The organism is Streptomyces sp. NPDC055025 (assembly GCF_053608565.1).
The window spans coordinates 1-45233 of record NZ_JBSGVS010000071.1 but is presented as its reverse complement, the minus strand read 5'-3'; the positions used below and the strand labels follow the sequence as shown (position 1 = coordinate 45233).

General features: G+C 72.5%; 39 protein-coding genes. 17 read left to right on the top strand and 22 right to left on the bottom strand.

Going from position 1 to position 45233, the window contains the following annotated elements; genetic code table 11:
- The first annotated feature begins 178 nt into the window (after nucleotides 1-178).
- Nucleotides 179-1477 carry a DUF6986 family protein gene (locus ACWGDX_RS33010; protein ID WP_453631575.1) on the top strand — a complete coding sequence of 433 codons (1299 nt, stop codon included), beginning with the start codon at nucleotides 179-181 and terminating at the stop codon, nucleotides 1475-1477.
- 11 nt (nucleotides 1478-1488) lie between these two features.
- Here ACWGDX_RS33010 and ACWGDX_RS33005 read toward each other — a convergent pair whose 3' ends face one another.
- On the bottom strand, nucleotides 1489-2532 hold the full coding sequence (locus ACWGDX_RS33005; RefSeq protein ID WP_453631574.1) for a LacI family DNA-binding transcriptional regulator: 1044 nt from the start codon (nucleotides 2530-2532) through the stop codon (nucleotides 1489-1491).
- Between the two features lie 194 nt (nucleotides 2533-2726).
- On the opposite strand from ACWGDX_RS33005, the gene ACWGDX_RS33000 reads away from it, so the two are divergent.
- A complete protein-coding gene (locus ACWGDX_RS33000) occupies nucleotides 2727-3686 on the top strand; it encodes an ROK family protein (RefSeq protein WP_453631572.1) in 960 nt (319 codons plus the stop codon).
- 516 nt (nucleotides 3687-4202) lie between these two features.
- On the opposite strand, the gene ACWGDX_RS32995 is transcribed toward ACWGDX_RS33000, so the two are convergent.
- From ACWGDX_RS32995 to ACWGDX_RS32985, 3 genes are all read right to left on the bottom strand, one after another.
- The gene (locus ACWGDX_RS32995) at nucleotides 4203-7007 is read right to left on the bottom strand and encodes an AfsR/SARP family transcriptional regulator (RefSeq protein ID WP_453631570.1); all 2805 of its coding nucleotides are present in this window, start codon (nucleotides 7005-7007) and stop codon (nucleotides 4203-4205) included.
- A 395-nt stretch (nucleotides 7008-7402) separates the two neighbouring features.
- Nucleotides 7403-7834, bottom strand: coding sequence for a hypothetical protein (locus ACWGDX_RS32990; RefSeq protein ID WP_453631568.1), 432 nt, complete (start codon nucleotides 7832-7834; stop codon nucleotides 7403-7405).
- 91 nt (nucleotides 7835-7925) lie between these two features.
- Complete coding sequence (locus ACWGDX_RS32985) at nucleotides 7926-8090, bottom strand: hypothetical protein (RefSeq protein WP_453631581.1); 165 nt, start codon at nucleotides 8088-8090, stop codon at nucleotides 7926-7928.
- Between the two features lie 237 nt (nucleotides 8091-8327).
- Here ACWGDX_RS32985 and ACWGDX_RS32980 point away from each other — a divergent pair, with 237 nt between their 5' ends.
- Nucleotides 8328-9395, top strand: a complete 1068-nt coding sequence (locus ACWGDX_RS32980; RefSeq protein ID WP_453631566.1) for an NUDIX hydrolase — start codon at nucleotides 8328-8330, stop codon at nucleotides 9393-9395.
- Nucleotides 9396-9465: 70 nt separating this feature from the next.
- On the opposite strand, the gene ACWGDX_RS32975 is transcribed toward ACWGDX_RS32980, so the two are convergent.
- Complete coding sequence (locus ACWGDX_RS32975; RefSeq protein ID WP_453631564.1) at nucleotides 9466-10830, bottom strand: M20/M25/M40 family metallo-hydrolase; 1365 nt, start codon at nucleotides 10828-10830, stop codon at nucleotides 9466-9468.
- 149 nt (nucleotides 10831-10979) lie between these two features.
- On the opposite strand from ACWGDX_RS32975, the gene ACWGDX_RS32970 reads away from it, so the two are divergent.
- On the top strand, nucleotides 10980-12269 hold the full coding sequence (locus ACWGDX_RS32970; protein ID WP_363085010.1) for a geranylgeranyl reductase family protein: 1290 nt from the start codon (nucleotides 10980-10982) through the stop codon (nucleotides 12267-12269).
- A gap of 134 nt (nucleotides 12270-12403) precedes the next feature.
- Here ACWGDX_RS32970 and ACWGDX_RS32965 read toward each other — a convergent pair whose 3' ends face one another.
- Complete coding sequence (locus ACWGDX_RS32965; protein ID WP_382865970.1) at nucleotides 12404-12853, bottom strand: nitroreductase family deazaflavin-dependent oxidoreductase; 450 nt, start codon at nucleotides 12851-12853, stop codon at nucleotides 12404-12406.
- Nucleotides 12854-12981: 128 nt separating this feature from the next.
- Here ACWGDX_RS32965 and ACWGDX_RS32960 point away from each other — a divergent pair, with 128 nt between their 5' ends.
- The 3 genes from ACWGDX_RS32960 (at nucleotide 12982) to ACWGDX_RS32950 (ending at nucleotide 16191) form a co-directional block, all read left to right on the top strand.
- Complete coding sequence (locus tag ACWGDX_RS32960; RefSeq protein ID WP_453631562.1) at nucleotides 12982-13812, top strand: TetR/AcrR family transcriptional regulator; 831 nt, start codon at nucleotides 12982-12984, stop codon at nucleotides 13810-13812.
- A 132-nt stretch (nucleotides 13813-13944) separates the two neighbouring features.
- Nucleotides 13945-15438 (top strand): sensor histidine kinase, encoded by a 1494-nt coding sequence (locus ACWGDX_RS32955; RefSeq protein ID WP_453631561.1) that lies wholly within the window; start codon nucleotides 13945-13947, stop codon nucleotides 15436-15438.
- An 87-nt stretch (nucleotides 15439-15525) separates the two neighbouring features.
- Entirely contained in the window at nucleotides 15526-16191 is a 666-nt protein-coding gene (locus tag ACWGDX_RS32950; protein ID WP_453631579.1) for a response regulator, read from the top strand.
- Here the strand turns inward: ACWGDX_RS32950 and ACWGDX_RS32945 are convergent.
- The 3 genes from ACWGDX_RS32945 to ACWGDX_RS32935 form a co-directional block, all read right to left on the bottom strand.
- On the bottom strand, nucleotides 16152-16469 hold the full coding sequence (locus ACWGDX_RS32945) for a DUF6332 family protein (RefSeq protein ID WP_453631559.1): 318 nt from the start codon (nucleotides 16467-16469) through the stop codon (nucleotides 16152-16154). The two genes, ACWGDX_RS32950 and ACWGDX_RS32945, sit on opposite strands and share 40 nt — an antisense overlap.
- 80 nt (nucleotides 16470-16549) lie before the next feature.
- Entirely contained in the window at nucleotides 16550-16897 is a 348-nt protein-coding gene (locus ACWGDX_RS32940; protein WP_453631557.1) for an SCO4225 family membrane protein, read from the bottom strand.
- Nucleotides 16898-17069: 172 nt separating this feature from the next.
- Nucleotides 17070-18371 carry an MFS transporter gene (locus ACWGDX_RS32935; RefSeq protein ID WP_453631555.1) on the bottom strand — a complete coding sequence of 434 codons (1302 nt, stop codon included), beginning with the start codon at nucleotides 18369-18371 and terminating at the stop codon, nucleotides 17070-17072.
- A gap of 86 nt (nucleotides 18372-18457) precedes the next feature.
- Here ACWGDX_RS32935 and ACWGDX_RS32930 point away from each other — a divergent pair, with 86 nt between their 5' ends.
- Complete coding sequence (locus ACWGDX_RS32930) at nucleotides 18458-19675, top strand: ROK family protein (RefSeq protein WP_453631553.1); 1218 nt, start codon at nucleotides 18458-18460, stop codon at nucleotides 19673-19675.
- An 85-nt stretch (nucleotides 19676-19760) separates the two neighbouring features.
- Here ACWGDX_RS32930 and ACWGDX_RS32925 read toward each other — a convergent pair whose 3' ends face one another.
- The 4 genes from ACWGDX_RS32925 to ACWGDX_RS32910 all read right to left on the bottom strand — a co-directional run bounded on the left by ACWGDX_RS32925 (nucleotide 19761) and on the right by ACWGDX_RS32910 (nucleotide 22248).
- Complete coding sequence (locus tag ACWGDX_RS32925) at nucleotides 19761-20330, bottom strand: DUF4865 family protein (RefSeq protein ID WP_453631551.1); 570 nt, start codon at nucleotides 20328-20330, stop codon at nucleotides 19761-19763.
- Between the two features lie 53 nt (nucleotides 20331-20383).
- Entirely contained in the window at nucleotides 20384-20968 is a 585-nt protein-coding gene (locus ACWGDX_RS32920; RefSeq protein WP_453631549.1) for a TetR/AcrR family transcriptional regulator, read from the bottom strand.
- Nucleotides 20969-21175: 207 nt separating this feature from the next.
- Complete coding sequence (locus ACWGDX_RS32915) at nucleotides 21176-21700, bottom strand: ATP-binding protein (protein ID WP_453631548.1); 525 nt, start codon at nucleotides 21698-21700, stop codon at nucleotides 21176-21178.
- A gap of 230 nt (nucleotides 21701-21930) precedes the next feature.
- On the bottom strand, nucleotides 21931-22248 hold the full coding sequence (locus ACWGDX_RS32910) for a hypothetical protein (RefSeq protein WP_453631546.1): 318 nt from the start codon (nucleotides 22246-22248) through the stop codon (nucleotides 21931-21933).
- 249 nt (nucleotides 22249-22497) lie between these two features.
- Between ACWGDX_RS32910 and ACWGDX_RS32905 the strand changes: the two genes are divergently transcribed.
- A complete protein-coding gene (locus ACWGDX_RS32905; protein WP_453631577.1) occupies nucleotides 22498-23679 on the top strand; it encodes a PLP-dependent cysteine synthase family protein in 1182 nt (393 codons plus the stop codon).
- A gap of 58 nt (nucleotides 23680-23737) precedes the next feature.
- Here the strand turns inward: ACWGDX_RS32905 and ACWGDX_RS32900 are convergent, their stop codons facing one another.
- The 3 genes from ACWGDX_RS32900 to ACWGDX_RS32890 form a co-directional block, all read right to left on the bottom strand.
- Nucleotides 23738-24205, bottom strand: a complete 468-nt coding sequence (locus ACWGDX_RS32900) for an SRPBCC family protein (protein WP_453631545.1) — start codon at nucleotides 24203-24205, stop codon at nucleotides 23738-23740.
- Between the two features lie 44 nt (nucleotides 24206-24249).
- Nucleotides 24250-24729 (bottom strand): SRPBCC family protein, encoded by a 480-nt coding sequence (locus ACWGDX_RS32895; RefSeq protein ID WP_453631543.1) that lies wholly within the window; start codon nucleotides 24727-24729, stop codon nucleotides 24250-24252.
- 159 nt (nucleotides 24730-24888) lie between these two features.
- Nucleotides 24889-25737 (bottom strand): DeoR/GlpR family DNA-binding transcription regulator, encoded by an 849-nt coding sequence (locus ACWGDX_RS32890; RefSeq protein WP_453631541.1) that lies wholly within the window; start codon nucleotides 25735-25737, stop codon nucleotides 24889-24891.
- A gap of 289 nt (nucleotides 25738-26026) precedes the next feature.
- Between ACWGDX_RS32890 and ACWGDX_RS32885 the strand changes: the two genes are divergently transcribed.
- Nucleotides 26027-28522, top strand: coding sequence for a hypothetical protein (locus tag ACWGDX_RS32885; protein WP_453631539.1), 2496 nt, complete (start codon nucleotides 26027-26029; stop codon nucleotides 28520-28522).
- 112 nt (nucleotides 28523-28634) lie between these two features.
- On the opposite strand, the gene ACWGDX_RS32880 is transcribed toward ACWGDX_RS32885, so the two are convergent.
- The 4 genes from ACWGDX_RS32880 to ACWGDX_RS32865 all read right to left on the bottom strand — a co-directional run bounded on the left by ACWGDX_RS32880 (nucleotide 28635) and on the right by ACWGDX_RS32865 (nucleotide 33661).
- Complete coding sequence (locus ACWGDX_RS32880) at nucleotides 28635-31055, bottom strand: right-handed parallel beta-helix repeat-containing protein (protein WP_453631537.1); 2421 nt, start codon at nucleotides 31053-31055, stop codon at nucleotides 28635-28637.
- Nucleotides 31056-31304: 249 nt separating this feature from the next.
- Nucleotides 31305-31913 carry an Rv1733c family protein gene (locus tag ACWGDX_RS32875; RefSeq protein WP_453631535.1) on the bottom strand — a complete coding sequence of 203 codons (609 nt, stop codon included), beginning with the start codon at nucleotides 31911-31913 and terminating at the stop codon, nucleotides 31305-31307.
- A 187-nt stretch (nucleotides 31914-32100) separates the two neighbouring features.
- On the bottom strand, nucleotides 32101-33036 hold the full coding sequence (locus tag ACWGDX_RS32870; RefSeq protein ID WP_453631533.1) for an MOSC domain-containing protein: 936 nt from the start codon (nucleotides 33034-33036) through the stop codon (nucleotides 32101-32103).
- 157 nt (nucleotides 33037-33193) lie between these two features.
- Entirely contained in the window at nucleotides 33194-33661 is a 468-nt protein-coding gene (locus ACWGDX_RS32865; protein ID WP_363083638.1) for a DUF6643 family protein, read from the bottom strand.
- 239 nt (nucleotides 33662-33900) lie between these two features.
- Between ACWGDX_RS32865 and ACWGDX_RS32860 the strand changes: the two genes are divergently transcribed.
- Complete coding sequence (locus ACWGDX_RS32860) at nucleotides 33901-35211, top strand: TerD family protein (protein ID WP_453631531.1); 1311 nt, start codon at nucleotides 33901-33903, stop codon at nucleotides 35209-35211.
- A gap of 150 nt (nucleotides 35212-35361) precedes the next feature.
- Here the strand turns inward: ACWGDX_RS32860 and ACWGDX_RS32855 are convergent, their stop codons facing one another.
- Complete coding sequence (locus ACWGDX_RS32855; protein ID WP_453631529.1) at nucleotides 35362-36735, bottom strand: glycosyltransferase; 1374 nt, start codon at nucleotides 36733-36735, stop codon at nucleotides 35362-35364.
- 58 nt (nucleotides 36736-36793) lie between these two features.
- On the opposite strand from ACWGDX_RS32855, the gene ACWGDX_RS32850 reads away from it, so the two are divergent.
- The gene (locus ACWGDX_RS32850) at nucleotides 36794-37717 is read left to right on the top strand and encodes a glutamate racemase (protein ID WP_453631528.1); all 924 of its coding nucleotides are present in this window, start codon (nucleotides 36794-36796) and stop codon (nucleotides 37715-37717) included.
- A 237-nt stretch (nucleotides 37718-37954) separates the two neighbouring features.
- Nucleotides 37955-38515 (top strand): hypothetical protein, encoded by a 561-nt coding sequence (locus ACWGDX_RS32845; RefSeq protein ID WP_363083642.1) that lies wholly within the window; start codon nucleotides 37955-37957, stop codon nucleotides 38513-38515.
- 152 nt (nucleotides 38516-38667) lie between these two features.
- Here the strand turns inward: ACWGDX_RS32845 and ACWGDX_RS32840 are convergent, their stop codons facing one another.
- Nucleotides 38668-39771: an O-antigen ligase family protein gene (locus ACWGDX_RS32840; RefSeq protein WP_453631526.1), complete on the bottom strand. Its 1104-nt coding sequence runs from the start codon at nucleotides 39769-39771 to the stop codon at nucleotides 38668-38670.
- Between the two features lie 328 nt (nucleotides 39772-40099).
- Here ACWGDX_RS32840 and lnt point away from each other — a divergent pair, with 328 nt between their 5' ends.
- The 4 genes from lnt (at nucleotide 40100) to ACWGDX_RS32820 (ending at nucleotide 45220) form a co-directional block, all read left to right on the top strand.
- A complete protein-coding gene (gene lnt / locus ACWGDX_RS32835; RefSeq protein ID WP_453631524.1) occupies nucleotides 40100-41704 on the top strand; it encodes an apolipoprotein N-acyltransferase in 1605 nt (534 codons plus the stop codon).
- Between the two features lie 135 nt (nucleotides 41705-41839).
- Nucleotides 41840-42319 (top strand): NUDIX hydrolase, encoded by a 480-nt coding sequence (locus tag ACWGDX_RS32830; protein ID WP_453631522.1) that lies wholly within the window; start codon nucleotides 41840-41842, stop codon nucleotides 42317-42319.
- A 55-nt stretch (nucleotides 42320-42374) separates the two neighbouring features.
- Nucleotides 42375-43241 (top strand): 3-hydroxybutyrate dehydrogenase, encoded by an 867-nt coding sequence (locus ACWGDX_RS32825; RefSeq protein WP_453631521.1) that lies wholly within the window; start codon nucleotides 42375-42377, stop codon nucleotides 43239-43241.
- Nucleotides 43242-43327: 86 nt separating this feature from the next.
- Nucleotides 43328-45220: a helix-turn-helix domain-containing protein gene (locus tag ACWGDX_RS32820; RefSeq protein ID WP_453631517.1), complete on the top strand. Its 1893-nt coding sequence runs from the start codon at nucleotides 43328-43330 to the stop codon at nucleotides 45218-45220.
- The last annotated feature ends 13 nt before the right edge of the window (nucleotides 45221-45233 follow it).

The following is a 45233-nucleotide window of genomic DNA, read 5'->3' as shown; positions in this document are numbered from 1 at the left end:
CGGTGCTCTTCACCGCGCGGCCCCGGCCGTCCATTGACGGAGTTCGAACCCGCCGACTACCTTCGTTCAACGGATTGTTGATTCCGTAGAAACGGCACGCGGGACACGGCACGCGGGACACGGCACGCGGGACACGGAAAGCGGCAGGCGCCGGGCGGTAGGACGGAAGGGCGTGGGCATGGGGCGGCAGGAGAAGGTGGCCACGAGCCTCGCGGGCGCTGTCGGCGTGGACATCGGACGCTCCCTCGCGGGGGTCGACGCGGAACTGGCCCGTCGCTACCCGGGCGACCCGGGCACCCGTCAGCCCGTCCACACCGTCTACGTACCCGCGGACGCCTTCGACGCCGGCACCATCCGCTCCTGGGGCGACCAGGCGCTCGCCGCCCTCGACGAACACGCCCCCGACGCGGGCTCGCTGGCCCGCGCCCTCGGTCTCCCCGACGCGCTGGCGGAGCCGGTGTACGAGCGCGTGCGGGCCAAGCTGGAGCGCGAGCCCGTCGAGGACCTGCGGATCGACTTCGAGGACGGCTACGGCCCGCGCCCGGACGCCGAGGAGGACGAGGCCGCGGCGCGGGCCGCCCGGCTGGTCCACGAGGCGTACGGGAACGGCACCGCCGCGCCGTACATGGGCATCCGGATGAAGTGCCTGGAGGCCGCCGTACGGGACCGGGCGATCCGGACCCTCGACATCTTCCTCACCGGGCTGACGGAGGCGGGCGCTCTCCCCGGCGGCCTGGTGCTGACCCTGCCGAAGGTCACCTACGCGGAGCAGGTCACCGCGATGGTGCGGCTGGCCGAGGAGTTCGAGAAGGCGCGCGGACTGGAGCCCGGCCGGCTCGGCTTCGAGATCCAGATCGAGACCAGCCAGTCCATTCTCGGGGCGGACGGCACCGCCACCGTGGCCCGCATGATCGACGCGGCGGACGGGCGCGCCACCGCGCTGCACTACGGCACCTTCGACTACAGCGCCTGCGTCGGGGTCAGCGCCGCCTACCAGTCGAGCGACCATCCGGCCGCCGACCACGCCAAGGCCGTCATGCAGGTCGCCGCCGCGGGCACGGGCGTACGGGTCTGCGACGGCTCCACCAATGTCCTCCCGGTCGGCCCGACCGCCCAGGTCCACGACGCGTGGCGGCTGCACTACGGCCTCACCCGGCGCGCTCTCGCCCGCGCCTACTACCAGGGCTGGGACATGCATCCGGGACATCTGCCGACCCGGTACGCCGCGGTCTACGCGTTCTATCGCGAGGGACTGGAGCCGGCCGCCGCCAGGCTGGCCGCCTATGCGGCCAGGGCGGGCGGAGACGTACTGGACGAGCCCGCCACCGCGAAGGCGCTCAGCGGCTATCTGCTGCGCGGACTGGACTGCGGCGCGCTCGACACCGGCGAGGTGTCCCGGCTCACCGGTCTGACCCGGGCCGGCCTGGAGGAATTCGCGATCCCCCGCAAGACGGCCCCGACGGCCGCCGCGCCGTAGCGGACCGGACCTCAGCCGTCCGACGGCGGGGGTATCTCCCCTGATCCACGGGCGATCAGCCGGGTCGGTACCACCACCCGCGACGGGGCGTCCGCCGCGCCGTCGAGGCGGCTGAAGAGGCGCTCCGCGGCCGTACGCCCCAGGGTCGCCGCGTCCTGTGCGATGACCGTGACACCGGGGTTCAGCAGATCGGCGAGCTCGATGTCGTCGAAGCCGACGAAGGCGACCGGACGGTGGTGGGCGGCCAGTACCCGTACCGCCGTCACCGTCACACGGTTGTTGCCCGCGAAGATCGCCGTGACCGGCTCCGGCCCCGCGAGCATCGCGATCACGGCGTCACGTACCCGTTCCGGCGCGGTCGTGCCGAGCGAGACCCAGTCGTCGTGGATCTCCAGCCCCGCGTCGGCCATCGCGGTGCGGTATCCGCGCAGCCGCTCGATGGCCGTATGGATCCTGGGCTGGTCGCCGATGAAACCGATCCTGCGGTGGCCGCCGGCGATGAGATGCGCCGCGCCGGAGCGGGCGCCGCCGAAGCTGTCGGAGAGCACCGTGTCCGCGTCGATACGGCCGGCCGGCCGGTCCACGAAGACGGTCGCCACCCCGGCCTTGATCTCGGGCTCCAGATAGCGGTGGTCGTGCCCGGCGGGGATCACGATCAGTCCGTCCACCCGGCGCGCGCACAGCGCCAGCACCAGTTCCTGCTCGCGGTCCGGGTCCTCGGCGCTCGATCCGTTGATGAGCAGCGCGCCATGGGCGCGGGCGACCTCTTCCACGGCGCGGTTCAGAGGGCCGTAGAACGGGTCCGCGAGATCCTCCAGGACCAGACCGATACTGGCGGTACGGCCCTTGCGCAGCACCCGCGCCGAGTCGTTGCGGCGGAATCCCAGCGCCTCGATGGCCTCCTGGACCCGGCGCTCGGTGTCCGGGGTGACACCCGGTTCCGCGTTGACCACGCGCGAGACCGTCTTGAGCCCGACCCCGGCCCGTGCGGCCACGTCCTTCATCGTGGGCCGGTTACCGTATCGGGGCTCGGGGCGGCGGGCGGTGTCTGCCACAGTGCGCTGTCCTGTCGTCGTTTCTTCGGTGATTCCGTCGGGCGGTTCGCCGGGGGATTGCCATCCTCGGCCGTGGCGACGAGCATAGGCCCTGGACAACGTTGTCAGGTGAATGGAGACTGTTCACCGAAGCCGCAGGTCCGTACATCCCCCCATACACGCGGGGATGCCTTATCCCCGGGAGATCCGACCCGATGCATACCGACTCCGTTGTCTCACTCGACATCGGCGGAACCAAGATCGCCGGCGCGCTGGTGGACGGCGGCGGCAGGATTCTCGTACGGGCGCAGCGGCCGACACCCGCGCAGGAGGACGGCGAGACGGTGATGCGGGCCGTCGAGGAGGTCCTCGCCGAGGTCCTGGCCTCCCCGCTCCGGGCGTCGGCCACGGCCGTCGGTATCGGCAGCGCCGGTCCCGTGGACGCCTCCGCCGGTACGGTCAACCCCGTCAACGTGGTGGGCCTGCACGGCTTCCCGCTGGTCGAGCGGGTGGGGCTGGCCACCGGCGGGTTGCCGGTGACACTGGTCGGCGACGGGGTCGCCATGACCGCGGCCGAACACTGGCAGGGCGCGGCGCGCGGCTATGACAACGCGCTGTGCATGGTGGTCTCCACCGGGGTCGGCGGCGGGCTCGTGCTGAACGGGAAGGTCCACGCGGGACCGACCGGCAACTCCGGGCACATCGGGCACATCAGCGTGGATCTGGACGGCGATCGCTGCCCGTGCGGCTCGCGCGGCTGTGTGGAGCGCATCGCCAGCGGGCCGAACATCGCCCGCAGGGCGCTGGAGGGCGGCTGGGAGCCGGGTCCGGACGGTGACACCTCCGCCGCCGCGGTGGCCGCCGCCGCGCGGGCGGGCCATCCGGTCGCCATCGCGTCCTTCGACCGTGCGGCGCAGGCGCTGGCGGCGGGGATCGCCGCGACGGCCACGCTGGTGGAGATCCGTATCGCCGTCATCGGCGGTGGTGTCGCGAACGCGGGCGAGGTGCTCTTCGCGCCGCTGCGCCGCTCGCTCCAGGACTACGCGACGCTCTCCTTCGTCCAGCAGATCAAGATCGCCCCCGCGCTGACGGGCACGGACGCCGGCCTGGTGGGCGCGGCGGCGGCGGCGACGCCGGCACGCCGGCACGAGGCCACGCCGACGACGGTCGCCTGACCCGGGAGGACCGGGCAGAGCCCGCCATGGACCGGACAGCTCCTTCCTGCCCGGGGCGCTCCGGGCCGGACAGGTCCCGGGCCCCGGGCCCCGGGCCCGGACCGGTGCGGGGGCCGGAGGTCCGGCCCGCGTCCAGGGCGGACCGGCGCCCTCGGGACCCGGGGCCCGCTCCGAAGCGGAGAGCCGACGGGTCCTTGCCACCGTCCCGAGCGGGACGGGTCCTTGCCCCGTCCCGAGCGCGGCGCGCGCTCCTGGCGCTGCCCGCACCGGGACCAGGACCTGCGGGAGCGGGGTCCCGTACAGCTCGGGGCGCGGGGCGGGCGCGGCTCGTGGCCGGGCAGTGGCCCGCGTCGGGACCTGGGGCTGCCTGGGATCGGGGGTCCCGTCAAGCGCGGGGGCGCCGGGGCGGGCGGACTCCTGGCCCCGGCTCCGGGCGGGTGCCCCGGCTCCGGGTGCGTGCTGCGGCTCCGGGTGCGTGCCCCGGCTTCGGGCTGGGCCGCCCCGGCTCCGGGTGGGTCAGGCGGTGGAGGTGTCCAGGTCCCGGAGCATCGCCCGGACCCGGTCGAGTTCGGTCTCGGGATGGCCGATGCCGATGAGGACCGTGAGGGCCTGCTGCCAGGAGTCCCGCGCGGCGGACGGCGCACCGGTCGCCTGGTGGGTCTCGCCCAGATGGATCAGGGTCTCCGCCTCGTTGAAGCGGTGGCCCAGCGCCCGGTTGAGCCGCAGACTGCGCCGGTAGCACTCCTCGGCGTTCCCGTAGTCGCCGATCCGCTGGTAGGCGTAGCCCAGGGTGTCCCAGGTGCCCGCCTGGCCGCGTTCGTCGTCGAGTTCCCGCTGCAGTGCCAGGGCCTCCCCGCAGTCGATGACGGCCTGTTGGTAGTCGCCCTGCTGGATACGGTCCCAGCCGAGCGCGTTCAGCGCCCGCGCCCGCCCCGACCGGTGGCCGCTCGACGTGAAGAGGTCGAGGGCCGTCAGATCGTGCTCGAACGCCGCCCGCTCGTCCCCCTCCAGCCCGCACAGCCAGCTCAGGGTGAGATGCGCGTGCGCCCTGCCCGTATCGTCACCGAGATCCGTCGACAGGGCGAGCGCCAGCTCCAGTTCGTCCCGGGCCTCGTCGACGCGGGCGGTCTGGGCGAGGGCCCAGGCCAGTCCGCGGTGGCACTCCGCCCGCGCCGAGCGGTCGTCCAGCCGTACCGCCGCGGCCAGCGCCGCGCGCTGCTCGCTCTCCACCTCGTGCCAGTGCCCGAGCCGCGACTGAAAGGTGAGCGTGGCCCACGCCAGCTGCCACACACGTGTGTCGAGACCGAGACGCGCGGCGTGTTCGACGGCCGCGGTCAGCACCGTGTGCTCGCGGGTGAACCACTCCATCGCCTCGTCGTGGCCGGCGAACCGCTCCGGCGTCAGCCCCTCCGCGGGCGGCGGCAGCGTGAGCGGGTCCCGGTGCGGGAGGAGCAGCCTGTCGGCCGTGTGCGCGGTGTGGATGTAGTGGTCGAGCAGACGGTCGAGCGCGGCGGTGCGCTCGGCCTCCGTGTCGAAGGTCCCGGCGAGTTCGGTCGCGTAGGCGCGCAGCAGATCGTGGCAGGTGTAGCGGTTGGGCGTGTGTTCCTGGACGAGATGCGCGGCGTGCAGGGTACGCAGATGGGCGCGGACGCGCGAGAGCGGAAGTCCGGTGAGACCGGCGGCGGCCGGCAGTCCGATATCGGCGCCCGGTGCCAGACTCAGCAGCCGGAACACCCGGGCCGTGGGCGCGTCGAGAGCCTCGTACGAGGACGCGAAGACCGCCCGGAGGTCGGTCGCCGTCTCACCCGCGTCCAGGGCGTCGAGCCGGGTCGCCGCCTCGTGCAGCTCCGAGGCCAGCGCCGCGAGCGGCAGCGCGGGATTCATCGTGGCGCGCGCGGCCAGGATGCTGATGGCCAGCGGCAGCCCCGCGCAGTGCTCCAGCAGCGTGGCGGCGGCGTCGGGCTCGGCGGCGATCCTGGCGGAGCCGAGGTGGCGCGTCAGCAGTTCGAGCGCCTCCGCCTCGGTGAGGACGTCCAGCGTGACGGGCGTGCCGCCGTGCGCGGCGGTCAGCCCGGTGAGCTGGTGGCGGCTGGTGACCAGGACCGTACAGGTGGGGCTGCCTGGCAGCAGCGGCAGGACCTGGCTGGTGGAGCGGGCGTTGTCGAGCAGGATGAGCAGACGTTTGCCCGCGGTCAGGCTCCGGTAGAGCGCGGCCTGCGCGTCCGGGGCCGCCGGGATCGTGCCCGGGGGCGCTCCGAGGGCCTCCAGGAAGGCGCGTAGCGCCACCGTCGCCGGCAGCGGGGCGCCGGAGGGCGAGAAGCCGCGCAGATCGGCGTAGAGCTGTCCGTCGGGGAAGCACTCCTGGCGGCTGTGGGCCCAGCTCAGGGCGAGCCATGTCTTGCCGATACCGCCGGTGCCGCCGATCGTCGAGATCACCACGGTGCCGCTGTGCTCGGCCCGTGGCTCCAGCAGCCTTCCCAGCCGGGCGAGTTCGCGGCCGCGGCCGGTGAACGTCGGTGGAGGGGCGGGCAGTTGGCGTGGTACGGGAGCGGGCGGCGCCGCCGGCTCCATGGGGGAGCGGGGCACGGGCACGGACTTGTCGAGCGCCGGATCGGCCGTCAGAATCCGCTGGCGCAGCTCGCGCAGCGGCGGCCCCGGGTCGGTGCCCAGCTCCGTGGCGAGCCGTTCCCGGGTCTCCTCGTAGCGGGCGAGGGCGTCGGCGGGCCGGCCGTCGCGGTACAGGGCCAGCATGAGCTGGCCGACCAGCCGTTCGTCCAGCGGATGCGCCTCGACGCGGGTCGCCAGCTCGGCGGGCAGCCCGGTGTGCCGGCCGGACCGTAACCGGATGTCGACCAGGTCCAGTTCGGCGGCGTGTCTCTCCCGGCCCAGGGCCTCGCGCAGGGAGTTGAACCACGGACTGTCCTGCTCGGTGGGGACATCCCCCCGCCACAGCGCGAGCGCCTTCTCGAACAGCGCCTCGGCGTCGGTGTCGTCGGCCGTGCGCGCCCGTTCGACGAGCTCGCGGAAACGGTGCAGATCGACGGCGGACGTGTCGACGGTCAGTACATAGCCGCCGGAGCGCCGCTCGATGTCCGCGTCGCCCGCGGCGGGGGAAAGGGCCTGGCGCAGCCGGGAGATATAGCTGTAGAGGGACGCCTGCGCCCGCTGCGGAGGACGCTCGCCCCATACCCGGTCGATCAGCCGGTCGACCGATACGACCCTGTTCGCGTCGACCATCAGGGCCGCCAGTACACAGCGCTGCCGGGCATGTCCCAGCGCCACCGGCCGGCCGTCGAGCCGTGCCTCGACGCATCCCAGCAAACCGAACTCCACCGGCAATCCGATCACCCCCCTGGCCCGGACCCTAACGCGTCGAAAGTCCGGGCCGACCTGCCGATTCCAGGTTTTCTCAAGGTTGGCCCAAAGTCGGCCAAGCAAAGTAATCCCCGACGCCGGAGCCGATGGGGAGAGCGGCGGGGGAGGGTGCCGGCAACGGCACGGCCGCGACTCGGCTCCGGGGCCGGACCACGAACGGGGGGCGTGGTCCGGCCGGTGTGTGGGGTACGGGGAGGATCGCTTGCGTACGTGGACGGACTCGCGCGACTGCGGCAACGCGGCGAGAGGGCGTGCCGGGCGCGCGTGCCGGGCGTGCCTGCCGTGCCGGGCGTGCCTGCCGTGCCGGACGTCGCGGGCCGGGCGGGACTTCGAAACACGCCCTAGCGGGTCGTCTGGCACGCCACGCGCCGGCTGCCGCGGAACTTCACGCACAGTTCCACGTTGCTGCCCGTGTGCGCCGTGGGCCAGCCATGGGTCAGCGCCTTGCCCGAGCGGGTGGCCATCGCCGTGTCGAGATGCTGTCCGTCGCGGAACAGCGACACCGGTCGGGCGGCGACATGCTCCGGCGGATTGGTCCAGATGCCGGTGACCGCGTTCCGTCCGCCCTCGCCGTCGAGCCGGATACAGATCTGCGGCCCGGAGAAGTGGTGGGTGCAGGCGCTGCTGTCGGCCGCCGCGGGGGGCGCGGTCAGTGAGACCGCGATGCCCGCCAGCGCGAGGGCGAGGGCGGACCGCCGTCCGCGCGGGCGGCGCCCCTGGCCCGTGAGCGCGGCGGGGACGGCCGGAGCGGCCGGTGTTCTGGATATACGCATAACGGATGTCTCCGGGTCGTACGGCGCTCGGGTGCGGGACCGGGTCGGGTGCGTACCGGGGCGCGGACGGCGCCCCCACACACTCCTACGCCTACGGCGCGGACTCGGTCGCCTGCTGCGGCACGATCACGAGGAAGACGTCCGAGGCGAGGTCCATCACGACCTCCGCCGGGGTCCCCTCGTCCCTCCGCGCCCGCGCGAACTCCTCCGCGGGCCAACTGCCGCGCGGTCCTCCCGCGGGAAATTTCTCCAGCACCGTCCGACACATTGGATGCCCCCTTGTCACATCGAGTTCCAACGATGTTCCTCGGGGTTGTGTTACGGCCCAGCATGGACATCGCTTCGTACAGTGGACGTTCCCGGCCTCGGTACGACATCGAACCGGCCACAGCTCGGCCACAGCGCCTCATGTGAGCCCATGGCCCGATCGGCGGGGGTTTCCGGGGCAGGGTGTTGCGGGCAGTCCACTGGAGGCTACGGAAGAGGGGGAACCGTGATCGTGTGGATCAACGGTGCGTTCGGAGCGGGCAAGACCAGTACCGCACGCGAACTGATCGACCTGATCCCGAACTGCACGCTGTACGACCCCGAGCTGATCGGCGGGGAAGTGGAGCAGCTTCTGCCGCAGAAGAGGCTCGCCGAGGTCGGCGACTACCAGGACCTGCCGATCTGGCGGCGTCTGGTGGTCGACACCGCGGCGGCCCTGCTGGCCGAAATGGGAGGGGCGCTCGTCGTACCCATGACCCTGCTGCGGCAGGAGTACCGGGACGAGATCTTCGGCGGGCTCGCCTCCCGCCGTATCCCCGTGTGTCATGTGTTGCTCGCTACGGACGAAACGATCCTGCGAGGACGCATAGCCGCTCGTCAGGTGGCGGAGCACGATCCCGAGGTGAACGAGCGCACCCGGCGGTGGTGCTACGAGCACATCGAGCCGTACCGCGCCGCGCTCGGCTGGCTGACCGGCGACGCCCATGTGATCGACAACACCGGACTCACGGCCCGGGAGACGGCCGTCTCCCTCGCGGCGGCGGTGGAGACCGGCGAGGCCGGCGTCAGCGAGATCGTCCAGACGCCCGAGCCGACCGCCGAGACCGTCGCCGCCGGGGTGCTGCTCTTCGACGAGCAGGACCGGGTGCTGCTCGTGGATCCCACGTACAAACCCGGCTGGGAGTTCCCCGGCGGGGTGGTGGAGGCGGGCGAGGCGCCCGCGCGGGCCGGGATACGGGAGGTCGCCGAGGAGATAGGCATAGAGCTGACCGAGGTGCCCCGGCTGCTGGTGATCGACTGGGAACCACCGCGCCCGCCGGGATACGGCGGGCTGCGGCTGATCTTCGACGGCGGGCGGCTGCCCGCGCGACTGGCCGGCACACTGCTGCTGCCCGGACGCGAACTGAGGGGCTGGCGCTTCGTCGGTGAGGAGGAGGCGGCGGGGCTGCTGCCGCCGGCGCGGTACGAGCGGCTGCGCTGGGCGCTGCGCGCGCGGGAGCGCGGGACGGTACTCAACCTGGAGGACGGTGTCCCGGTCGGCCGACCCCGGCCGGGACTCCGTCCTGCGAATTGAGGCACGGCCCGCCGCGCGCTCCGGCACCGTCCGCTCCGGCACCGTCCGCTCCGGCTTCGGCTTCGGAGACTCAACCCCGCTTGGAGCCCGCGTAGTTGAGCAGGAAGTGCGCCTCGGCCACCGAGAGCCGCCGCAACTCCTCCGGGGAGACACTCTCGTTCACCGCGTGGATCTGCGCCTCCGGCTCGCTCAGCCCGATCAGCAGGATCTCCGCACTCGGATACAGCGCGGCCAGGGTGTTGCAGAGCGGAATGGAACCGCCCTGACCGGCCGTCTGCATGTCCTGTCCCGGGTACGCGACCCGCATCGCGTCCGCCATCGCCGTGTACGCCGGGCTCGACGTGTCCGCGCGGAACGGCTCGCCCTGGCCGACGTGTTCCGTCGACACCCGCGCCCCCCACGGCGTGTGCTTCTCGATGTGCGCGGTCAGCAGCTTCGTCGCCTCGGCCGCGTCCTGGCCCGGCGGTACGCGCAGACTGACCGTCGCCCGCGCGCTCGCCTGGATGGACGGCGTGGCACCGACCACCGGCGGGCAGTCGATGCCCAGCACGGTGACGGCGGGACGCGCCCAGACCCGGTCGCCGACCGAGCCGTGGCCGATCAGACCGACCCCGTCGAGCACCTTGGCGTCCGCGCGGAAGTCGGCCTCCTCGTAGACGAGTCCGTCCCAGTCGGCGTCCGCGGCCAGCCCGTCCACCGTCGTGGAACCGTCCTCGGCCCGCAGCGAGTCCAGCACCCTGATCAGGGCGGCGAGCGCGTCGGGCGCGGCTCCGCCGAACGATCCCGAGTGCAGATTGCCTTCGAGCGTGTCGATCCGTACGCGCAGCATCGTCATCCCGCGCAGGGTGGCGGTGACCGTGGGCAGCCCCAGCCGGAAGTTCCCGGTGTCGCCGATGACGATGGTGTCGGCGGCGAGCAGCTCAGGGTGGGCCTCGGCGTACCGTTCGAGACCCCCGGTGCCCTGTTCCTCCGAACCCTCGACGATCACCTTGACGGTCACCGGGACGCCGCCGTTGGCCTTGAGGGCGCGCAGCGCGAGCAGGTGCATCAGGAAGCCGCCCTTGCAGTCGGCCGCGCCGCGCCCGAACCAGCGGCCGTCACGTTCGGTCAGCTCGAAGGGGGGCGTCAGCCAGTCCGACTCGTCGAGCGGCGGCTGTACGTCGTAGTGCGCGTAGAGCAGCACCGTCGGGGCGTTCTCGGGGCCGGGCAGCAGACCGTAGACGGACTGTGTACCGTCCGGGGTGTCGAGGACGGAGACATCCTGGAACCCTTCGGCGCGCAGCGCGTCGGCCACCCACACCGCGGCGGCCTCGCACTCGCTCCTGGGGAACACCGCTGGATCCGCCACCGAACGGAAGGCCACCAGTTCCGCGAGCTCGGTACGGGCACGGGGCAGCAGGGACGCCACGGTCTCGGCGATCGGATTGGCGGTCATGGGCACGCTCCTGGTGGGTGCGTCGTTGTCACAGTAGGGGTACGTCGAAGGGTTCAGCAGATCCTCCCACAGCGGGCTTGCCGGGCCAGCGCCGTAGGATGCCGTTCGACAACAGGGGCCACCGGTCGGATCAGGAGCAGAAGCACATCGTGAGCAGCGAGAACGCAGACGCCGGAAGCGAGCACGACGAGCCGGTATGGGATGTCGTCGTGGTCGGCGCAGGGCCGGCGGGAGCCTCCGCGGCATACGCGGCGGCGGTCGCGGGCCGTCAGGTGCTGCTGGTTGAGAAAGCCGAGTTGCCCCGCTACAAGACCTGCGGGGGCGGGATCATCGGGCCCTCGCGCGACGCGCTGCCGCCGGGCTTCGAGCTGCCGCTCAGGGACCGCGTCCACGCGGTGACGTTCTCGCTGAACGGAAAGCTGGCCCGCACCCGCCGTTCCAAGCGGATGCTCTTCGGACTGCTCAACCGCCCGGAGTTCGACGCGAGTCTGGTGGAGCACGCCCAGAAGGCCGGTGCGGTGCTCCGTACGGGTGTGACGGTCTCCCGGGTCGAGCAGCACGGCCCCGCCGTGCCCGACCGCCGCACGGTCGCCGTCGTCCTCGCCGACGGTGAGACGGTGCTGGCGCGTGCCGTGGTCGGGGCCGACGGCAGTGCGAGCCGGATAGGCGCGCATGTCGGGGTCAAGCTCGACCAGGTGGATCTGGGTCTGGAGGCGGAGATCCCGGTGCCGCCGACGGTCGCGGAGGACTGGGCGGGACGGGTGCTCATCGACTGGGGCCCGCTGCCCGGGAGTTACGGGTGGGTGTTCCCCAAGGGGGACACGCTCACGGTCGGGGTGATCTCGGCGCGGGGCGAGGGCGCCGCGACCAAGCGCTATCTGGAGGACTTCATCGCCCGGCTCGGGCTGGCCGGGTTCGAGCCGTCCATCTCGTCGGGGCATCTCACCCGCTGCCGCAGCGACGACTCACCGCTCTCGCGCGGCCGGGTGCTGGTGTGCGGGGACGCGGCGGGGCTGCTGGAGCCCTGGACCAGGGAGGGGATCTCCTTCGCCCTGCGGTCCGGGCGGCTGGCGGGGGAGTGGGCGGTACGGATCTCCGAGGCGCACGACGCCGTGGACGCGCGCCGTCAGGCGCTGAACTACGCGTTCGCGATCAAGGCCGGTCTCGGTGTGGAGATGGGCGTCGGCCGGCGGATGCTCGCGATCTTCGAGCGCCGGCCGGGGCTGCTGCACGCGGCGATCACCGGTCTGCGCCCGGCCTGGAACGCGTTCGCGGACATCGCCCGGGGCTCGACCTCGCTGGCCGGGCTCGTACGGAACCATCCGCTGGCCCGGCGCGCGCTGGATGTGCTGGACCGCAGGCAGGCGGCGTCGGCCGCGATGACCGAGGAGAGCGCGCCGGAGACCGTCGCCGCGTCGGAGGCGGGCGCGAAGGAGTGAGCCGCCGGCCGCGGCCCGAGTCTGCCTTCCGCGCGTCCGTCCGGCGCGGGTCCGTTCGCCGCGCGCCCCTCGGCCACGCGTTCCTCCGTCGCGTGACCCTTCCTCGCGCGTTCGTTCGTCACGCCTCTTTCTGATCAGGAGTCCGTCCTGATCAGAAAGACGGGGTGGTCGGGCGCCGCCGCGAGGATCTCCGCGTCCGAGGACTTCGCGGTCACCCCCTGGAAGTACTGGTTGACCTCCCAGCCCCAGCGCTCCAGATAGGTGCGCAGCACCGCGAGCTTCTCGCCGTCGGGGATCTCGGTGGCGGTGAACGTCCGGATCCTGCGGCCCACCCGAAGCTCACCGCCGCCCGCGGCACGCATGTTCCGTACCCACTGCGAGTGGCCGCGGGCCGAGATCAGGTACTGGCCGCCCCCGTAGGTGTGCGGGTTGACGGGGATGCGCTGCATCTGGCCGCTCTTACGGCCCCGTACGGACAGCTCCGCCGTGCCCAGCACACTCACCCCATGCCGGGCGAGCCGCCCGACCAGGCTGTTCAACCTGACACCGAACGCGCCGGCCTTGCGGTAGTACGGCTCCGACATGGTGACTCCTCTGAGATTGTGAGAGCGGTGCTCTCGCTTGAGAGCAGTGTGCACCGAAGGAGTGCTCCTGAGCAAGAGCAGTGCTCTCGATTTAGGGCGATGCTCCGGAACATGGCACACTGCTCTCCATGACGACGATCCGTGGAGCCAGGGAACGAGCCCGTACCGAAGTCACGGCGGCCATCAAGGACGAGGCGCGCAGACAGCTCGCGGCCGAGGGCGCGGCGAGGCTCTCACTCCGTGCCGTCGCCCGTGAGCTGGGCATGGTGTCGTCCGCGCTCTACCGCTACTTCCCCAGCCGGGACGATCTCCTGACGGCACTGATCATCGACGCCTACGACGCGGTCGGCTCGGCCGCCGAACAGGCCCTCGCCACCGCCGGGGACTTCGCCGTCCGCGCCGCTCCCGTGTCCTCCGGTTCCGCCGAGTCCGCCGATGCCATCGAGTCCGCCGATCCCGCCGAGCCGGTCGATCATGTCGGCCGCTGGACCACCGTCTGCGCGGCGGTACGGGCCTGGGCCCTCGCCCATCCGCACGAATACGCGCTGATCTACGGCTCTCCCGTACCCGGCTACTCGGCGCCCCAGCTCACCGTCGCGCCCGCGTCCCGCGTCGCCCTCACACTGATCTCCGTAGCCCAGGACGCCCACCGCGCGGGCGGGATCACACTTCCCGCGCTCTCCGACGAACTGCGCCCGGAGGCGGAACGGCTGACCGCGCGATTCGATTTCGGTCTGCCGCCGGAGGTGGTGGCGGCGCTGGTGGCGTCCTGGGCGGAGCTCTTCGGTCTGCTCTCGTTCGAGGTCTTCGGCCAGTTCAACGATCTCGTCGAGGCCCGTGACCAGCTCTTCGCGCAGGCCACGCGACGCCTGGCGCTCAACGTCGGACTGCCCGAGGCAGGAGTGCGGGGCGCCGGTCCTGCCGTCGGCGCCGTTCCCGGCGGCGTCGCCGGGTCCTGAGCTTGTCCGATGTCCGTGGCGTCCGCCGTGGACCGGGCCGTACCGCGGACCGGGCCGTACTCCTCAGGGAGTATGTGTGATCGCCACGCACGGCTGACGCCCGGACCCCTGGGCCGGTCTAGCGTGACCGGTATGGAAGAGCAGCCCACCCGCCGGGACCGGGCCGGCGGCGGTCCCGCCGGCCGCCGCGGCGGTCCGCCCTGGCCGCAGGGGCCGCGGGGCGGACGACCCTGGTCGCGGGGGCCGCGGGGCGGACCGCCGTTCCGGCTGCCTCGGGGACGCGACGGCGGGCCGGGCAGCGGGTCCGGCGGCGGACCCGGTGTCGGACCGGGCGGCGGACCGGGCCGCGCCGGGCCGGGCGGTGGGTCCGGCCGGTGGTCCGGGCATGGCATCGCTGGCCGTTCCGGCGGGGGTCCCGGCCGGCGGTCCGTCGAGCCCGCCCTGTGGTCCGGCGGCGGCTTCGGCCTCCGGCCCGGCGCCGGGTGGCCGGGCCGGAGGCCGCCCTGGCCCTCGACCCTGTTCCTGGCCGTCTTCGTCCTCGTCGGAACCGCCTTCGCCGCGGCCGACCAGCACGGCGAGCGTCTCCCCCTCGACATCTACGCGCGGCTGCTGCTGCTCGCGGGACCCGCCCTGCTGCTCTTCCGCCGCCGCCACCCCGTCGTCTCCGTCTTCGGCGTCTCGGCGAGCACCCTGGTCTACTTCGCGGCCGGCTATCCGTACGGACCGGTCTTCATCACCGTCGGAGTGGCCTGCTTCGCCGCGATCGTCGAGGGCCACCGGCGGGCGGCGGGGTGGGCCGTCGGACTGCTCTGGGCCGGCCATGTGCTCATCGCGCACTGGCTCTACCGGTGGCTGCCCCCGCGGCACGACCGCGCCGCGCCCTGGGGACAGGAACTCGTCATCGCCGCCTTCGTGTTCGCCCTCTGCGCGGCCTCCGACGTCATCCGGGTCCGCAGGGAGCAGTGGGCCAGGGAGGGCGCCGAGCGGCAGGCGGCCGAGAAGCGCAGACAGAACGAGGAGCGGCTGCTGATCGCCCGTGAGCTGCATGACGTGCTCGCCCACTCCATCTCCGTCATCAATGTCCAGGCGGGCGTGGGGCTCGCCCTGCTGGACTCCGACCCGGAACAGGCCCGTACGGCGCTCACCACCATCAAGGCGGCGAGCAAGGAGGCGCTGGGCGAGGTACGGCAGGTCCTCGACACGCTCAGAACCCCCGGCGACGCCCCGCGCGCCCCCGCCCCCGGACTCGACCGGCTGCCCGAACTCGTCGAACAGGCCGCGGCGGCCGGACTCACCGTCGAGATCCTGCGCGACGGACGCCCGGTCGCACTGCCGCCCGGTGTCGATCTGGCCGCCTTCCGTATCGTCCAGGAGGCGCTGACCAATGTGGTGCGCCACTCCGTGTCCCGTACGGCACAGGTCCGGGTCGGCCACACGCCCGGACTGCTCGAACTCGGTGTCGACGACGCGGGCCCCGCGGCCGGTGGGGACGCCGGTGGCACGGGCAACGGGCTGGTGGGAATGCGCGAGCGTGCCGCCGCGCTCGGTGGCACGATCGAGGCCGGACCGCACCCCGGCGGAGGGTTCCGTGTCCGGGCGACGATTCCCCTGAGGACCGACGAGTGACCGTTTCCCCCGAGGACCGAGGAGGGACCGTTGAGAGACCGAGGAGTGATCGTTGAGGACCGAGTCGGGAGAGGAGCGAGCGTGGGCGTGATCCGTGTGCTGCTCGCCGACGACCAGTCGCTGGTGCGGGCGGGGTTCCGCGCACTGCTCGACGCCCAGCCGGACATCGAGGTCGTCGGAGAGGCCGCCGACGGCGAGGAGGCGCTGCGCCGGGTACGCGAACTCCGGCCCGACGTGGTGCTGATGGACATCCGGATGCCACTGCTGGACGGTCTGGCGGCCACCCGCGGGATCACCGGGGCCGACGGGCTCGACCAGGTGAAGGTGGTCATGCTCACCACCTTCGAGCTCGATGAGTACGTCTTCGAGGCGATCCGCTCCGGCGCCTCCGGCTTTCTGGTCAAGGACACCGAGCCGGATGAACTGCTGCGCGCGGTACGGGCGGTGGTGGCGGGGGACGCGCTGCTCTCGCCGGGGGTGACGCGCAGGCTCATCGCCGAGTTCGCGTCCCGCTCCAAGGTCCCGACGGATGTCGCGGGGCTGGCCGAACTGACCGAGCGTGAGCGGGAGGTGATGGCCCTGGTCGGTATCGGGCTCTCCAACGAGGAGATCGCCCGACGGCTGGTCGTCAGCCCGCTCACGGCCAAGACGCATGTCAGCAGGACGATGGTGAAGCTGGGCGCCCGCGACCGCGCCCAACTGGTCGTTCTCGCCTATGAGTCGGGGCTCGTACGACCGGGGTGGCTCGGCTGAGCTTGCGGGGCGGTCGCCGGCCCGGACGGGCCGGTTCCACCGCCTGTGCCCCTCCGCCGGGGGAAACGCCAGAGGACCTGGACGACCCGCCCCACGAAGGCGAGAGCCGCCACGACCGCGCCGGTACGCCGGAAGAACTCCGCCTCCGGCAGCTCGAAATACCACGCGGGGCCCGCGACGGCGGCGAACACCAGCCCTGCCACGAGGGCCCCCGTCACCACGGCGAAGCCGATCTCGACCGTGATGACATCCCGCTCGGCATCGCTCCGTGTCCCCATGAACAGAGTCTGGCGTCCTCCCTGAGCGATGGGAAGACGCCCCGCCCGGACGACGGCGGACGCGTCGCGTATGTCAGGTGTCAGGCCTCGCGCGGGTGCGAGGGCCGCCGCGGGTCGCGCAGCAGCCGTACGGAACCACCCAGCGCCGCCGCCTGGATCAGGACCGAGAGCACCAGCGCGGGATAGACGAACGCGGCGGAGTCGGCGAACGTGCCGCCGACCAGCTCACCGCCCATGAAGAAGACGAAGACGGTCGGCGCCGCGAGGAAGAACAGCCACACTCCCGCGAACGACGCGTCCTGGTGCTGTACGAAGAGGGTGTCGACCGCGACGAAGACGGTCGTCGCCGCGACCAGACCGAGATAGACCTGGGACACGCGGTTCCCGAAGGTCAGCCGCGCGAGTGTGGTCAGCAGTCCAGAAGCCATGATCTTCTCCCTGAGGTGTGATGGTTCCAGGGTGCGCCGGATGGAACAGCTGTGCCTGAGTACGCCTACTCACCTGGCCACTCCCTCCGCTCAGGCGCCCGGTCCGCTCACCCGCGCGTGCCGGTGTCCGTGCCGGCGCCCGCTCCTTCACGCCTGCTCGTTCCGGGCTCGTTCACGCCTGCTGGGGTGCCTGCCGACGAGGCGGCCGACGCGCCGGCTCCGCCGATACGTTCCGCGCGGCGTGGGCGACGACCGCGGCGGCCGCCGCCAGCAGCGCGACGGTGGTCAGGGCGAGCGGCAGCGAGAACCAGTCCGCCAGGAAACCGATCGCGGGCGGGCCCAGCAGCATCCCGCCGTACCCCAGCGTGGACGCGGTGGCGACACCACCGGGTCCCGCCAGCGCGCCCGCGCGGCCGACGGCCACGGGGAAGATGTTGGCGAGGCCGAGCCCGGCCACGGCGAAGCCCGCCAGGGCCGCCCAGGCGGTCGGCGCGAGGGCGCCGAGGAGCATTCCGAGCGCGGCGGTGAGACCGCCGAGGACCAGGACGCGGTTCTGGCCGAGCCGCTCCAGCAGGACCGTGCCGGAGAGCCGTCCCGCCGTCATGGCGAGGGCGAAGAGGGAGTAACCGGCGGCGGCGAGCCCGGGGGAGGCGTCGAGGTCCTCGGTGAGATGGAGCGCGCTCCAGTCGGCCATGGCCCCCTCGCCGTACGCCGTGCACAGGGCGATCACCCCGAGGAGCAGAACCACCCGCCGGGTGCTCCGCTCACGTCCGCGCGGCGCGTGCGCGACACCCGCCCCGGCACCGGGGACGGACGCCGGTACGGGTGCGGAGACGGGCCCCGGTACGGGTGCGGGTGCGGCCTCTCGCAGCAGCACGGGCCCGGTCACCGCGGTCACCAGCAGTCCCGCACCGGTCAGCAGCAGAAGGTGGACGGTGGGGGAGAGACCGCCCGCGACCAGCCCGCCGAGCCCGGCCCCCACCATCCCGCCGAGGCTGTACGCCGCGTGGAAGCCGGAGATCACCGGCCGCCGCAGGGCCGCGACGAGATCGACGGCCGCGCTGTTCATGGAGACGTTGAGGGCACCGTAGGCCGTGCCGAAGAGCAGCAGCACCAGACCGAGCGTCAGGGCCGAGTGCGCCCGCGGCGGCAGCGCGATGCTCAGCGAGAGCAGCACCATGGACACCACCGTCACGGGATGGCTGCCGAACCGCTGACAGAGCCGCCCGGTGAACACCATCGTGACGACGGCACCCGCGGATACGCCCAGCAGGGCGAGCCCGAGATCGCTCTCGGAGGCCCCCGTCCGCTCCTTGATGGCGGGAATACGGACCACCCAGCCGGCGAACAGGAAGCCGTCGAGGGCGAAGAAGACGGTCAGCGCGGTACGGAGCCGGGACAACGAGGAGCGCGCCGCGGGGTCCTTGTCGTCGCCCCCCGAGACGGCCGTCCCTACTTTGTTTAGACGCGGCACAAAATGAGAATAGGCGCGGGGAGCGATCCGTACAAGCCGCGGCCAAGGACGTCGTCACGCCTTCGGATCATGGGAGACTCGCCTCCATGAACGGCAAGGGCACCACTACCCGGACGAGGCTGGAGAGAGGCCGCGGCGCGCTCGGCCCTGCACTGGAACTGGTTCATACGGGCCGCGCGCCCACCCGGGCCGTGCTCACCGCGGAGCTGGGTGTCACCCGCGCCACCGCCGGAGCGGTCGCCGCGGAGCTGGAGGCTCTCGGTCTGATCCGGGTCGACTCGCGGCCCGGCGCCGCCGCGGGCTCCCAGGGACGGCCCTCGCACCGCCTGTCGGTCGACGACAAGGGCCCCGTCGCCCTCGCCGCCCAGGTGCACGTCGACGGCTTCCGGGTCGCGCTGGTCGGGCTCGGCGGCCGTATCGTCGCCACCGCTCCCGGCTGCGGTACGGTCTCGCCCGACCCCGCGCAGGTGCTCGGGGAGGCCGTGGAGGCCGGGGCCGCGCTGCTGAGTGCCACCGGACGGCGCTGTGTGGGCGCGGGCCTCGCCGTGCCCTCGGCCGTCGCCGAGCCCGGGGGCACCGCCCTCAACCCGCTGCACATCGCCTGGTCGGCCGGCGCCCCGGTCCGGGACGTCTTCGCCGAACGGGTACGCGCGGCCGGTATCGAGGGCCCCGCCTTCACCGGTAACGACGTCAATCTCGCCGCCCTCGCCGAGCACCGGCACGGCGCCGGCCGCGGTGCCCAGCATCTGCTCTGTGTCGCCACGGGACACCGAGGTGTCGGTGGCGCGCTCGTCCTCGACGGGCGTCTGCACACCGGCAGTTCGGGCCTCGCCCTGGAGGTCGGCCATCTCACGGTCAACCCGGAGGGACGGCCCTGCTACTGCGGGGGTAAGGGCTGTCTCGATGTCGAGGCCGACCCGCTGGCCTTCCTCACCGCCGCGGGCCGCGCGCCGGGCCCCGAGGTCTCCCTGCTCCAGCAGTCGCGCGATCTGCTCCGTACGGAGTACGCCGATCCCGCCGTACGCCGGGCCACCGAGGAACTGATCGACCGGCTGGGGCTGGGTCTCGCCGGGCTGGTCAATATCCTCAACCCCGACCGGATCATCCTCGGCGGGCTCCACCGCGAACTGCTCGACGCGGACCCGGAGCGGCTGCACGCGGTCGTGGCCGACCGCAGTCTGTGGGGCCGCGGCGGCGGCGTACCGATTCTGCCCTGCACCCTCGACCACAACAGCCTGGTGGGCGCGGCCGAGGTGGCGTGGCAGCCGGTGCTGGACGATCCGCTGGGCGCGCTCGCCGGTTGAGCGCCGGTCCGGTGGACGGTCCGCCGGGCACGCTCGGCCGGGGGCCGGGGGCCGGGCACGCTCACCCGCTGACTTGCGGGCGCGCTCACTCGCCGAGTTCCGCGCGCTGCGGCTGTGACAGATGCAGGACCTGGTAGCGGTCGCCCACCTCGCGCGGGGTCTCGTGCTCCCACAGCGTGAAGTGGACCAGCTCCCAACGGCGGGGATCGAGCGCCAGCGCCGCGCTCACGACCCCGTCGAGACCGGCCAGCCGCTCGGTCTCCCGTACCGCCGCGTCGGCCGACGCGCGCAGGGCCGTGCCCTCGGGGAGGTGCTGGCGACGGCGTACGGCCGTGCGCGGCACGCTCGTCTGGGCAGGGCCCTCCACATGGAGCAGACCTGTCCAGTAGCGCACCACCGGCCGCCCGAAGTCCCGCACGAGACCGTCGAATCCGGCCCCCAGGAGGAACGCGTTCATCGCGTCGGCGGCGTTCCAGATGTAGAACGGCGCGTACTGGTTCACCGGCGAGCCGTCGGCGAGCTCGCGGATCAGATACGCCTTCAGGCCGAGCCCTGGAAAGTCGTCCAGGAGCGGGCCCTTGTCCACGACGCGTTTGCGGATGATTCCCATGTCGTAGTCGGCGGGAAGGGTGATCTCGTACTGCATGGTGTGCATCGGTGCTCCCTGTCCTGAGATATGAGTGGTGCCGCACCGGTCCGGGGCACTCTCTAGGTTCGGCGCGCGTCGGGGGCGAGCAGCGCGAGCAGTCCGCGCACGCCCGCGTCGAAGGCCGCGGGTGAGCCGGTGGCGCGGGCCATGACATAGCCGCCCTGGACGGTCGCGATCACGGTCGACGCGATCTCCGCCGGAACGAGACCGGCGGCGAACTCGCCCTGTCTCTGGCCCTCTTCGACGATTTCGGACAGCCGGCCCCGCAGCCAGTCGACCGTCTCGTCGACCGGGGCCCGGAGGGTGTCGTCGGCGATGATGTCGGGGTCCATCGTGAGCCGTCCGATCGGACAGCCGCGCAACACATCGCGCTCGCGCAGCAGATACGCCGAGATCCGGCCGTACGCCGAACCGTCCCCGCCGAGCGTCGCCTCGGCCGTCGCCCGGAGTTCCGCGGCGGTACGCCGTATCGCGGCCAGCGCCAGCGCGGGCTTGCCCGTGAAGTGGTGGTACATGCTGCCCTGGCCCGCATCGGCCCGCTGCTGGATCGACTTGGGGCTGGTGCCCACATAGCCCCGGTCCCACAGCAGCTCGCGGGTGGCCTCGATCAGACGCTCGGAAGTGCTCACACGATAACCGTACATACTAGTAGGTACAGAATCCAGCGCGAGTTCGGCGGGGGAGCGGCGCGCGAACGGGGCGCACTTCCGAAGGTGGTACGTGTACGGCCGGCCGGGCGCACCGCCCCGCTTGCCGCGCCGCGTGGGACCGCGGTGGACCATTCGGGTGGCCCCCGGACCCGCGCGCTCACCGGACCGGTCCTGAGACGCGCGCTGTCAGCTCGCGCGCGGTCAGCTCACCGTGACCGACCGGACCGTGGCGGCCCTGTGCTCGCCGGCCAGAGCGCCGGACTCGAAGCCCGGGAACGGGCCTTCGGTCGTCGCTCCGTACACCGGACGCAGGGCCAGGCAGAGTGCGGCCGGCGGCGTGGGGAGCGTGAACCAGATGCTCTTGCCCGTATCGCCCCGGGCGCGCACGCCCCAGCTCTCGCTCACGGCCGCGATCAGTGCGAGACCGCGGCCGCCTGTGTCGAAGGGATTGGCACGATTGACCGTCGGTATCCGGGGGTCGTGGTCACTGACCGAGACCATGAGGCGTTCGAGCAGCAGCTCGATGTCGACGGTGCACAGCTTGTCGGGCTGCGCGTGGCGGTGGACGTTGGTCAGCAGCTCGGTGACGCCGAGTGCCGCTTGGTCGATCAAGGGATCGAGATGCCAAGAACGCAATTGCGCGGAGATGATTCTGCGGACCTGACCGATCCGCGACGGCAGGGCCTGGAGCTCCACCGTGCAATGCCTGCGGGGCTGGCTGATCACGGCTGCGACTCCCCGAAATGAGGTCCGGAAGACGACGAAGGATCGGATCCAGCAACTCGCTCGCTGGCTCGCTGCTGTTCCCGGCCCGGCGGGGCTGGATCGCAGTGTTACCGCCGGTTCACCCTGAGTGATGTGAGACCAGAGTGAACCAGGGGACCCGGCTTCGCAACTCGCGGCGGATCAAAGGCCGGTCGTGTCTTCCGGGGTGGGCCGGACGTGCTGCCGCAGGGTCACGCGCTCTTACGGCTCGCCCGGCTGACGGCCTCCATGAACCGCTTGGCCAGCGCCGGGGCGTCGGGTCTGCGATCGCGCTGTCCCATGGTCAGCCGGTAGCGGATCCCGTTCACGGTGGCGACCGTGGAGCCACGGCCCGCGAACCAGGGCCTCGCCGCCCGTACGGCCCGCAGCGGCGCGCTGTCGATCACCCGGCCGTAGCTGGTCAGCAGAGCCAGCCTGCCGTCCTGGATGAGGACTTGACCCGCCGTGGTCAGTGAGCGGGGCCACCGTTCTATCCGTACCCCGCGCGCGTCGAACTCCGGCTCCGCCATGGTCCTCAGCCCCCTCTGTGCAGACCGCTCACAGCAGTCTGCCCAAGTATGCGCATGGACACCAGAGCGCATCGCGCACAGGGTCTCCAAGGCATCGCTATGGCTCCCCAAAGGGGACGTTTGCGCAGGTGGTAGGGGTACCTTCAGGAGGGGGACGACGAGACGAGGACCACGGGGATGACGCGACGAGACAGGGCGGGAACGGGCGGCGCCACGGCAGGGGCCGATGGCATGACGGCGGGCGGGCCCATGACGGCGACCGGCGCCACGCCGGTCGCCGGTGCCGGGGCGGCGGGCGGTGCCGGGGCGGCGGGCGACGGTGGCGTCAGGGCGACCGTCGACGTGGACCGCAGCGACGCCGAGTACCGCGCGTGGCTCAAGGAAGCCGTACGGAAGGTCCAGGCCGACGCCAACCGCTCCGCCGACACCCATCTGCTGCGCTTCCCGCTGCCCGAGGAATGGGGCATCGATCTCTATCTCAAGGACGAGTCGACCCATCCGACCGGCAGCCTCAAGCACCGGCTCGCCCGCTCGCTCTTCCTCTACGGTCTGTGCAACGGCTGGATCCGCCCCGGCAAGCCGGTGATCGAGGCGTCCAGCGGCTCCACGGCGGTCTCCGAGGCGTACTTCGCGAAACTGATCGGGGTGCCCTTCATCGCGGTCATGCCCCGTACCACCAGCGCCGAGAAGTGCCGGCTGATCGAATTCCACGGCGGGCGCTGTCACTTCGTCGACGACTCGCGGAAGCTGTACGAGGAGTCCGCGGGCCTGGCCGCCAGGACCGGCGGCCACTACATGGACCAGTTCACCTACGCGGAGCGCGCGACGGACTGGCGCGGCAACAACAACATCGCCGAATCGATCTATCAGCAGCTCAAGTTGGAGCGCTATCCGGAACCCGCCTGGATCGTCGCCACGGCCGGGACCGGCGGCACCTCGGCGACCATCGCGCGCTATGTGCACTACATGCAGTACGACACCCGGATCTGTGTCCCGGACCCCGAGAACTCGTGCTTCTTCGACGGCTGGACCCGCAACGACGCGCAGGCGCGCAGCGAGCACGGCTCCCGGATCGAGGGCATCGGCCGGCCGCGGATGGAACCGAGCTTCGTGCCGGGTGCCGTCGACCGGATGATGAAGGTGCCGGACGCGGCGAGCGTCGCCGCCGTGCGCGCGCTGGAACGGGCCATCGGACGGAAGGCGGGCGGCTCCACCGGCACGGGGCTCTGGAGCGCGCTGAAGATCGTGGCGGAGATGGTCGCGGAGGGACGGCACGGCAGTGTGGTCACGCTGCTCTGCGACCCCGGCGACCGGTATCTCGACAAGTACTACTCGGACGCCTGGCTCGCCCGGCAGGGCCTGGACATCGCCCCGTACACGGTCACACTGGACCACTTGCTGGCCAACGGCGTCTGGCCCGAGGGCGCCTGAGCCCCCGGACGGCCAGGCCTCCGGACGCCCGGCTCCTCGGGCGTTCAGGGACCCGGGCTCAGGCTTTCGCGAGGCGTCGGTCGAGGGCGCGTACCGCCTGCCGGAAGGTGCGGCCCAGGGCCGGGCGGGCCAGCCGCAGAACGGTGCGGTACACCGCCGTCCCGTCCGTGGCCACGGTCCACCGCACCCGGGTGCCCCTGCCCGCCGGTGCCAGCCGCCACGCCTCCAGCAGGGCGCGTACGCCGGGTGCGTCGGTCTCGTCGGTGCGATACGCGTAGAGCACATCCGGCTGGGCGGCCAGCACCGTCTCCCGGAAGTGTGAACCGCCCCGGAGCTGGACCGTACGGCCCTCCGCGGTGGGCGTCGCGGCGGTCACCGCGCTGAACCACTCGGGCCAGGACTCCGTTTCGGTGGCGAGCGCCCGGTAGACCGCTTCCGGCGGCGCGGTCAGCAGGCCCGTGTACACCAGGCGCACGGGTGCGGACTCGGCGAATCCCAGTTCCACGGAACGGAGTTGGCGGGCCATGGACAGCACATCCCTGACGGCGTCGAAGGGTGGGACCGCACACTTTAGTGCGTGGTACGAGACGATCGCGCTGGTCCGTCGCGCAGCAAACGGCTGACGGCGCGGCCGAACACGAGATGCCCCGCGCGTGCGGTCAGGGCGTCGAGCGGCCGTGGCAGTGGACGGATCCGCAGCTCCTCCTCCCAGCGGACCCGGGTGACGGATCCCGCCCCGTCCTCGTCGTCCACGTACACATGGATCTCGGCCCAGCCCATGACGGCCCTGCCGCGCTTCTCCAGCCGGCAGTGGCCCGGGACGCCCGGCGCGGGCGGCTGCCAGCGGACGACCTCCATCGGATCGTCGAACCTGGCCGGTCCGAGTCCGCTGCGGGCGACGAAGACCGTTCCGACGCGGGTGGGGCCGGGGGTCAGGACGGAGATCTCCGTCAGCGGCACCTGTCCCGAGTGCGCCGGCCAGTCGGTGAGCCGATGCCAGGCCTCGTCGGGGGAGAGCGGTGTGGTGCGGTCGATACGGAAGGCGCTCACGCCCCGATCGTAGGCCGGACGGACCCCACCCGCGCGGCCCGGACCGCCTGCCGACCCGGGCCAGCGGCCCGGTGCCGCGCCGACGCGCGCGCCCGTACGCCTCCACCCGTGCGTGCGCCTCCCGGCGGGCCCGCGACTCCGTCCGCGTCCGGCGAGCGCTCAGGCGTCCCGCGGCGGTTTGATGTCCTCGGACTCGCCCGCCACCACCAGACCCGGGAGCAGCTCGGCGATCTCCTCACGGGCCTCCTCCGACAGCCCCGCGTCCGTCACCAGCGTGTCCACCTGGTCCAGCGTGGCGAAGGAACTCAGGCCCACCGTGCCCCACTTGGTGTGGTCGGCGATCGCCACCACCCGGCGTGCCGAGCGTATGAACCGCCGGTTGGTCTCCGCCTCGCCGAGATTCGGTGTGGACAGCCCGGCCTCCACCGAGATGCCGTGCACCCCGAGGAAGAGCACATCGAAGTGGAGCGAGCGGATCGCCTGGTCCGCCACCGGGCCGACCAGGGAGTCCGACGGTGTGCGCACCCCGCCGGTCAGCACCACCATCGCCGCCCCGGGATGCCCGCCGCCCGCCACGCCCGCGCGCTGCGCCGCGTGGAACACTTCGGCCACCCGTATCGAGTTGGTGACCACCGTCAGATCCGGCACGTCCACGAGATGGTGCGCCAGGACATAGGTCGTGGTCCCGCCGGACAGCGCGATCGCGCTCCCGGGCACCACCATCGCCGCCGCCGCCCGCGCGATGTCCTCCTTGGCGGCCAGCTCCAGCGCCGACTTCGCCTCGAATCCCGGCTCGTGCGCACTCGCCTCGACCACCGGCACCGCACCGCCGTGCACCTTCTCGACGACCCCCTGGCGGGCCAGCGCGTCCAGATCCCGCCGCACCGTCATGTCGGAGACATTGAGCCTGCGCGTCAGCTCGTTGACACGGACCCCGCCGCGTCGGCGCACCTCGTCCAGGATCAGGGCCCGGCGCTGCTCCGCGAGGAGGTTCTGACTGTCGCTCACCGCCGGGCCGTTCCTTTCCGGGTCGTCATCCATGTGGTCGTCCTCGTTCACCCGTTGTCGTACGTGCTGTCGTACCCCGCCGTCCCCGATGGCCGGGGATGTCCGATCGGTACGGGTCCCTCATCCTCGCACGGGGTTCGGACACCCGTGCCGGGGGTTGGCGGAGGCGGGCTCCGGGGAGATTCCGTGAGGGTCGCGCGGCGAACGGCCGGGGTCCGGGATTCTGGTGACCCCTGTCGCGCCGACCGTGCCCGGCCCATCCTGTTCACTCCGAGAGCGAGCCATCGAAGTGCCCTCAGTAACCCCGGATCCGCACGGCGGCGGAGCCGCGCTCGAACTGCTGGTCCACGGCGTCGGCGGGGCCACCCCGCAGAAGATGCTCGACGATCCGCGTACGGTCAGGATCACCGGTGACGAGACGGCCGCCGTCTACCGGCGCAGGGACGACGCGGAGGCGGAGCGGTATCCCGAGCGCTACGCCGACAGGCCCGTCCCCGAGGCGTACTGCTGGTCCAATCTCACCTCGGGCAACGGCTCACGGGCCCTGTGGCTTCTGCTGCTCCCCTTCATGGTGGTCAATCTCGCGCACTGGATGCGGCCGGCCACCAAGGGGCTGGCCACGTCCCAGCGGCTGTACGGAGTCCTCGTACGGCTGGTCGCCCTCACCCTCACCGTGCTGCTGACCGCCGCCGTCTGCGAGGTCGCGCTCGATCTGACGGCGTGGCAGTGCGCGGGCTCCGCGGACTGTGTCGCCGAGCAGTCCTGGCTCGGCTTCCTGTCGCCGGAGGGACACGGCTGGTGGTCGCAGCCCGGCCGGCGGCTCGCCCTCGCCTCGCTGGTGCCCACGGCGCTGGTGGGGCTGCTCTGGTATCTGTCCAACCGCACATGGAGCGCTTACGAGGCCCAGCGCCCGCCCACCGACACACCGTCAGCCACCGTCTACGCCGACGCGCCCACCGGTGCCGGTGCCGATCCTGGTGCCGGTGCCGACGACGGTGCCGCCTCGCCCACGGCGCCCGCCGCGCCCGCCACCGGGACCGACGGGCGTCCCGCGCCGGGCGAGGGCCCGGTGCGGATACGGCCCGCGATGGGCCGCCCCGGGTTCTGGTACGGCCGCCGGCTCGTCGCCCGGCTGCGCGCCGCGCACACCGCCGCCGGCTTCCTCACCGTCACCGCCGCGCTGACGACGGCCGCCTCCGAGCACGACAGCGGTTCCGCCGGGATGTCACCGGTCGTGCCGGGCCGGCTGCTCCAGGCGGCGCTCCTGGTCTGCGCGGTGGTGGTGGTCTGTGTGGTGTGCAGCAGAGGCCGCAGCGAGCGCCGGCGCGATGCCACCCTCGACCGGATGCTGATCAGCAGGCTGCCCGCCACCGCGCTCTCCCTGCTCGTCCTGTCCATGGTGTACGCCGCGTGGTCCAGGCCCGGCTGGGTCTCCACGGGCGTGCTCCCCGGCGACATGACCTTCCGTGTGATCGCCCTCGCGCAGGTCTCCCTCGTCGTCGCGCTCGCCGTCACGGCCCATGTCCTCCACCGCCGCGCGCCGCACGCGAGGACCGCGATGCGCGGCCTCGGCGGGCCCGCCGTCGCGATGCTCGCCTGCGGGCTGGGCGGTGTGATGACCGGTGGAGTAGCCCAGCGCGTCGCCGACTGGCTCGACGGGGACGCCACGCCCGGGATGGGCGGGGGCGCGATCCCCGGCCCGCCGGTGCTGCTGAGCTGGCAGGCCTCCGTCATCCCCGTCCTGCTCGCCCTGCTGCTGGTCCCGGTGGCCGTCCTCGCCGTACGCACCGTACGTACCGCCCGCGAGCTGGCGCCCGTGGTCGAGTCGGAGTACGGCAAGGTGACCGCGGACTCCATCCGTACCCGTCAGGTGGCGGGTGTCCGTGCCAGGGCCCTGCTCACCGACGCCGCGCCCTGGCTCATCGGTCTGATCTCCGGCGCGGCCCTGCTGCTCGGCTCCGCCGCGATCGTCGGGTCCTGGCTCAGCGGCGAGGTGCCGGGCCAGGCCGCGAAGGGCGCCGAATCCTTCGTGGAGTCCGTGGCCGACACCGCGCAGGCGCTGGGCTCCTGGCTGGTCGGCCTCGGTTTCATACTCTTCGTCACCTGGGGACGCCGGGCCTACCGTGACGCCTCCGCCCGGCGCACCATCGGCATCCTCTGGGACGTGGGCACCTTCTGGCCGCGCGCGGCCCATCCCTTCGCGCCGCCCTGCTACGCCGAGCGCGCCGTACCCGACCTCACCTGGCGGATCAGCTCCTGGACCGCGCGTACCGGCGGCAGGCTCGTCCTCTCCGGCCACTCCCAGGGCAGTGTGCTGGCCGCGGCGGCCGTCTGGCAGCTTCCCGCCGCCACGCGCCACCGGGTGGCGCTGCTGACGTACGGGTCACCGCTGGAGCGGCTGTACGGCCGCTGGTTCCCGGCGTACTTCGGCGCGGGGCCGCTGAGCGATCTGAGCAGGGAGGTGCACTGCTGGCGCAATCTCTGGCGGGCCACCGACCCGATCGGAGGCCCGGTCCGGGTCCCCGCCGAGGGTGACCGTCCCGAGGTGGACCGGGGACCGCTGAAGGACCCGCTCGCCTACGGGCGTACGGCGCTGCACCCGCTGCCCGAGCCGGTCCTCGGGCACTCCGACTACCAGGCGGACCCGGACTTCGCCAGGGAACGGGCGGCGCTGCTCGACCGCTTGCCCCCGCCGGTGGTGCCGCGCCAGCGAGGCGAGCGGAGCGGTGAGCGGCGCGCCAGGCACGGGAGTGAGACGGGGAGCGAACGCCCGGGGAGCGAGTGAGAGAGCGACGGGGGTGACCGGGGGAGCGGCCGGGGGGAGCGATCCGGGAGCGGCCGGGGGAGCGACCGACCCGGGAGAGGCCAAGGGAGGTGGCCGCCAAGGGCCGTGGCGCTCAGGGCAGTTCGGGCAGATCGTCCGCGTAGAGCAGCGTCAGGTCGTCCGTGCTGGTCTCCGGCAACTGGGCGACCCGGCCCGCGTGCCGCTCCACCATCGACTCGAACGTCTGCCGCGCGGTACGGCCGTTGCCGAAAGCGGGCCCCTTGGGCAGCGCCGTGAAGTACTTGACGAGAGCCTCGGCCGTACCCTCGCCCAGTTGGTACTCCTGCTCCTCCGACTGCTGCCGCACGATCCTCAGCAGCTCGTCGGGCTCGTAGTCACTGAAGGTGATGGTCCGTGAGAAACGGGACGCCACACCGGGGTTGACCGTCAGGAAGCGCTCCATCTCGGCCGTGTACCCGGCGACGATCACGACGACCGCCTCCCGGTGATCCTCCATCAGCTTCACCAGCGTGTCGATCGCTTCCTTGCCGAAGTCCCGTCCGGAGTCCTCGGGGGAGAGGGCATACGCCTCGTCGATGAAGAGCACCCCGCCGCGCGCCCGGTCGAAGGCCTCCTGCGTACGGATCGCGGTGGAGCCGATGTGCTCGCCGACCAGGTCCACCCGGGAGACCTCCACGAGATGGCCGTGCTCCAGCACCCCGAGGGAGTGCAGGATCTCGCCGTACAGCCGGGCCACCGTCGTCTTGCCGGTGCCGGGGGAGCCCGTGAAGACGAGATGGCGGCGGACGGACGCGGCCTTGAGGCCCGCCTCCTTGCGCCGTCTGCCGACCTCGATCATGTCGGTGAGCGCGCGGACCTCCCGCTTGACGCTGTCGAGACCGACCAGCGTGTCGAGTTCCCCGAGCACCTCCTCCGAGGAGCGCGCGGGCGACGTGGCGGCGACGGCGGCGTCCCGGCCGGCCGCGGTCGCGGACGAGGCGGCCGTCTTCGGGGGGACCGCGCCGAGCAGCCCGGTGGTCTGCGTCGCGGTCAGTACGGAGGGCGGCTCCGGGGACGGCGCCAGTACGCCGCTCTCGTCGCTGGTGCAGTCCTCGGCGGTCGGACCGTCCTCGGCGAACTCGTAACCGCCGCGCGCGCACCGTTCCGTACGGCACCGGGTGAGCGACGTACGGCAGCCGTCCATCACATGGAAGCCGTAGCCGCCGCTGCCCGTCACCCGGCAGTTGTGGAAGGTGCCGCGGCCCTCGGCGGAGACATAGAAGCCGGCCTCGGCGGGCGAGGTGACCGTACAGCGCTCGATGGTGGGATCGGCGCCCTTGGTGACGATGACGCCGGTTTGTACGGCGTCGATGGTGCAGGAGTTGAGTGTGCCGCCGCTGCCGTGATCACGGAACCAGGCGCCGGTGGAGGCCTCCCTGATCCGGCAGTCGTCGAGCTGCGCGGTCGCGCCGTCGCTCACCGACACCGCCGTGTTCCGTACCTGGGAGATGTCGCTGTCGACGACATCGGCGCGCGAGCCGCGGTCGAGGACGAAGAGCGCGTCGGGCACGTCGTGCACCCGGCAGGAGTCGAGGACGACGGTCGCGCCGTCACTGACCCAGACGGCCGGATAGTCGCCCGTACTGTCGTGGATCTCGCACTGGTTGGCGTCCACCCGGGTGCCGGGGTCCCAGACGGAGAGCCCGTTGCGGCCGAAGCGGCGCACCGTGGAGCGGGTCAGGGTCAGCACCGAGCGGGAGCGCAGATCGACCGCGTTCTCCGGGATGTCATGGATGTCGCAGTCGGAGAGGGTGAGCACGGCGTCGGTGTCGAGGGTTATCCCGTCCGCCGAGGTGCGGTGCACGGAGGAGTCGGTGAGATGGGCCGAGGCGCGCGATGTCACCTGCACACCGGTGCCCTTGATCTCGTACACCTCGCAGCCGATGGCCTCCATACCGCTGCCCTCGCCGGTGACGGAGAGGCCCGCGCCCGAGGCGTGGTGGATCCGGCAGCGCTCCAGTCGGGGATGCGCGCCCCCGCGCACCGAGACGCCGGACTGCCCGGCCGCGACGATCTCGCACTCCTCGAAGACCCCGCCCGCGCCGTCGAGTACGCCGATACCGACGCCCGCGGGGTTGTCGACGGTGCAGCGGCGCACGGTGGGCCGGGCCGCGCCCCGTACCTCTATGCCGGCCGCGGAGCGGGTCACGATCCGCAGTTCCGTCAGCTCGGGTGCGCTGTCCTCGACGAGGAGCGCGGGCGAGGTCGCGTCCTGGCCCTCCACAAGGAGGTCCTGGATGGTGGCGGAGGCGCGGACGGTCAGCGGGACGCCGTCGGCGGGCGCGATACGTACGGAGCCGGGCGAGCCCTCAGGACCGCGCAGCGTGACGGCGCGCGCCACGATGAGATTCTCCCGGTAGGTGCCGGGGGCGACGGTGAGGACGTCGCCGTCGCCGGCCGCCTCCAGGGCGGCGGCGAGAGAGGCGTACTCGCCCGTGCGGCGCCGCCAACGCGATGTTCCGGTGTGCGTCACCTGGACCGTGCCCTGTGCCATGGCGCTGTTGTGCCCCCACCTCGTGCGTGTGCGCGTGCTGTGCCGTCCCGGGCGCCGGCCCCGGACCCCGGCCGCAAGGGCGGACCGGGCGGCACCACCGTAGCGCGCATGACACTCCCGAGTTGACGCGAGAGGCCGCTCTCGGACGGGACTTCGCCACGACGCTCCCTGCCGGACGGGCCCGGCGGCCGGACTTTTTCGATCTTGCCGGACCAACCGCCTCAGGGAAAGAAATCGCTGGGACAGGATCTAGCCGCCCGCGCCGGTGCGGCCCCAGTCGGGGCCGGCCTTGGACCATGCCCGGTCGAGGTGCTCGTACCTCCGCCGCACCAGGCGCCATACGATCAGCCGCCTGCCGCACTCCACCAGGCCGGCCGCCAGCACCCCGGCGCCGAGTCCGGCCAGAACGGCGTGGGTACGCGCGCTGTCCGCGTTCATCGGGGGCTTCACCGGTCTGCCGCGCTCGTCGGCCCAGATGCCGAAGGTGTCGCCCGCCCGGGGCGCGCGTGAGGGCGCGGGGACGAGGCCCGTACGGGAGCCGCCGTCCGCCGTCCGCCAGGTGGCGATCACCCGGCCGCCCGTGTCGTGCTCCGCGGCCGACTCGGCGTCGAACGCGACGACATGGCGCTCGGCGGAGCGGCCGACGACCACGGCGGTCGTCCGGTGGCGGTGTTCGTGCTGGAACCGGACCGTCTCGCGCAACGACGCGTCGACGGCGTTCCCGCAGAGCCAGCCGACGAGAGGTGCGGCCAGGGCGAACAGTCCCACCGCCGCCAGCGCGACCCATCCCTCGATCAGATCCGTCGCTCTGCGCAGGGGGTTGCGCCGCCAGCGCCAGAGTCCCAGTAGCGTGCGCACCGATTCGCACCCCCTTCCGTGTCCGTTTTAGCCGCGGGCAGCACGGTTTACGCGCGATGGGGGCGAAGAGAGAGCAAGCTCACCTCGTTGTCCCGTGCACTCACCTCGTCGAGGGCGGGTCTGTCCGGGCCGGCCGTCCGGGTCGGCCGTTCGAGGTAAGCCGGGGTTCGTCGGGGCGGGCCGGGGTTCAGTCGAGCACGGTGAACGGATCACCCACCCGGAGCGTGCCCGTGGACTCGGGGACGAGGTTCTGCCCGAAGATCAGCCGTCCGTCGAGCCGGCGGTATTTGCCAAGGGTGTGCAGCGGCTCCTTGCCGCGCTCGGCGGTCCGCTGGTCCGTGGTGGTGACGACACAGCGACCGCAGGGCTTGGCGACCCGGAAGGCCACCTCCCCGACGGCGACACGGCGCCAGCCGTCCTCGGCCCAGGGCGCTGTCCCGGCCACGACGAGATTCGGCCGGAACCGGTCCATCGGCAGCGGGCCCTCCTCCGCGTGATTCCCGCTCGCGATCAGGGAGTTGAGGGCGTCGAGCGAGCCGAGCGTGGTGACGAGCAGCGGAAAACCGTCCGCGAAGCTGACCGTCTCCCCGGGCCGCGCGAACTGCGGGTCGACAGGCCTGCGCGAGGCCGGCGCGTCGAGATGGACGAGCCTGACCTCCACCCCGAGGTAGGTGCTCGCCCACTCGTGCGCATCGCTCCCCGCGGGCACGGCTTCGACCTTGGTCCCGAAAATATCCACCACGACGGTGCCCGTGCCCCCCGGCTCCGGCTCTCCTGCCGCCGCGGGCGGCTCGGACGCCGTCCATGGTTCGAGGACCGTCAGCGGCTCAAGTCCGGGCGCGTACAGCCGGATCCCGCCGTCCGGCCGCGACTCGGCGCGGGCCAGGGCCAGCCGTGGCCGCTGGCGCTGCGTGACCACCTTTCCCGTGCCGTCGATCAGTGTCCAGCGCCGGTCCCCGGCGAGTCCCCAGGGCTCGACGAGCGCGCGCTCGGGCGTACTGCCGGCCATCGACTTGACCGGATGGACCCGCAGGGCGTGCAGAACCGACCGGTTCGGCCGCACCGACCGGGCCGACTCGACCGGCTGAACCGACTGGACTGGCTGAGGGACCGGCTTCGGCATGAAGCCATCCTGTCAGCAGCCCCCGGCCCGAGCGGGCACATTCCCCGGGTCACTACCCCCAGGTCGTCACCCCTCCGCAGACCGGAACCTCCGCAGACCGGAATCCCCTTGGGTCAGAACCTCCGTGGGTCAGAACCTCCGGTCGGCACCCCGCGGGTCAGTACCCCCGCGTCTGGTAGGGCCGGTTGTACGGGTCGTCGTACTGCGTGGGCGGCGCGGGCGCCGGGCGCGGAGCCGCCGGACGCATCGCCTCGTACCCCGTACCGGGCATCGGACGCTGCGGCTGGGGCTGCGGCTGGGCGGCCGGGTACCCACGCGGCGGTGCCTGCTGCGGGATGTACGGCGCGGGCGCGTGCTGCAGCGGCATGGGCTGCTGCATGGGCATCGGCTGCTGCTGGTAGCCGCCGTACGACGGTGCGGGCTGGGAGGGCGCCGCGGGAAGGGCGGGCAGCGCGGAGGGCAGAGCCGGCAGATAGCTGTTGCCCGTGTCATAGGCGGAAGGCACTCGGATCGGCGCGATCTGAGGCGTGCCCCGCTCCGCGACCAGGGAGTCGTAGATAGGGGTGTCCGGGAACGACGGCGCGGTGTAGTAACCGCCGCCGTAGGTGGCGCGGGGGGAGGTCATGGAACATAAGTTAAGCCCACGATGTGCCGGTTGGGGAGTCCGATAAGGGGGTTCTTTCGGTAGCTGTGGGAGACTTCGGATCCCCAATGCGAGCGAACATGGGAAAAACGGTCGTCCGAAGGTGTTCAGATCGTGTAAAGGGCAGGCTAGCGGGGGGTTACCGGCGGGTCTCGCGGGGTCCGAAGGGCGTTCCTACCATTAGGTTGGCGGCACGAAATCTTCGGACACCCCGACCCGCGATGGGGGCGAGCATGGCCATGCTTAAAGGAGCCAATCTGCCGGTACCGGCGCCTGCTGTCCGAGTGGAATTGGGATGGCGTTCGGGACCTGGCGTACCGGACGTCGACGCGTCGGCGCTGCTGCTCGTCTCGGGGCGGGTCCGCTCCGACGCCGACTTCGTCTTCTACAACCAGCCGGTGCACGCGTCGGGCGCCGTACGCCACGAGAACAAGGCGAGCGGGGGAGCCGGGGTCACGGACACCCTCACGGTCGACCTCGCGCGCGTGGAGCCCACCGTCGAGCGGATCGTCCTGGCGGCGTCCGCCGACGGCGGCAGCTTCGGACAGGTGCCGGGGCTCCATGTACGGGTGCTGGACGCGGCGTCGGGCACCGAGATCGCGCGGTACGACAGCCAGGACGCGACCGTCGAGACGGCGTTCGTCCTGGGTGAACTGTACCGCCGCCAGGGGAGCTGGAAGTTCCGCGCGGTGGGGCAGGGGTACGGCAGCGGACTCGCGGGCCTGGCAACGGACTTCGGTATCTCGGTCGACGAACCGGGGCAGCGGTCCGCGGCTACGGCGGCCACGGTACCCGCGGCGGCCACGGTGCCCGCCCGGACCGTGCCGCCCGCCGCGCCCGTCGCGCCCGCCCGGACCGTGCCGCCGGCTCCGCCCGTCGCGCCTCCCGCTCCCGTACGGCTCAGCAAGGTGACGCTGACCAAGGAAGCCCCGACCGTCTCCCTCGCCAAGCAGGGCGGCAGCTCCGGCGCGATGCGCGTCAACCTCAACTGGCAGGTGCGCAAACAGTTCAAGGGCTGGGGCGCCAAACTCGGCCGGGCCGTCGCCATGCATGGCGATCTCGATCTCGACCTGTGCGCTCTCTATGAACTCACCGACGGCCGCAAAGGCGTCGTCCAGGCACTCGGCAATGCCTTCGGCGCGCTCAACCAGCCGCCGTACATCCATCTCGACGGCGACGACCGTACAGGCGGGAGTGCCAGTGGTGAGAACCTCACCATCAACCTCGATCACAAGGACCGGTTGCGCAGGATCGTCATCTTCGTGACGATCTATGAAGGCGCCCGCAGTTTCGCGGATCTTGACGCGACGGTCACTCTCCAGCCGCAGCACGGTGCCGCGATCGACTTCTCACTCGGTGAATGCACCGTGCCCTCCACGGTCTGCTCACTGGCGCTGATCACCAATACCGGCTCGGACCTCGTGGTCCAGCGCGAAGCGCGCTTTCTCGTACCGGAACGCGGCGTCAGTCCGCAGCGGACCATCGATTACGCCTATGGCTGGGGCATGAACTGGACGCCCGGCAGGAAGTGATATACGCGCGGACGCGCGTACAGGTACACGTACGGTCCGGCGGTGTTCGCCGGAGTCCGGCAGAGGTCCGTCACGACAGCACGGGTGTCCCGGACCGGGCCCGCTGAGAGCCGCTCCGGGCCGCTCCGTGCCGCTTCGGACCGCGTGCCGTCAGCGGTCCGGAGCGGCCTGCGGACGGGAGTACGTACGGCCCTTCCAGGCCGCGCCGCGGCCCCGGTGGTGCTGCACGGCGGAGTCGACCGTCATCAGCAGGTAGAGCGACGCCGTGAGGGGCAGGAGCGGGGCCAGCCAGAGCGACTGCCGGTAGTAGCGCAGCATCGGGATGTACGTCCCCGTCATCACCGCCCACGCGGCGAGGCCCAGCCACCCCGCCGCCGTGTCCCCGCCGAGCACACCCGTGCCCAGCGCCACCGGTGGCGCCAGATAGATCAGCGCGAGACCCGCCACCGTCCCGAGGAGCACCAGTGGATTGTGCCTGAGCTGTGCGTAGGCGCTGCGGGAGACCATCCGCCAGAGATCGGCCAGCCGTGGATAAGGACGCACACTGTCCACCCGCTCGGCGAGACCGAGCCAGATCCGGCCCCCACTGCGCTGTACCGCCCGCGCCAGTGACACATCGTCGATCACGGCCTGATGGATCGACTCGGGCACCTGTGCGCGTACGGCGGCCTCCGTACGGAGGAGGACACAACCGCCCGCCGCCGCCGCTGTACGGCGGCCGGGACGGTTGACCCAGCGGAACGGATAGAGCTGCGCGAAGAAGTACACGAACGCCGGTACGACGAGTTTCTCCCATACGCTCACCACCCGGAGCCGTGCCATCTGCGAGACCAGATCGAGGTCCCGTGCCCTGGCGGCGGCGACCAGTTCCCGCAGACTGTCCGGCTCATGGGCGATATCGGCGTCCGTCAGGAGCAGATACTCGGGGCCGTGGGCGCGCGCCAGCGCGATGCCGTGCCGCAGCGCCCACAGCTTTCCCGTCCAGCCGGGCTCCGGTTCGCCGGGCGAGGCCACCGTCAGCGGCAGCCCGCCGAGCCGTGCGGACAGCTCACGGGCGAGTGCGCCCGTGCCGTCCTCGCTGCCGTCGTCGATCAGGAAGATCTCGGCCTCGCCGGGATATGTCTGCGCCAGCAGGGACGGCAGACTCTCGGGGAGCACCGCCGCCTCGTCCCTGGCGGGCACGACGACGGCGACGGACGGCCAGCGGACGCGGGCCTCGTCGCCGGCCCCCGTACCGGCTTCGGCCCCCGTCCCGGACTCGGCTCCGGCGGCGACCCCAGGCCCTGCGGCTCCAGGCCCGGCGGTCCCGGCCCCGGCGGTCCCGGAATCGGCTCCGGCGGTCTCGGCCCCGGACCCCGCTTCCGCTCCGGCTCCTGCGGACCCTGACCCGGCTTCGGCCGCGTCGAGGTGGTACTCCTCATGCTCGGGCAGCCGCTGGTCCGTACGCCAGAAGCACCCCTGACCCAGCAACAGCCAGCCCCATATGGCCAGCGAACCCATGGCGATCCAGGCAACGGCGCTCATTCGCCGCAGTCTGCCCCACATCAGCGGGACCGCACACGCTGTCGACTATGGTGACCGAGTGAAGATCGCGCTCATGGACTCAGGCATCGGTCTGCTCGCGGCCGCCGGCGCGGTACGGAGGCTCTGCCCCGACGCCGATCTCGTTCTCTCGTCCGACCCCGACGGAATGCCCTGGGGGCCGCGCACCCCGCGGGACGTCACCGAGCGCGCGCTCGTCGTGGCGCGCGCCGCGGCGGAGCACCGTCCCGACGCGCTCATCGTGGCCTGCAACACCGCGACCGTGCACGCCCTGCCCACGCTCCGCGCCGAACTGGAGCCGGGGCTCCCGGTGATCGGTACGGTCCCGGCGATCAAACCGGCCGCGGCGGGCGGCGGGCCGCTCGCGATCTGGGCCACCCCGGCCACCACAGGCAGTCCGTACCAGCACGGACTGATCCGCGACTTCGCGCCGTCCGTCGGTGTCACCGAGGTGCCCTGTCCGGGGCTGGCGGACGCCGTGGACGCCGCCGACGAGGCCGCGATCGACCGCGCGGTGGCCGCCGCGGCGGCGCTCACACCGCGTGATGTAAGGGCCGTCGTCCTGGGCTGCACCCATTACGAGCTGGTGGCGGAACGTATCCGTACGGCCCTTCGGCGGCCCGGTCTGCCGGATGTGGTCCTGTACGGCTCGGCCGACGCGGTCGCCGCGCAGGCGCTGCGCAGGATCGGCGCGGGTGTCGGTGGCGCCGGGACCGGCGGGGACGACCTCGGCCATGACGACGACCGGGTCCTGGTGACATCGGTCACGCCTACGGGACCGTCGGGCGGCGCGGTGGGCGGCTCCTCGGGCGGTCCGTCGGGCGCTCTCGCCGGCCCCGTCCCGGGTCGTCCCTCGGGCGCGCGGCTCACGGTGCTGCTCAGCGGACGCGAGTCCGTGCTCCCGGAGCCCGCGCTCGCGTACGCGGAGGGCCGGCTGCTCGCCGCCGTCGACCAACTGCGCTGACCCGAACGGAGCATGCTCCGCGGGGCGTCCGGAGTACGTGCGGAGCGCCTGCTGGACGTCCGCGGGACACATACGGGACGACCGCCGACCCGGGCGCTGACCGTGCGGGCGCCCGGCGTGCGGTACGGACGCCCTGCGCGGAGTACGGACAGGGCCGTACGGAGCGTGCGCGGGGTAACGCCGCATCAGCTCGCGGAGGGACTACCGTCCCATCGGAAGCTGGGTACTCTGCAAGACATGAGGGAGCACCCCCGGCATGAGGGCCACCCCGATGAGCCCTTGCCCGACACCTGGACAGGCCGCGCCACCAACCGCGCGCAGTGGCTGCTCGCCGCCGCCGGCGCCGCGTGTATCGCACTCGGGATCGTGCTGGCCGTGGAATCCTCCTGGTCCTCCGGATACGCCGCCCTGCTGATGTCGGTCGTCGGGTGTGTGGCGGCGGGACTGCTGATCCTCTTCGGCACCCTGGCGTTCGTGCATGTGGCGGTCCGGGTGGAGGGTGACTGCCTGGAGGTGCGCTGCGGTCATATGGGCCTGCCGCGCCGCCGTATCCTGCTCGCCCATGTCGTGGACGCCGACTTCGCGCCGAGGGTCACTCCGCGCCAGTGGGGCGGCTGGGGCTATCGGTGGCGGCCCGAGATGGGCACGGCCGTGGTGGTACGCCGGGGCGAGGCCCTGGTGCTCAAGCTGGGCGACGGCAGGATTTTCACCGTGACGGTGGACGACGCCGAGTCCGCGGTGCGCTTCATCCGCAGCCGTCTGCAACTCGCGCCCAAGTCCAACACGGCGGGCATCTGACCGAGGGCGCGAATCCCCTCCAGGGGCTGCCCGGCCGACCGTCCGTGGAACGGCCGACCGTCCGCGATACGCCCGACCCGTCCGCTATACGTCCGACCGTCCGCCGAACGCCCGCGATACGGTCCCGGACCCTTGAACGCCGCGGTCGTCACCTAGTCTCCGTCCCGCTCCGAGTCTCCGTCCCACCCCGGTGTGTGCGCGGATGTGATGGACGACACAGGAAGGGCGCCGGTCTCCGGTCTTGCCGTGGCCAGGCCAGCGAGCAGACCCGCGCCCGCCGTCACCGGGGTGAAGCTGAGCGCGTTGCCCACGCTCGCCACGGCGGCGAGTGCGGTCAGCGCGGCTCCCGCCGTGAGGACCACGGGGGTGGAGCACGCCGAACGAGCCAGTCCGTACAGCAGCCAGCCGAACACGGCGCCCAGCAGCAGGACCCCCACCACCCCCTGTTCCGCGGCCTGCTGGAGCGCCGCCGAGTGCGGGGTGCGGTCACTGTCCAGCGACCGCGTGACGGTCGGACTGAGGTCGCCGAAGCGGTCGGGGCCCGAGCCCAGCAGGGGGTGTTCCGTCGCCAGTTCGGCCGCGTCCTGCCACAGCGCCACCCGGTGCTGGGTGAGCTGCCCCTCCAGCGAGACCGAGAGTCCCTCGGGCAGCGCCTGCTCGGCCACCGCCCACGAGGCGCCCACCACCAGCACCGTGACCAGGGCGAGTCCGGCGAGTCCGGCCACCCGGCGCCGTGTCCTGACCGCCGCCGACGAACACAGCAGCACCCCGAGCACCGCGACGAACCCGGCGACGGAACCGAACAGCAGCGCGGTCGCCGCGATCGTCACCGCCAGCAGCCCCGTGGCCAGCCGGACCGATGGAGGACCGGCCGCCGTCGCCGCGCAGCAGACCGCTCCCGCCGAGAGCACCAGCAGTCCGGCCACCGCGCCCGTGTCGCCCGGCGGAGTGCCCACGGTCACGGTCGCGCCGAACCAGTCCTGGCCTGATGCGATCGCCGCCGCCAGCCAGGCGACCGCCATCACGGAGGCCGTCGCGACCGGCGCCAGGGACCCGCTGATCCGGCCGCTGGCGTACCCCGCCGTGACGGCGAGCACCGCGAGCAGGACGCCTTCGGGTCTGCCGTCGGTCGCTGCCGCGCTGATCAGCGCCCATGCGGCGCAGGCACCGAGGACCACGGCGCCGGCGGCATCGGGCGCGCCGGCGCGTTCCGGTACGACTGATCGTTCCACCGGTGGTTCCGCTGGTGCGGCCATCCCGTCGCCCCCCGACCTCTGACGGGCCCCGTCCACAACCGCCGGATCCGGCCATGCGACAAGGACTGGCGGACACGGTAATGGCAGCGGTGCCCATGTGTGGAGGGATTGCGAAGGTACGCCGCCGCACGTGTCGGCCGGACGTGGGGACACGCGCTGGGCGTATGCGCCGGGCGCCTCCGTCGCGCGCCTCCCTCGGGCGCGGTTGTCCCTTGGCGGGAAGCCGTCCCCTCGCGGGAGGTCGTCCCCTTGTGCGCGGTCCTCTCCTTGCGCGAGGTCGTCGGCCCGTGCTCCCCCGCATACGGCGCCCCACCGTAGACTCCGCCAGGTGAGCGCCACCATCACCACCGTCGAGCCCACTCCGTCAACCCCGGCCCCGGGCGGCCGCGGTCTGCTGCGACGGTTCACCAGGCCGGGCGCGGCGGCGCTGTCCGGCGTCCTGCTGTACGCGAGCTTCCCGCCCCGCACCCTGTGGTGGCTGGCACTGCCCGGCTTCGCCCTGCTCGCCTGGAGCCTGTACGGCCGCCGGCCACGTGCGGCACTCGGCCTCGGCTATCTCGCCGGGCTGGGCTTTCTGCTGCCGCTCCTGGTCTGGACGGGCGCCGAGGTCGGACCGGGACCATGGCTCGCGCTGGTCGCCATCGAGGCGCTCTTCATCGCGCTCACCGCCATGGGGATCGCCGCCGTGTCGCGGCTGCCCGTGTGGCCGGTCTGGGCCGCGGCGGTCTGGATCCTCGGCGAGGCGGTCCGCGCGCGGGTGCCGTTCGGCGGATTCCCCTGGGGCAAGATCGCCTTCGGCCAGGCGGACAGCGTCTTCCTGCCGCTCGCCGCGGTCGGCGGCACGCCCGTACTCGGCTTCGGCGTCGTCCTGTGCGGCTTCGGGCTGTACGAAGCGGTACGCCAGGTCCTCGCGTACCGGAGGACCCGCACGGTCCCGCGCCGCGCCGCGGCCGTCGCCGCGCTCACCGTCCTCGTCCCCGTCGTGGCGGCACTCGCCGCTCTGCCGCTGGTGGACGACTCGGCCGAGGACGGCACCGCGACCGTCGCCGCGATCCAGGGCAATGTGCCCAGGGCGGGTCTCGAATTCAACGCCCAGCGCCGCGCGGTCCTCGACAACCATGTCCGCAGGACGCTTCAGCTCGCCGACGATGTGAAGGCGGGCAAGGAGCCCCAGCCCGACTTCGTCCTGTGGCCGGAGAACTCCTCCGACATCGATCCGTACCGCAACCCCGACGCGCGCGACGTGATCGACCAGGCCGCGAGGGCGATCGGCGTACCGATCTCCGTCGGCGCCGTCGTCACCCCGGACACCGGACCGCTGCGCAACACCCAGATCCTGTGGGACCCGGAGCGCGGTCCCACGGCCACGTACGACAAACGGCAGATCCAGCCGTTCGGCGAGTATCTGCCACTGCGCTCCCTCGTACGGATGATCAGCCCCGGCTACGCGGACATGGTGCGCCGGGACTTCGGCCGGGGGACCGAGCCGGGCGTCTTCGACCTGGCGGGCACCGAGGTGGGGCTCGCCACATGCTACGAGGCGGCCTTCGACTGGGCCGTACGGGACACCGTCACCCACGGCGCCCAGCTCATCTCCGTACCCAGCAACAACGCCACCTTCGACCGCAGCGAGATGACCTACCAGCAACTGGCGATGTCGCGCGTGCGGGCCGTGGAGCACAGCAGGACGGTCATCGTCCCCGTGACCAGCGGCGTCAGCGCGATCATCCAGCCGGACGGCAGGATCACCGAGAAGACGGGGATGTTCACCCCGGGCGCGCTCGTCGCCGAGGTCCCGCTCCGCTCGTCCCTGACCCCCGCCACCCGCCTCGGGACGCTTCCCGAGGGCCTGTTGGCGGCGGTCGCGCTGGGCGGCCTCGGCTGGGCGACGGCCCGTTCCGTACGCGCCAGGAGGAACGCGGCGGCGGGTTAGGCCCTGCCCGGATCGTCGGGCCGGGGTTCCGGGGGTTTCCGACGAGGGCAGGTGGGTTTCGGACGACGTCCTGAGGGTTTCCGGCGACGTCCGGTTGGCTCCTGGGCGCGTTCGACGGGCGGTTATGGTCGGCGCATGGGAACCCCTGACTTCATTCGACAGATCCGCGCCACCGCGGGCCACCAGCTTCTTCTGCTGCCCGGCGTCAGCGCGATCGTCTTCGACGACGACGGGCGCGTACTGCTGGGCCGCCGCGTCGACACCGGACGATGGTCGATCATCGGCGGGATCCCGGACCCGGGGGAGCAGCCCGCGGTCACGGCGGTGCGCGAGGTGTACGAGGAGACCGCCGTACGGTGCTTCGTGGAGCGGGTCGTGCTCGTCCAGGCGCTCGAACCGGTCGTCTATCCCAACGGCGACGAGTGCCAGTACATGGACATCACCTTCCGCTGCCGTGCGGTCGGGGGCGAGGCGCGGGTCAACGACGACGAGTCCCTGGATGTGGCGTGGTTCCCGGTGGACGGGCTGCCGGAGCTCGGGGAGTTCGCGCTCCTCCGGATCAAGCAGGCGCTCACGGACGCACCCACATGGTTTGAACCTATGCCTTCCTACTGAAGTGTGGGCGCCGACCACATCGGTCGGGACCTGAGCGCTGCTTAGGGTGCGGAATATGACCGCGCCCACCACACCAGGTCCTGCCGACGCCTCCGCCGACGCCACCGAGACCGTTTCCGCCTTCGACGGGGCTCCCGCCGGGGCCCCGTCCGCTCCCGTCGCGCTCGACCTCGGCGGCCGTGTCGCCCTGGTCACCGGGGCCGCGAGCGGTATCGGCCGGGCCTGCGCGCTGCGGCTCGCGGCGGCCGGGGCCCGGGTCAGAGCCGTGGACCGGGACGGCGAAGGGCTCGACGGTCTGGCCAAGGACGCCAAGGGGCTGGTGGGCACCGTCGAACCACGGGTGCTCGATCTGACCGACCTCGACGCGGCTGAGCGGGCCGCGGCAGGCACGGACGTTCTCGTCAACAACGCCGGACTCCAACTGGTCCGCCCCATCGAGGACTTCCCGCCCGATGTCTTCCACACCGTTCTCACGGTCATGCTGGAGGCGCCCTTCCGGCTGATCAGGGGCGCGTTGCCGCACATGTACGGCGAGGGATGGGGCCGGATCATCAATGTGTCCTCCGTACACGGGCTGCGCGCCTCGCCCTTCAAATCGGCCTATGTGGCCGCCAAACACGGCCTGGAGGGTCTCTCCAAGACCGCCGCACTGGAGGGGGCCTCGCACGGAGTCACCTCCAACTGCGTCAACCCCGGGTATGTGCGTACACCACTGGTCGAGAAGCAGATCGCCGACCAGGCGGAGACCCACCACATCCCCGAGGAGCGGGTCCTCACCGATGTCCTGCTCCAGGACTCCGCGCTGAAGCGCCTCCTCGAACCGGACGAGGTGGCCGAGGCGGTCGCCTATCTCTGCACCCCGCAGGCGTCCTTCATCACCGGTATCTCGCTCACCCTCGACGGCGGCTGGACCGCGCACTGACCCTTCCGAGCGGCCGGGTTGTCCACATCGTTTGCGTTGTCCACAGGGCTGGCGCAGCCGGCCGTACGACGGGTAATCCTGTGTCCATGTCCCACGATCAGGCTTCCTACCTGGAACTCCTCGCGCGCGGCGCCGCGGCGGAGGCATACGACCGGCCCGCGCTGCTCGCCCGTGCCGACGGCGCGGGCGCGGAGACGCTCGCCGCGCTGGAGCACGCCAAGCGGCTCGCCCTGCGGGTGCGGGCCGAGCTGGCGGAGCGGCGGCGCCGGGAGGCCGAGCTGTCGGCGCTCTTCGAGACCGCGCACGACCTGGCGGGGCTGCGCGATCTCGACGCGGTGCTCCGGGCGATCGTGCAGCGTGCCCGTTCGCTGCTGGGCACGGAGGTCGCGTATCTCTGTCTCAATGACGCCGCCGCGGGCGACACGTACATGCGCGTCACGGACGGATCGGTCTCGGCCCGCTTCCAGCAGCTCAGACTCGGTATGGGCGAGGGGCTCGGCGGGCTCGTCGCGCAGACCGCGCGTCCCTATGTCACCGACAGCTATTTCGACGATCCCCGCTTCCAGCACACCAGAGCCATCGACTCCGGAGTGCGCGACGAGGGACTGGTCGCCATTCTCGGTGTCCCGCTCATGCTGGGCAGCCAGGTCATCGGGGTGCTCTTCGCCGCCGACCGCCGGGCCCGGGTCTTCGAGCGTGAACAGATCGCCCTGCTGGCCTCGTTCGCCGCACACGCCGCGGTCGCGATCGACACCGCGAATCTGCTGGGGGAGACCCGTTCCGCGCTCGCGGAGCTGGAGAAGGCCAATGAGATCATCAAGGAGCACAGCGCGGTCATCGAGCGCGCCTCGGACGTGCACGACCGGCTCACCGAACTCGTGCTGCGCGGCGGCGGGGTCCATGACGTGGCGAGCGCGCTGTCCGAAGTGCTGGACGGCACGGTGGAGTTCGCGGGCCCCGGCTCCGCCTCCGCGACCGCCCTGGAGCTGACGGGGACCGACGGCCGCGCCAAGTGTCACGACGGGATCTGGGGCGTGGCCGTCTCGGCGGGCGGCGAGCTGCTCGGCGCGCTCGTCCTGCGCGGCCATCCAGGGCTGGACCCCGTCGACCAGCGCACCCTGGAGCGGGCCGCCATGGTGACCTCACTGCTGCTGCTCGCCCGCCGCTCGGCGGGCGAGGCCGAACAGCGCGTGCGGGGCGAGCTGCTGGACGATCTCCTCGACGCCCCGGACCGTGATCCGCGGTTGCTGCGCGAACGGGCCGTGCGGCTCGGCGCGGATCTCGACGCCCCGCATGTGGTGCTGGCCGCCAGGATCGACGGCCCCGCCCCCGACACCACGGAACGGGAGACGGCCGACCGGCGCCGGCTGTGGTCCGCCGCCTCGCATCTCGCGGCGACCGGCCAGGGACTGGCCGCCACCCGTGACGGGGGCACGGTCCTGCTGCTGCCGCTCGCCCCCGGTGACACGGCGGCCGGCCTGGCCCGCCGCGCGGCGGCCCAGCTCGGCGGGGCGTTGCGCGAGCCCGTCACCATCGGGGCCTCGGCCGTCGTCGAGTCACCCGCCGCGCGGCCGGGCGCGATAGCCGAGGCGTACGCGGAGGCGAGACGCTGCCTGGACGCGCTGCGGCTGCTCGGGCGTTCCGGCGACGGCGCCGCGGCCCAGGATCTGGGCTTCCTCGGACTGCTGCTCGCCGACACCCGTGACATCGAGGGCTTCGTCGACCGCACCATAGGTGAGGTAGTCGACTACGACCAGCGCCGGGGTACGGACCTGGTCCGCACCCTGGGGGCCTATTTCGCCTGCGGTATGAGCCCGGCCCGTACGAAAGACGCGCTGCACGTCCATGTCAACACGGTCGCCCAGCGGCTGGAACGGGTCGGGCGGCTGCTCGGTCTGGACTGGCAGTCGCCGGCGCGGGCCCTGGAGATCCAACTCGCGCTGCGGCTGCACGCGATGGCCGCCGCTGTCGTGCGGTGAACGGAGCGTTCAC

Excerpts from the sequence above, each read along its gene's own strand:
- ACWGDX_RS32845 (WP_363083642.1), top strand. The coding sequence starts at position 37,955 with ATGAGGGAGCACCCCCGGCATGAGGGCCACCCCGATGAGCCCTTGCCC.
- ACWGDX_RS32820 (WP_453631517.1), top strand. The coding sequence starts at position 43,328 with ATGTCCCACGATCAGGCTTCCTACCTGGAACTCCTCGCGCGCGGCGCC.
- ACWGDX_RS32880 (WP_453631537.1), bottom strand. The coding sequence starts at position 31,055 with ATGGCACAGGGCACGGTCCAGGTGACGCACACCGGAACATCGCGTTGG.
- ACWGDX_RS33000 (WP_453631572.1), top strand. The coding sequence starts at position 2,727 with ATGCATACCGACTCCGTTGTCTCACTCGACATCGGCGGAACCAAGATC.
- ACWGDX_RS32955 (WP_453631561.1), top strand. The coding sequence starts at position 13,945 with ATGGAAGAGCAGCCCACCCGCCGGGACCGGGCCGGCGGCGGTCCCGCC.
- ACWGDX_RS32910 (WP_453631546.1), bottom strand. The coding sequence starts at position 22,248 with ATGGCGGAGCCGGAGTTCGACGCGCGCGGGGTACGGATAGAACGGTGG.
- ACWGDX_RS32825 (WP_453631521.1), top strand. The coding sequence starts at position 42,375 with ATGACCGCGCCCACCACACCAGGTCCTGCCGACGCCTCCGCCGACGCC.
- ACWGDX_RS32870 (WP_453631533.1), bottom strand. The coding sequence starts at position 33,036 with ATGCCGAAGCCGGTCCCTCAGCCAGTCCAGTCGGTTCAGCCGGTCGAG.
- ACWGDX_RS32975 (WP_453631564.1), bottom strand. The coding sequence starts at position 10,830 with ATGACCGCCAATCCGATCGCCGAGACCGTGGCGTCCCTGCTGCCCCGT.
- ACWGDX_RS32920 (WP_453631549.1), bottom strand. The coding sequence starts at position 20,968 with ATGTACGGTTATCGTGTGAGCACTTCCGAGCGTCTGATCGAGGCCACC.
- ACWGDX_RS32930 (WP_453631553.1), top strand. The coding sequence starts at position 18,458 with ATGAACGGCAAGGGCACCACTACCCGGACGAGGCTGGAGAGAGGCCGC.
- ACWGDX_RS32925 (WP_453631551.1), bottom strand. The coding sequence starts at position 20,330 with ATGCACACCATGCAGTACGAGATCACCCTTCCCGCCGACTACGACATG.
- ACWGDX_RS32990 (WP_453631568.1), bottom strand. The coding sequence starts at position 7,834 with ATGCGTATATCCAGAACACCGGCCGCTCCGGCCGTCCCCGCCGCGCTC.
- ACWGDX_RS32840 (WP_453631526.1), bottom strand. The coding sequence starts at position 39,771 with ATGGCCGCACCAGCGGAACCACCGGTGGAACGATCAGTCGTACCGGAA.
- ACWGDX_RS32940 (WP_453631557.1), bottom strand. The coding sequence starts at position 16,897 with ATGGCTTCTGGACTGCTGACCACACTCGCGCGGCTGACCTTCGGGAAC.
- ACWGDX_RS33010 (WP_453631575.1), top strand. The coding sequence starts at position 179 with ATGGGGCGGCAGGAGAAGGTGGCCACGAGCCTCGCGGGCGCTGTCGGC.
- ACWGDX_RS32905 (WP_453631577.1), top strand. The coding sequence starts at position 22,498 with ATGACGGCGACCGGCGCCACGCCGGTCGCCGGTGCCGGGGCGGCGGGC.
- ACWGDX_RS32900 (WP_453631545.1), bottom strand. The coding sequence starts at position 24,205 with ATGGCCCGCCAACTCCGTTCCGTGGAACTGGGATTCGCCGAGTCCGCA.
- ACWGDX_RS32830 (WP_453631522.1), top strand. The coding sequence starts at position 41,840 with ATGGGAACCCCTGACTTCATTCGACAGATCCGCGCCACCGCGGGCCAC.
- ACWGDX_RS32855 (WP_453631529.1), bottom strand. The coding sequence starts at position 36,735 with ATGAGCGCCGTTGCCTGGATCGCCATGGGTTCGCTGGCCATATGGGGC.
- ACWGDX_RS32945 (WP_453631559.1), bottom strand. The coding sequence starts at position 16,469 with ATGGGGACACGGAGCGATGCCGAGCGGGATGTCATCACGGTCGAGATC.
- ACWGDX_RS32965 (WP_382865970.1), bottom strand. The coding sequence starts at position 12,853 with ATGTCGGAGCCGTACTACCGCAAGGCCGGCGCGTTCGGTGTCAGGTTG.
- ACWGDX_RS32865 (WP_363083638.1), bottom strand. The coding sequence starts at position 33,661 with ATGACCTCCCCCCGCGCCACCTACGGCGGCGGTTACTACACCGCGCCG.
- ACWGDX_RS32860 (WP_453631531.1), top strand. The coding sequence starts at position 33,901 with ATGGGGGCGAGCATGGCCATGCTTAAAGGAGCCAATCTGCCGGTACCG.
- ACWGDX_RS32960 (WP_453631562.1), top strand. The coding sequence starts at position 12,982 with ATGACGACGATCCGTGGAGCCAGGGAACGAGCCCGTACCGAAGTCACG.